This is a genomic window from Planococcus halocryophilus, assembly GCF_022489025.1.
Taxonomy (GTDB): domain Bacteria; phylum Bacillota; class Bacilli; order Bacillales_A; family Planococcaceae; genus Planococcus; species Planococcus halocryophilus_A.
The window spans coordinates 115,344-173,014 of the sequence record NZ_JAKVTG010000004.1 but is presented as its reverse complement, the minus strand read 5'-3'; the positions used below and the strand labels follow the sequence as shown (position 1 = coordinate 173,014).

Here is a 57,671-nt window from a genome sequence, read left to right as displayed (position 1 = left end):
AAACACTCAAAAAAAAGCACTAAATTAGTAGTTGTGACGTCTTTGTGAAGCTAAATGTGTCGATATTTTAAAGATGTATTTAAAATATATCTTTAAAGAGATTAAAGGCGTATAGTCAAGTTATAGAAAACAAAAGGAGAGATTGACTATGTTATCAGTAGAGACAAGAACAATCATTAAATCCACAGTACCGGTATTAGAGCAACACGGAGAAGCGATTACAACTGTATTTTACAAAAATCTGTTTGAAGCACACCCAGAACTTTTGAATATATTTAATCACGCAAATCAAAAACAAGGTCGTCAACAAGCAGCCTTGGCAAACACGGTTTATGCCGCAGCCGTTCACATCGACAACCTTGAAGCAATTCTTCCAGCAGTTGTTCAAATTGCGAATAAACACGTTAGCTTAGGAGTTAAACCAGAACATTATCCGATTGTTGGTGATTTCTTATTAAAAGCTATTAAAGAAGTATTGGGTGATGCAGCGACTGATGACATCATGAATGCTTGGGAAGAAGCTTATGGCGTCATCGCAAATGCCTTTATCGGCGTTGAAAAAGATATGTATGCAAATATGGAAACTCAAGAAAATGGCTGGAGCGTCTTTAAGGACTTCACCATTGTCCGCAAAGAACAAGAAAGCGAAAATATCACTTCTTTCTATTTGAAACCAGTAGATGGCAAAAACGTTCCTTCTTACAAACCTGGCCAATACATCTCTGTGCGTATGGCAATTGCCGGAGAACAATATTTGTTCAATCGCCAATACAGCCTGTCTCAAGCAGCTCGCGAAGATGAGTTCCGCATTTCTGTTAAACGTGATGCAGACAATGACCCGAACGGGCGCGTATCTGTTTACCTGCATGATGCCATGAACGTTGGCGATCGTTTTGAAGTTAGTGCTCCTGCTGGCGAATTTGTTCTTGATACTACAAAAGATACTCCCGTGGCATTTGTCAGCGGTGGTGTTGGTATTACACCGATGATGAGTATGTTTGAAACAGTTGCAACCTTAACACCAAAACGCCCAACCGCTTTCCTTCATGCTGCACGCAATGAATCAATGCATGCTTTTGACAAAGATATTCAAAAACATGTAGCGTCGATGGAGAATGCTAGCTATAAAACTCTTTACTCAGATCAACCAGAAGGTTATATCACACGTGCTACCCTAGAAGAATACGTCGACACTACAGGTGATGTTTATGTATGTGGTCCTGTTCCATTCATGGAAGCGATGATAAAAGAACTACGCACACTTGGCATGAAAGAAGAACAAATCCACTTTGAATTCTTTGGTCCAGCTGTCGCTCTTCAAACTGTATAAGTTCTTTAAAAGCTGTCCATTTGGGCAGCTTTTTTTTTTGCCAATAAAAACCGCTCAGCTTTTTTGCAGAGCGGTTTCATTTATTTTAAAAACTCTAGTCGATTTCCAAACGGATCGAAAATAAAAAATCGTTCAACGCCATGAATACTATCGTCTTCTCTTATTTCAATTTTGTTCGCTCGTAAATGCGTTTTCATCTCCACATAACCCGCTACCCGAAATGCTGGATGCGCTTTTTTGGCTGGTGAAAAAGGTTCTTCGACTCCTACGTGCAATTGCTGATTGCCAAACTCAAACCAAGCTCCACCTCTAGCTTTTAACACGGCAGGCTTTTCAATTACTTTCATTCCTAAAACACCCGCGTAAAACGCAATCGCCATTTCTTCTTGTCCTGCAGGCGCTGCCACTTGTACGTGATCAATTTGCAAAATCGAAAATGTCATAAACTCACTCCTTTTCTCCAGTTTAGTCATGTCTTCAAAAAAATCTCAACTCTCACTTTGCAAACCGCTCGCATTTACCGTAGCATATTTAAAAAGAGGTGAACCATAATGACATTTCCGCAACAAGTCAAATATGGATTAACTGCTCAATCTGTAGTAGTCGATCGCATATCACATCAAGCACTTAGTCAAGATATCCCTACCATGATAGAAGAATTAAAAACTTGGTGTGACACCGATAATGCCGGTGTGGCTGTTTCTTATTTTTTTCGGCAATATGCGTTGTATGTAACGGCTCAATTTACTTTGCTCCATCAATACGATGGTTATTTTGATGTTGATTGGCGAGAATTACAATTTGACCGTGTTCATAATTACGGCTTGCCACTATTAGAAACGCATGTGAAGTCCGCAACATTTAAACTCGTCACGCCAGATAAACGGTATCAAGCATTTCATGATATTCTCTATAAACAAGTAGATGAATTGTTAAATGAATTCAAAAAAACCACAAAAATTTCGTCCATTACTTGTTGGGAAAATATTTTAGGTTCTGTGTTATGGTATTACGCTAGTTTAGAATCACGATATCCTCGACTCGTTGCAGAAGATTTAGAGTGGCTCTTGCAAGATGTAAATTGGAAGCCTATCAAAACTTCTTACCTTGCAAAGTTACTTGGCAATACCCCCTTGCAACAAGCTGTTTCAAAACCATTACGAAGAACTTGCTGTCTTTACAAAGAGATGCCCGCTTTTGCCACTTGCACATTTTGTCCAACACCAAATTAAAACACCTCAGCATATTTGCTGAGGTGTTTGTTTATACTTCGAATACTTCATGCAGAATTTTGCCCGGATCATTGTTCATTAAGTTTTTATACACACAGCTATTCGGTTTCTGGTGAAGTGTTTTCGCAAATGATTTAGCGTGGTCGGCTTCACCAACTATATGAATCTCTTCCCATTTGCGCTCTTTTTTCAACTTCTCCATTTTGCCGCCCATGTCTTTATAAAAACGCTCAAGATTTTCTTTTAATCGATGGTCCAAGTCATCAGAAGGACTTCCTCCACCGCCACCACCAGTGACTGGACTGGTTCCTCCACCTCCGGAACTACCAGTTCCTCCTTGGATGCGCCCAGAACTGCGTGCGCCTTTTTGTTCTGTCCAAACTTCTAAGCCTGAATCAAACTCATAAAAGAATTCTTCGTTGATAATTCCCATGGATGTATCAATGACACGAATTCCTTTAAAGCCTGGTAAAACAATTCCAGCGTATGGATAAGCTTTATACATATATCGAAGCTCTTCTAGTTCAGGTTTGTTTTCCCAATGAAAACTTGTTTTCACTGGAACTTGTACGTAATGTACGGACCAAAGGTCGTCTTGCTCGGATGCAAAAATAACGACTCCTTTTTGAAGTTCATTTTGATTGTCTAAAATTTCTTTTTCCACTTTTTTTCTTAAGTTTTTATATGCTTTCATTTCTTCTTCATTATTTGAAGCTTTTAAATATTCGTCTAATCGTTTTAAACCATTTTTAAGATGGATCTTCCATGCCCCGTTTTGGGCATTCAAATCAGCTGGATTGGTATTCAAATATACACTTAACACGCATCGGTCTGGACATTCGAAACTTTTCAATTCCTGGATTTTGTCGTATAAGGTCATTTAATCATCCTCCTCTTTGTATTCCATCATCACTATCTGATTACCCTCAAGCAGTTAATTTAAACGAATTTTCGGAACCTTTATTATAAATCCGATGTTTAAACCGTCGCACCAGTGGTAAATATACATTGTATTGAAAAATCACAAGGGAGTTGGCGAAGAAATGGAAAACATCAATAAACAGGTTGAAGAGAAATTATCAAATACAGATGAGCAGAAAAAAGAACAGATTTTAGCAGATTTTTCCGTATTCATTAATTACTTAAGTGAAAAAGTAGAGCTAGGCGAGAAAATGGGATTAAGCGAAGAGCGCATTGCGCAATTAGCTGAAAAAGTTGCATCTCATCTTGCGAAAAAAGAAGAACCTAAAAATAGCGAAGAATACTTGCTACAACGTTTATGGCAGGTTGGCGATAAAGACCAACAACATATGTTAGCGCATATGCTCGTGAAATTAGCTAAAGACCAAAACTAAATTAAACACAAAAGGCCTTCCTCAATAGGAAGGCCTTTTTTCGTATAGTTTGAACATTAATAGATAAACAAACCCACTCGCAATTGCGAGAAGACCGAGCACACCAAATGTCCACGAAAAACCAAACCAAGCAGTCATCGGAATGGAAATTGGCGCAATCATACGACCGATGGTATAACGCATACTCGCAGCCGCAAAATATTGGCCACGCATATCTTCAGGCGCTAGTTTTGATATGAAGCTTTGTTGTAGACCCACAACCATCAACTCAGCAAACGTGAAGATCGCCATTGCTACAACAAATATCCAAAACCATGATGTTAACGGGAATAACCACATCGCTAGGCCGTAGAAAACAGCTGAGGCAAAGAAAACCCATTTCTCTGGAAATGTCGTCATCCATCTTGTTACAACCACAGTTAGTAACGCAACGAACAATCCATTTTCAGCGAGCAAGAGACCAAAAGAAGTTTCGCCAGTGACAAACCACTCTTTATCAAATAACGTCGCGACGGTTTGACTATCAATTGTTTCTTTCAAGTAAATCGGGATTAATAAGTCTAATTGCATAAAGGTTTGGGCACCTAAAATTCCAGCAATGATGAATAATAAGAATAGGCGATCTTTGAAGATTAACCCGTATTCTTTAAACTGCTTTGAAATCGCCCCTACCCAACCTATCGCTGCCTGAGTCTGCCATTTGTCTACCATAGCTTGCGATAACGTTTCTTTTGTTAACAATTTCAACACTAAGCCAAGCAGCATCGAAATAACCGTAACGACAAGCAATAATTCAAATCGGTACGAAAAGAAAAGTACCGCACCAAATAGTGGACCTACTACTACAGCAATATTTAGAGTCGTATAAAAAATAGCAAAGACATCACTACGGTATTTTTCCGGTACGACATCTGCAATCATGGCCTGACTTGCCGGCCAGTACAGCGAGCCGCACATTCCTGCAAGTGTAAACGCGATAAACCCTAGCTCAGGAGATTGCATCCAAGGTGAATTCGCAAAGGCAAACAGTAAAAACGAAAACCCTTGTGCGACAGATGCTACGATAAGCATACGCTTACGTCCGAAACGGTCTGCGCAATATCCACCGACTAAGTTTGCTGCTACTGAAAAAACTTGCGAAATTACGAGTAATAACCCGGCAGTTCCTTTACCGAATTCTTCAGCAAAATAAATCGCTAAAAACGGGAATACCATCCAATAACTTGTATTCATGAAAAATTCGCCTATTAAACGAACCTTTAAACTTCGATCCCAGTCCCTAAATCTCATTTTTAGTACCCCGCGTTCTTCTCTATGTCACATCTGCCTTTTCACAGAGGCGCTACTCAATTATTTCTAATAATTTATAGCTAATGCAAATATCGATCATTAAGTCTTTTCTTTCTTTAGCAAATTGAATGGAAATCCGATCTTTGTCTCGTTCAACAATTTCGCCTGCACCAAAAACGCGATGACGAACATGAACACCTTCACGCAAAACCTCTTCAGTGTGAATCGCATTTGGGTTATCTGGTACTTTTACTTTAATAGGGGTTTTAGCTACACTACTTTGCGTGGTAGCTAGTCTTTTTTCAGGAACAATTAACTTGCGTACCTCTCCAACAAAGCGTGATTCATTGCCATGACTAATGAGCTCTAAATGCGTTTTTGCTCTCGTCATGCCTACATAAAATAATCGACGTGCTTCTTCTAATAAATCAGGTGTTTCTGCATCTTCTTCAGTTGGTATAACGCCTTCTACCAAATCAATCATATAAACTCGTTCAAATTCCAAGCCTTTTGAGCTATGGAAAGTTGATAAGGTCAGCATATCGTCAGTTTTTTCTTTTTTGGCTTGCTGCGTTACTTGTTCTAATTGTTTAAGCCGCTTCGCAAACGCCGTCATTGAGTCAAGCGGTTCCGCGATTTGTTCTAGTGTGGTGAGGATTTGTGCTAAGTACGTCATTTTCATACCAAACTTCTCAGCACGGCTAGCGAGCATTTGGTCGTAACCCATTTCCCCTCGAATCGTTCGAATCACTTTTAATGGTTTCATGTCATTTAACGCTTCGAACCATTTTTTTTGTTCCGCTAAAATTTTCAATTGGTAGTCTTTTAACGTAATTGTCAAATTGATGTCATCAAAAGCATGCTGGCCTGTCGATTTCATTCGACTTAGCATTTTCAGTTGGCTTCCTGACCAATACGCATTGGTTTTAGAAGCGATTTTCGAATAAATATCAATGCGTTCCGGTTTTAAGCTAAAACGCATAAAATTCAGCATGTCTTCTACAATCCAATGCGAAAAAAACCGATTATCCGAATCTTTCATATAAAATGGAATACCTAAACGCTCAAGTTCACTCATTAACAAAGTCGAAGATGAATTATTGCGATACAAAATAGCCACATCACCATAGTCCGTCAATTCCTTGAGTTCTTTCAGGACATATTTGAATTGCGCTTCTTCTGAACTTAAGCGTTTTAAAACAATCGGATCGCCTTCTCCTTGTTTGGTGAACATGTTCTTATCGTGACGCTTTTTGTTGGTTTTAATAAACGCATTCGCAGTATGAACAATGTTCTGGGAGGAACGGTAATTGCGTTCCATTTTCATAATATAAGCATCAGGATAAACCGTTCTGAACTTCAATAAATACGTAGGTTCAGCTGCTCTCCACGTATATATCGATTGATCGTCATCTGCTACGACACACAAGTTTTTATGGCGCGCTACTAACTTTTCCACAATGGCATGCTGAATTTGTGACGTATCTTGACTTTCATCTGTCATGACGTAATCCCAGCGTCCTTGAAATTTCGCTAACAAACTTTTATCTTTTTCTAATGCTTCATAAGCAAGTGACAACATATCATCAAAATCTACTAACCTTACCTCATAGTTTTCTTTAAAAGCTTCATAGGTTTTCAGTATTTCAATCGCTCCAGGAAAAGGCTCTTTTAGTTTAGCCCATTGCTTTCTTGGTAACATTTTATTCTTTACATAACTAATGAACGAAATCAATTCTTCTAATTGATCGTCTGTAATCGGCTCATCGTTTTCTGTTCGGTACATTTCACGAAGCAATTTTTTTTTGTGAAGACCATTTGCTTCATTACCTTCAATCATGATGTAACGCGACCCTGAAAAATAATCACGAGTGATTTGAAAAGCTAGGCTATGAATAGTGGAAAAATCAATTGGTTGTAGTGATGGAAAAAAGCGCTTGTAACGTTCGAGCATATCGTTGGCTGAAGCTTTACTGAACGTAATTGCTTTGATCCGGGACGGCGATACCTCTTTTTCCTCGATTAAATATCCGATTCGCATAATCATCGTAGTTGTTTTTCCAGATCCGGGGCACGCGAGTAGCAATAGTGGACCTTCTGTTCGCTCGACCGCTTTTCGTTGTATTTTATTTAATTGAACTCCAAGTTCCTGCTTTTTGCGTTCAAAGAATTGGCTCATCATAAGAGACTCCTTCATTTTTTCAATACCCCTATATTAACACAAAACCGGACCCTTTTTACGGGTCCGGTTTTGATGAATTTGTCTTTACTGATTATTGTAAGTCTTTCCTTTGTCTCGCTAATTCTAGGCCTTGAAATTACTTTTACTTTGCAGAAAGAATCTCACAAACTCGTCCAACTTGTCCATCTTCTAAACGCACTTTAATGCCATGCGGGTGAGTCGCTGAGTTTGTTAGTAAATCCTTTACAACCCCTTTTGTTTTCTTACCTGAACGCTGATCTTGCTTTAAAATCACATTTACTTCAATACCGGGTTTCACGTCACTTCTTTTCTTACCGTCCATGCTTATCCCTCCTAGCTTTCTTCTACTATACGCTATTCTTTCTGGACCGACAAAAAAAGGCGGGGAATCATCCCCGCCTTTCAGATTCTTTTCTATTAGAAACGATCACGATCTGTATGCTCTTCACGGTTCAATTTGTTATCTGTAAAATTAGTATCGTCATCGATGTCTGCTTCCTCATGACGAACCGTCTCATTGATAGTTTCTGTGTCCTGTACTTTGCGTTTTCCAACAACAATTTCTTCAGCTATTACATCTTTTTTCGTAACTTCTACATGTTCTTCTGACACAGGAATGTGAATGTCTTGGCCTTCCTGATATGCATCTCCTGTTAATGTAGACTCTTTATCAAAAGAATTCCCAACTGTTTCTTCATTTACTGGACGACGTTCAATATAAACTTCTTCTCGTTCTACCGGTACTTCGATTGACTGGTTTTCTTCCACAACGTGTTTTCCAACATTAACTTCACCTGTTTGTACACGCTCTTTATCAACGCTTAAGCGCTCTTCATGTAATTGTATTTTTTCTTCTTCTGTGTGATGATTTGTATCTTTATTTTCAAAACGATTTGTATCCGTAAATTTGTCTTCTGTACGTTCAGATTCAAGACCAAACCCTGTTCCTGATTCGTTTCCAACACCTGCTGTTTCAGTAGTATCTCGGCTAAATGTATCGTCGTTCTTATTATAGTAGACGTCATTCTCATCGTTAGTATCTACTGTTAAGCCATCTCTACCTACAGCTTCATTGTCCATATGATTTCTGTCTAATCGGCTACCAGTTAGACTAGCGGCACCCATTGTGCCTGCTTCTGTGCTTGTCGATGTGTTATCGTAAGGCGCTTCCCCTTCATAGTTTGCACCGTATTCACGATCTACAAACAATAGCACTTTACCGTTTTGCACTTCATTGTAATAGCGATCGGCTTCGTCTTTGTCTACTCCCATACCTGAAAATGCTTCACGTGTGGAATCGTCACCTGATAAGAAGCCCATGAATTTATCCATCCAATTTCCTTCAGCTGATTTATAATCTACGTCTGTTCGTCCTCGGAGCATCGAGATTTGTTCTTCATCCCGTGCCATGACATACATATCATCTTCACGAGAACCTTGTGCTTTTAACTCTTCGATTTTTTTTAATACTTCTGTCTCACTGTCGAATGTACCCATAAATTTATTGTTAGTCATTTCCTATTCCTCCATTTTTTTGTTTTTTGTATGCTTGCTTAGTCTAGAAAATACCCAATGCGTATTTTCTTAAACCTTTTTGGAATGGACATGTGTTTTACAAATTTTTATTCGATTGTGCGGTTCCAATGTCGATGTGCGGCAATAGCTTCAATGAATAAGTTAGCAAAATTAGAGGTATCTTCTGTTGCCACAACCCCCGGTTGTCCTTTAATGCCAGCTTTTTGTAGCCATTTTTGTCCATCATGTGTAGCACCGATTGGCTTGTAATGATCGAATGCTTCTCCGATATAACGTGAAGCTTCTTTGGCAAATTTCTTACTTACGTCGGGTCCACCTACTGCGTAAATCGCATCGTAAAGCACTGGATCTGTCGTCGTAAATGTATGATCGACTTCAAGTTCTTTCCCCTCTGAACCGTTTAATTTACTTTGTGTTTCACTAACGATCTCGTAATTTACGCCTTTGCTTTCAAACTCTTCAAGAATCTTCAACACTTCGGCATCATTAAAACCCTGGTCCACTAATACACCCACTTTACGAGTAGCTGCTGATTTCACAGTATTTTCCATGCTTAATGCAGGCGAAGTTTTAGTCACATCAGAACCCCCACTCGTCGGTGGTGCTACTCCAATATTTTTAGCAACAGCCTGAGCCATTTCTAAATTAACATTCGCAAACATTTCAATAGCTCCTTCACGAATCCACATTTCTTGGCATTTTCCAAGTTCAAAACTAAATGCCTCAATAATATGTTCACGCTCTGGTTTGGTCATGCTGTTCCAAAACATCGTCGCTTGTGAGAAATGATCTTTAAAACTTTCGCTACGAGCACGGACTTTACGACCTTCCATTTTTTCTTGGTAATGTGAATACCCACCTTCAGCCTCACTTACAGGAGCAGGCGTGCTGTTCGTAAATGAACTTTTTTGGTAAGCAACCCGTCCTTTGTTAATCGTTTGGCGTCCAAATCCGTCCCGTTGGTTGTTATGAAACGGACATACAGGCCGGTTAATTGGCAACTCATGGAAATTAGGTCCATTCAAACGTAACAATTGCGTATCTGTGTAAGAAAACAGACGTCCTTGAAGCAATGGATCGTTTGAAAAATCGATTCCTGGTACGACATGCCCGGGGTGGAAGGCAACTTGTTCTGTTTCAGCAAAAACATTGTCGACATTGCGATTTAATGTCATTTTGCCAACGATTTGAATCGGAATTTCTTCTTGTGGCCATAATTTAGTTGCATCTAATAGATCAAAATCAAATTTATGTTCATCTTCTTCTGCAACAATTTGAACGCCTAATTCCCACTCAGGAAAATCTCCTTGTTCGATGGATTCGTATAAATCACGGCGATTAAAATCAGCGTCTTTTCCAGCAATCTTTTGCGCTTCGTCCCAAACAAGTGAATGGGTACCGAGTGTCGATTTCCAGTTAAATTTCACAAAATGCGATTTACCTTCTGCATTAACGAAACGGAAAGCATGTACACCAAATCCATCCATCATTCGGAAACTGCGTGGAATTGCTCGGTCCGACATCAACCACATAATCGTGTGTGCCGTTTCTTGATTGTTGATTACAAAATCCCATAATGTATCGTGTGCACTTGCAGCTTGTGGCATTTCGTTATGCGGTTCTGGTTTTACTGCATGAACAAAGTCAGGAAACTTAATAGCGTCCTGAATAAAAAAGACTGGTACGTTATTGCCGACTAAATCATAATTTCCTTCTTCTGTATAAAATTTCGTCGCAAATCCACGAATATCTCGTACCGTCTCAGCAGACCCTTTGGATCCCGCAACTGTCGAAAAACGCACAAATACAGGTGTCTGTTTTCCTTTTTCTGATAGGAATTTCGCTTTTGTTAAATGCTCCAAAGATTCATAAGTCTCAAATACACCATGTGCGGCATATCCTCTCGCATGAACAATACGTTCTGGAATTCGTTCATGGTCAAAATGCGTCATTTTTTCCCGAAAATGAAAATCTTCCATCAAAGTTGGACCGCGTTCACCAGCTTTTAATGAAAATTCATCTTCCGCCATCTTCAGTCCTTGATTGGTGGTTAAACTTTTCCCTGAATCATCTATACGGTACTGCTCCAACTGTTCGTCTTTGCTGTTCTTGTTCACTTCGGGTTCTTTTGACATTTTGACACTCCTTTGTATTTTATATTCATTCTCCTATTACCCGGTTTGAATTTTATAAACCCATTTCTCCGTTTCCTAAAAAAAAAATTCCCCGTAGGCTACTTAAAGCCTACGGGGTTAGATTAAAAGATACTTAAATCCCATTCTTTTGAAATTTGTCGCAACATCATTGTACCTGCTGCACTGTTTCCTTGTACGTCGATCGCTGGACCGTATACACCAATGCCCGCTCCTGCACGAAACTCATACGTTTGCGAATGGAGCTTTGGTGGAACTGCCGCCATAATTCCGCCTGACACACCACTTTTTGCTGGAATTCCAACATGCGCTGCAAAATTCCCTGAAGAGTTATACATGCCGCAAGTGACCATTAACACTTTCGCAACTTGGGCAATTTCATCAGAAAAATGTTTGACCTTCGTAATTGGATTGTATCCGTCATACGCAATAATTAACCCTATTAAAGCTAAATCTTTTGTACTCACTTTGATGGCACATTGACGAATGTAAATATCAAGCGCTTCTTCTACTTCAATTTCCAGGAATTTAGCTTCTTTCAAGTAATACGCTAAAGCTCGGTTACGATGTGAAGATGCCCATTCAGAATCGTATACTTCTTTATCAAGTTCAAGGGGATGACCCACTAGATTTTCTAGAAAGTGCAGAAGAAATTCATATTTTTTTTGGCTGGTTTGCCCTGGCAATAACGCTGAAATGGTGATAGCTCCTGCATTGATAAAGGGGTTAAATGGTTTGTTGGGGCGATGAATTTCAAATGGAACGATTGAATTAAACGCTTCGCCAGTTGGCTCTACATCGACACGCTCTAACACAAAATCCAAACCATAATTACAACTCAACGCAATAAACGTCAATGCTTTTGAAATACTCTGTAACGTAAACTCTTTATCAGTATCCCCTGCGCAATAATAATTTCCATTGTCGTCGAGCATACAAATTCCAAGCTGACTCGGGTCTTCTTTTCCGAGTGCGGGTATATATTGAGCGGTAGTTCCTAATATGGCATGGCCTCTATTTCCTTCCACCCAAGCTTCTAATTGTTCTTGAATCCGCGGGTTAGTTTGCATGACATCCCTCCTAAGTTTTCTTTTCCTTATCATGAATGAAAAGTGCTATCTTTGTCAAAAGTTCGTATGTAATTATAAAACCTTCCCCAATTACTCAAGGAAGGTTCATCTTATAGCTTGTCGTACCACTCTTTTGCTGCCTCTACTTCGGGCATTGTTAATTGATGTCCAAAATCTTCCCAGTGTAATTGAACTTTTGCACCCGCTCCTGTTAGTAGTTTTTCCAGGTCGGTTGATTCTTCTGCAGGACATATTGGATCGTTAGTGCCGGCCGCAATAAATACTGGAATGTTTGTTAAATCAGGTAAATCAGCATCACGATTTGGAACCATTGGATGATGCAAAATCGCTCCTTTTAAGGAATCTGAATACGTGAACAACAAATTAGCTGCGATGTTCGCACCATTCGAATATCCAATTGCGATTACATTATTACGGTCAAAATTATATTCTTTAGCAGCTTGTCCAATGTATTCATATAACTCTCCTGTACGCATCTTTAAATCTTCCATATCAAAAACGCCTTCTGATAACCGCTTGAAAAAACGTGGCATCCCATTTTCTGATACGTTTCCCCGAACACTCAGCACAGAAGCCTCCGGATCAATATGGGAAGCGATCGCTAACAAATCTGTTTCGTTTCCACCTGTTCCATGTAACATGAGAAGAGTCGGTTTTGCTGGATTCGTTCCTTTTTGAAAAAGATGTTTCATTCTTCGATTACCTCCAAATTACGTTTTTTGTTTAATTTCCTATTTAATCTTCCATAATCTTATCTCGAATTAAAGACAATACTAACACATATCTTTTTCGCTTCCAATGAAAAAAGACCATGGCACCTAAGCCATGATCCTTTTGCGATTATTATGCTTCTGTTTTCAACATATCCTGTAGATTTTCTTTAGAGAATAAATAGTTTTCATTGCAGAAATGGCATTGTGCTTCTGCTTTACCATCTGTCACAATCATATCTTCGATTTCCGCTGCTCCAAGTCCTTGGATTGCATTCGAAATACGATCTCTTGAACATTGACATTGAAACTTAACCGGTATTTCGTCTAATACTTTAACATTACCTGCACCTAATACTTCGGTTAAAATATCTTCAGGTGTCAACCCTTGGCGTACCATATTCGAAATCGTCGGAATCACTTTTAGACGGGCTTCAATGTCTTCAATGATACTTTCTTCCGTGCCAGGCAATAATTGAATGATAAATCCACCCGAAGCTTGAATCGTATTATCCGGATTCACAATAACACCTACGCCCACAGAAGACGGTATTTGTTCAGACGTCGTAATATAATGCGTAAAATCATCACCTAATTCACCTGACACTATAGGAACTTGTCCAACAAACGGTTGTAGCAATCCAATGTCTTTTGAAACCGCTAAAGTTCCTTCTGTTCCAACTGCTCTTCTAACATCTAATTTGCCCTGTTCATTTAAATCAAAGTGAGTTAACGGATTGCTTACATATCCTCGAACTTCTCCTTTAGCATTCGCATCTACTAAAATCGTGCCGATAGGGCCACCGCCATTTATACGGATCGTTAATTTTTCTTCGCCCTTCATCATCGCGCCTAACATGACGCTTGCTGTCATTGATCGGCCTAATGCCGCAGAGGCAGTTGGCCATGTGTAATGGCGTCGTTGCGCTTCGGCAACTGTTTCTGTTGTCCGTGCGGCGTAAGCGCGCACTTGTCCATCATAAGCTAAAGCTCTTACTAAATAATCGTTCATATCGTTCTTCCCTTCTCTATTTGAGCTTCCTGTGTTTAGATTGCTTGTTTTTTCATTCGTACTTTGTCAGGTGTAACATCATCCCCAAGTGGGTCAATGACTTTCATGCTCGTAACAGTCGACTCGACTTGTCCACGAATTGCGCGTAAATAATCTTCGCGTAATACTTGGCGCTCTACTGTTTCGGCATTTGTCAGTCCTTCTTGACGAGCTTTTTTTGCTAATTGGTTAATACGCGGTAAAATATCTATCATCCTAATTCCTCTTTTCTGTTAAGTGACTAGTTTTTGTTCTAGCCAATCGGCTAATTCGGTCGCTTTCTTTTGAAATCTCTGTTCTTTCATTTTTTGTGAAAGAGATTCGATTGTTTCTTGTTCCATGCGAGAGCGCCATGCGCTTTCAGCTTCTACCATTAACTCAGTTAATAAACAGCAGCGTTCAGATTCTTCGAGTTCCAATAAATCACTCAATACCCCACTCGGTGAATAAAGCGATTGCTGACCTTCAATGGCCACATATATATCAAATACATTAATATCTTCTGGTTTTTTTTTAAGTTTAAATCCGCCTTTGACACCTGGTACAGATGTGATCAAGCCTGCACTGACCAGTTTTCTTAATAATTTTTGAAAATATGTTGGAGAAGTTCCTAACTGCTGACTAATTGCTTCACCCGGAAGAACTGCTTTCTCCGGAAGCATATTTAATAACAACACTGCATATACCGATTGCTCTACACCTGGTTTCATATGCACCCAAATCACCCTCTTTCAATTACGGACAATAACTATCCTCGTTATCTACAATATACCATCTCGAATTAAAAGTAAATAACTTTGCTTACATGCTTTATAAAATAGAAAGGCCACCCGACATTCGGATGGCCTTAGATAGATCTCTTTATTGGTTTACACAATACCCGATATCGCACCATAAACGAGTGCCATTAAAATGACTAGTGCTGGATGTACTTTTCTGATTTCCAATAACCAATAGCTGAGAACAACTAATACAATCGTTTGTATCGTGCCTGAGCTATCAATAGAAGTCATAAAAAACTGAAATGTCATTGCACCAAGTAATACTGCAATAACTGGGCGAACCAGTTTGGTGATGTTTTTTACTTTCGGGGAATCCTTGTATTTTAAAAGCGTCACCATTAATAACACCATTAAAATAAGAGACGGCGCGACAGAGGCAAATAAAGCTACACTTGCTCCGAGTATTCCACCTTCTGCATAACCGATATAGCCTGCCATTTTGGTCGCAATTGGACCTGGCAAAGCATTTCCTAACGCAAGCACTTCTCCAAATTCTTGCGTTGTCATCCAACTGTAACGATCCACCACTTCTTTTTCCACAAGCGGAATTGAAGCCGGTCCACCTCCGTACCCCAATATACCTGGAATAAAAAATGCTAAAAAGAGGTACCAGTAAATCATTTAGATCTACCTCCTTTTTTGAAGGAAGTTAAGGAAACGATTAAAATTCCTAAAATGACAATTGCTGGATGAATATTTAATAATTCTAGTAAGACAACAGCAATCGCTGTAAACGCTATGGCGCGACCCATACCTAAAGACTTACCTGACTTTTGGAAAAAGTCCCATGTCATAATAGCAAGCATGACTCCAACAACTGGTACTACAGCCGCAGACATGCTATTGACCCATTCGAGATTTTTATATTTTTGTAAAATACCCAATAAGATAATCATTAAGATAACAGTAGGAACAACTGTAGCAATAAGCGCAACAATACAGCCAATTACACCGTTCACACGATAACCAATATAACCTGCCATTTTAGTGGCAATAGGTCCTGGCATTGTATTTCCTAAAGCTAAGGTATCTCCGAATTCATCTTCTGTCATCCATTCATAATTGACGACGGCTTCGCGGTGAAAAAGCGGAATCGCAGCAGGTCCACCGCCGAATCCCAGAAGACCCACACGGAAAAATGCTAAAAATAAGTCTTTATTGATTTTCAGCTTAGAACTTCCCATTTGCTCTTCCCCCACTTTCTTGAGGCCTACCAAACAGCCACCGAACCATCCGTACGCGATTCAGTGCCTCCGGCCAATACACCTGTTTCAGGATTGCGCCAAATAATTTGACCTCGCCCAAAACTTCCACCATCTGTCGCTACTTGAATTTGATGACCTTTTCGGGATAATGCTTGCGCTAAATAATTCGGGAAGTCTGGTTCTACTAAAACCGTTTTCCCTTCCATCCATTGCCATCTTGGTGCATCGAGCGCCGCCTGTGGATTCAGTAGATAATCAATGGTGTTGGTTACCACTTGGAAATGCCCTTGTGGCTGCATATAACCACCCATAACACCAAATGGTCCAACAGCTTTACCGTCTTTTGTTAGGAATCCTGGAATAATCGTATGGAATGTTCGTTTCCCTCCAGCTAATACATTGGGATGCTCTGGATCTAATGAAAAGTCCGCTCCACGGTTTTGCAGACCAATGCCGGTTCCTGGAATGACAATTCCTGAACCAAAGCCCATGTAATTACTTTGAATATAAGAGATCATATTGCCTTCTTCATCTGCTGCTGATAAATAAACGGTTCCGCCTTTTGGCAATTCATATGGTTCTGGGTCAGATGCTTTTTCACCAATTGTTTTGGCACGTGCTGCTGCATATTCTTCTGAGAGCAAATGCTCTGTGCTGACAGGCATGTTTTCTGGTTCTGTAATAAACGCTTTGCCATCTGTAAACGCAAGTTTCATCGCTTCAATTTGCTCATGATACGTTTCCGCAGATTGCCATTTAGGTTGGTTGAGTTCTTTGAAAATGTTTAAGGCCATTAATGCGACCATGCCTTGTCCGTTCGGTGGAATCTCCCAAACTTTATATCCTCGGTAATCGGTTGAAACCGGCTCTACCCATTGTGGTTCAAATGCCTCTAAATCTTCTTTTGCTAAAAATCCTTCGTGTTTTTTCATAAAGCGATCAATTTTATCTGCAATGGCACCTTCATAAAAAGAGCGTGCATCGGTTTGGCCAATTTCAATTAATGTTTTAGCATGACCAGGAGAAGACCACATCTCACCAATTTCAGGTGCTCGACCATTTGGTGCAAATGTATCAAACCACCCTTGATATTCTTCACTTGTAAATGAATCTTTGTATTTGGCATAAGCTGCTTGCCAATACTTCCCGAGAATTGGTGTTAACGGATAGCCTTCCTCGGCATAACGAATCGCAGGCTTCAAGGCTTCTGCAAGTGATAACTTACCGAATTTCTTCGATAGCTCAGCCCAAGCAGCTGGCACTCCTGGAACTGTCACAGGTACTAAGCCGTGCGTTGGCATTTTTTCAAAGCCAAGTGCTTTAACTGCTTCCGGAGAAATACTTTTAGGTGCAGGACCGGAGCTGTTCAAGCCGTGCAGCTTGTCCTTGACCCATACTAAGGCAAAGGCATCTCCGCCAATGCCGTTTGAAGTAGGTTCAACTACAGTTAATGCGGCAGCAGTGGCAATCGCCGCATCAATAGCATTACCTCCATTTTGCATTACTTCAATGCCAGCTTGTGCAGCTAATGGTTGCGAAGTCGCCACCATTCCTTTTTTTGAAAATACGGTTTGCCTTTGTGCTGCAAACGGGTTGTGCAAATAATCCATTACAATTCCTCCTGTCAGTATAAAAGCCGAATGCGGAACCGCTTCCGCATTCGGCTTTTTCGTTATCCGGCAAAATGGCAAGCTGCAAAATGATCTTTTTCGTGTTCGATAAATGCGGGTCGATCCACTTTGCAAATCTCTTGTGCGATAGGACATCTCGTATGAAAAGCACAGCCCGAAGGCGGATTTGCAGGGTTTGGCATATCCCCAACTAAACGTACACGTTCTTTTTTAGCATTCACTGTTGGCCTTGGGATTGCAGACAATAATGCTTGCGTATACGGATGAAGCGGTTTGTTAAAAATTTCAGAAACCGTACTCATCTCTACTGTATTCCCTAAATACATTACGAGTACTCGGTCACAAAAGTAGCGTACCACGCCCAAATCATGTGAGATAAATAAATACGACAGCTTATACTTTTCCTGCAATGTTTTCAACAGTTTTAAAATTTGTGCTTGTACAGAAACGTCTAGTGCAGATACAGCTTCATCACAAATAATAAACTGAGGATTTAACGCGATTGCCCGCGCAATTCCAATTCGTTGACGTTGACCACCACTAAATTCATGTGGATAGCGATCATAATGTTCAGGTTTCAAGCCTACTTCTTTTAGTAAGTCTTCTACCGAATCTCTTCTTTCTTTTAACGACATATCCGTATGCATTTTAAAAACTTCATCTAACGCATGTCCCACCCGTTGTCGCGGATTTAAAGATGCATAAGGATCCTGGAAAATCATTTGCATTTCTTTAACAAACTTCTTCTTCTCTTTTCGTTTTAAATCTTGAATTTCCTGCTCATTAAAATAAATTTTTCCATCCGTTAATTCTTCGAGCCCTAAAATCGTTCTGCCAAGCGTAGATTTACCACACCCTGATTCTCCAACTACGCCAAGACTTTCCCCTTTGTAGAGCTTTAAAGAAACAGATTCCACTGCTTTCACATTTCCAGTAACTCGTTTTAGCAAGCCACCTTTAATTGGAAAGTATTTTTTTACGCTATTTAACTCTAAGAGTATATCAGACTTTAAGGGTGATTTTTCTTGGATTGTTGTCAACCGTTTCAGCCTCCTTATCAGCTAGCCAGCAGCTCGCATAATGTCCTTTTCCTGCACGGAATTCTGGAGGCACGTCTGTTTTGCATTTATCCATTGCAAACTTACAACGTGGATGGAAGCGACAGCCGGATATCTCATCATTTAGACCAGGCATATTTCCAGGAATCGGTTCTAACTCGAATTCGGGATCGTCTACATTTGGTACAGAATTTAACAACCCAATTGTATAGGGATGTTGAGGATTCTCAAAAATTTCACGCACAGGTCCTTCTTCAATTTTTTTACCTGCATACATGACCATAACTCGATCGGCTACTTCTGCGACAACGCCCATATCATGCGTAATCATCAAAACTCCCATATCCAATTTGTCTTTCAAGTCTTTAATTAAGTCTAAAATTTGCGCTTGAATTGTTACGTCTAAAGCAGTTGTTGGTTCGTCGGCTATCAACAAGCTCGGGTGGCAAGCGAGTGCCATGGCAATCATGACACGTTGCCTCATCCCTCCGCTTAACTCATGCGGATATTGGTTTAACCTATTATCTGGATTGGGAATCCCTACTTGCCTAAGCAATTCAATGCTTTGTTTACTCGCTTCTTTTTTAGATAACTTATGATGTAAGAGCAAAGGTTCCCGTAATTGATAACCGATGGTCAGTACCGGATTCAAAGCAGTCATAGGTTCCTGAAAAATCATCGACATCTTATTCCCTCGAATGCGTCGCATTTTCTCGGGTGAAAGCTTTTGAAGAGACTCTCCATTAAATAAAATCTCTCCATTTTCAATCGAACCGTTGGAAGGAAGAAGCCTCATTACAGATAAAGAGGTTATACTTTTTCCGCAACCAGATTCTCCAACGATGCACAAAGTTTCTCCTTTATCTACATGAAAAGAGACATCTCTCACCGCTTGTAATGAACCTTCTCCTGTACGAAAAGATGTTACTAGATTTTTCACTTCAAGTAATGTCTCTGCCATACTTTCCCTACTCTCTTGTTACATTTTGTAAGAACCATTGGCCGTTCGGATCTAATTCAAGTCCTTTAATCGATGCATCTGTAGCTGCAGTTACGACACCGTGATACATCACAACGACCGCATCTTCATCTAACATTAACTGGTTCGCTTCATCTAAAAATTGCTTGCGTTCATCTTGGTCTACGGTTGTGCGTGATGCTTCAACAAGTTTATCGAATTCTGGATTACTGTATTGCGCTCGGTTTGAAGCTCCTACGTTGTCTGAGTGGAAGTTAGGATAAAGCATTTCAGAACCGTCACTTGTTACGTTAGACCAGCTTAAGAAAGTTAAATCATATTCTCCCGCTCTTGCTGTATCAAGGAATGTTGCCCATTCCATTGTTTCAATTTCCACATTAAATCCAGCTTCTGTTAATTGTGCTTGAACGATTTCTGCCATAAGAATAAAATTATCTCGGTTAGCCGCTAGTAATTTGATTGGCTCGTCACCAAACCCATTTTCTTCTACCAATTGCTTAGCTGCTTCTGGATCATATGCAGTTCCTGCTTCGTCAGCTGACTCATCGTAACCGAAAACTTGAGGCCCAAGAACGCTGTTACTTCTTACGCCGAGTCCATTCAATTTTTCAACAAAGGCATCCCGGTTGATTGCGCTTGCTACTGCTTTTCGGAAATCTGGATTTTCGTTACGTTCTTGTGAGTGATTAAATGTTAGGTAATATACAGGCGTACCATCTTTTTTCGTTACTTCAACATTTTCTAATGATTCCACACGTGATAGTTGTTCTGAAGGCAATGCATCAATGAAGTTTACTTCACCCGTTTGCAACATAGAAATTGCTGTTGACACTTCAGGAACAACTTTATACGTCACTTTATCAAGTGTTGGTGCACCATCCCAATAGTCTTCATTTTTTACTAATACTACTTGGTCGCCTTGATTCCAGCTTTCAAATTTAAATGGTCCCGTGCCCACTGGATTTTGCATCAAGTCCTGTGCTTCGTCAGCTGTTGGAGAAATGATTGCCGCATTTGAATGAGACAAAGCGGCCAACAAAGGTCCGTATGGGTATTTTGTTTTTATTTCGACTGTTGTTTCATCAACTGCCGTTACTGTATCAATTGGTTCTAGTAACGATGCACGCGGTGCTGCAGTCGCTGGGTCAATTAGTTTTTCAAATGTGTATTTTACTGCTTCTGCATTAAAAGGCGTACCATCTTGAAATTCGATTCCTTCTTTCAACTTAATCACCCACGTTAGTTCATCAGGGTTTTCATAGGATTCTGCGAGTTTTGGTTCAATCTCCATTGTTTCTGGATTACGCTCAAACAAATTTTCATAGATCTGAGACATGACACTTGAAGACACTGAATCATTCGTCATGGTTGGAGATAATCCTACAGCGTCTGTTGTCGAAGCGTAAATAATTTCTTGGTCTCCTGCTTCAGAAGAACTTGAACTTCCTCCGCTTTCTGTCCCTTCAGGAATTGTACTTTCCGAACACGCGCCTAAGATAAGTAAGCCTATTAACATTACTAAAAATAACCATTTTTTATTCATTAAAAAATCCCCCTGTATGTTTTATTGTTGTAAATCCATATTTGGATCAAGCGCATCTCGAAGACCATCCCCGAGTACGTTAAAAGCAAAAACCGTCAACATGATTGCAATTCCGGGAACGATCGTCAAATGTGGTGAAGACCACATGAAATCTTGTCCCTGTGAAATCATTGCTCCCCATTCAGGAGTGGGCGGCTGAGCACCGAGCCCTAAATAACTGAGAGCAGCTGTCGATAAAATTGCGGTCGCCATTCGCATAGTAGCGAATACGATAATTGGTGCCGAAACGTTTGGTAAAATGTGTCGAACCATGATGCGCAAATCAGATGCACCCATTGATCGCATGGCCATGATGTATTCCTTTTCTTTTATAGACAAAACGGACCCTCTTACAATTCGAGCACATGTCGGAATGGACCAAATGCTGATAGCGATTGCTACATTTACTAGGCTAGTGCCAAGAATCGCTATGATTAACATAGCGAGCAAGATGCCTGGAAACGAAAATAGCAAGTCCACAAAACGCATGATAATGGCATCTAATTTACGATAATAACCTGCCAGCATTCCTAAAATAATTCCTCCTACAAGCCCTAACGTGACAGCTACACTTCCTACAACAAGGGAAATCCGTGCACCGTAAACGATCCGACTCCAAACATCACGTCCGTAATTGTCTGTTCCCAACCAATGCCCTTCACTAAAAACTGGCATTTCACTATTCGCTAAGTTTTGCCTGATGGGATCATGAATGGTAATAAATGGAGCGAAAATCGCGATTAGAATTTGAAGAATTACAATCACTAGTCCAATAACGGCTAACTTGTTCTTAAACAAACGTTTGAGCGTCGTTACATAATATTTTTCTCTTTTCTTCGGCTTTAGCTCGAGTGTTTCTGCTGTTGTCATAGCTTCTCCTCCTCTCTATTCATACTTGATGCGTGGATCTATGTACGTATAAACGATATCCACGATTAAATTGACTAGTACGAATAACGTGGCAACAAGTAAGACTGAACCTTGTACCATTGGAAAGTCTCGAGCAGCAATAGCATCAATCATTAATCGGCCAACGCCATTAATCGCAAATACTTTTTCTGTAATAATCGTGCCACCTAGTAATAGTCCGAAGTTCAAACCAATTACAGTAATGATGGGAATCATGGCATTTTTTAATGTATGAATCCAAATGACATTTTTTTCTTTCACACCTTTTGCACGCGCAGTTCGAACGTAATCAGCGCGAATTACTTCTAACATCGAGGAACGAGTCATTCGAGCAATCATAGCCGCCGATCCGGTTCCTAGTGTAATTGCTGGTAATATCAATTCTTTAATACCGTCAATTGTATAAAACGGATTCGACATTCCTCCTACAGGTAGCCATTGAAGATTTACAGAAAACACTAAAATCAATAATGCCCCTAGCCAAAAATTCGGAATGGAAATCCCTGCAAGAGCAAAAGTAGTTGCCGAGACATCTAAAAGCGAATTTTGTTTTAATGCAGAAACCAATCCCGTAATAACTCCAAGAATCACAGCAACTATCATACTGGCAATGGCTAACTTCAACGTATTAGGAAACCGGATCATAATGGCATCAGCAACTGGTTGACTAGTCTGGTACGAATAACCAAAGTCACCTTGTACAGCATTTCCTACGTACCTTGCATATTGTGTAAGGAAAGGATCATTTAATCCCAAATTGTCTCGAATCGCAGTAATATCTGATTCGGTCGCTGTAGGTCCTCCAATAACAGATGCCGGGTCCCCTGGTGCGATATACATCGAAGAAAACACAAGAAAAGAAATACCTACTAACAAGAATAGTAATTGCAAAGCTCGACGTATGATTAAAGATATCAACAATACACCCCCTAAATCATTTGTTAAGCATTTTTTAAATTTGGCTTACTAAATGATTATTTTTTGATAATTTCGATTATAAAGGATATATTAAAAAAAAGATACACTCTTTTTACAAAAGTATGAATTTTTCATCATTTCACTTACACAAAGTTCCATTTATTATATTTCATCTAACTTTTTGTACATTTCGAACTGCCAATAATTTATTTTCGATTATATTCACAAAAAAATAAAAGCCCACAGCTTTTCAGCTGTAGACTTTTATAATTTCATCCCTGTACGGCTCTTGAAGCGGCGAAGTAGAATATGACTCTCTACTCTTGTAATGCCTTCGAGTGCATACATTTCTTCGTTTATAAATTTTTCTAGGTCGATAAAATCATCAACTAGTACATGCATATGAAGTGTCGATGGTCCGGTCATTTGGTAGCAGCTGGCAACGCTTGGGTTGTCCGCTAAAGCTTGAGCTACTTTTACGAGCGAAGCCGGCTCGCAATCTACTTCAAAAAATCCAGATACTTTTTTGCCTACTTTTTCACTGTTAATGACCACTGTAAAACTTTCAATAACTCCCGCTTCTGTAAGCTGATGCACTCTTTCTCGAATCGCCACTCGCGATAAGTTAAGTTCTTTGCCAATATCCACATATGACATGCGGCCATTGCCCGTTAGTAATGCTAGTATTTTTCGATCAATATCATCTAGTTTCATAAATACACCTCAAGCTCTTATTTTATTAATTATTCAAATACAGTTGTGTACAGTAAATATCCGGAGCTACTTCAATCACGCCTATCTCCTGAAAGCCGAACAGCTTGTACAGAGAAATCGCTGGATGATTAGCTGAGCCAGTACTGACTTTAACGTCATGCGTACGATATTTTTTTAGCACTTCACTTAATAATTCTCGACCAATTCCTTTCCGAAAGTGAGCAGAATCGACTACCAATCGGTGGATATCGATTACTCCTTCTTCTACTTTATAAGAAAGAACTCCTCGCAATTGCTCTTCGTTATACCCAATAAACAACTCAGTGCTGTTTTGAATTTCACAAATCGTTTCTCGAAGCTGCGGAATTCCAAAAAAACCCATAAGCTCTGCTTCTACACGGTAAGCAGCTTGTTGAATTTGCTGAATTTTTTCAGCCGTTTGTTTATCTTGATGGTTTAATGCAATAATCATAAATTGTTCTCCCTTTACTAACTTTACCATTATGCCATTCTAGTCGTTAACAATAATTAGTTCTGAAGAAAACGAAACAATTCATCAAATCGATCTGTGGCATCTTGGTAGCCTTGATTGTAAAGAGTTTCTAATTTCACTGGGTTTCGCTCTAGCCCTTTAATCTTGTATAAATCTTTTGGCCGAATTACCATCGCTAAGCCCTGTTGTTCCATTTTCTCGATAAACTCCATTGTTTCATTATAATACAAATGCCGATTCTCCATAGTCTTTGCGATAGCCGGATATTGTCGAACAAACGCTGGCATAATTCCAGCAAATCGACTTCTTTTTTTTCGATAGCCTTTTTCTCTCGTCAAAATAATAATAGGCTTAGTTACTCCATCTGACAATGCTTTTCGAATAGGCAGCGGATCTGCAATACTGCCGTCCATTAAAAATTTCCCTTCAAATTCCACTGGTTGCGACATTAATGGCAAGGAACTTGAAGCTCTAACAATCGTTAACACATCTTCCGGTCGTCTTTGTTTTTCAAAATAAACCGCTTCACCTGTTAAACAATCTGTTACCCCTACAACAAACTCTTCTGTAGCGTCGTGAAAACGATCATAATCAAAAGGGACTAGGCTGTTTGGTATTTTATCGAAAATTAAATCCATGCCAAAAAGCTCTCGCTTTGTTAGTAAATTTTTAACTGAAAGGTATTCTGGATGATTAACATAACCGATGGTAACTTCTCGGTTCCGACCATTTTGTCTTGAAATGTAAGAAGAGGCATGACAGGCTCCTGCCGAGACACCAATCACGTAATCCACAAAAACACTTTCTTCCAATAACTTTTCGAGAACACCACCCGTATAGACACCTCGCATGCCACCGCCTTCTAGCACGAGTCCACTTTTCATGTTTTCCCCTCCTTCAGCTAGGTACATACTCAACTCCTTTATTTCAACCAACTTTTTCAATTAATTCTTTCTTATTATTTTTTGGAGAATTTACTTCTTGAGAAACGCGATACGCTTCCATATCTTTAGCTTGATAAGGTTTTAATAAAGCTTTCAATGTTTCAATATCTTCTACGCTTGGGTCTAACCAAGTCTTTTCATCTGCTTTTGATAATATAACCGGCATCCTATCATGAATTGATTCCATCAGTTTATTTGGAGCTGTCGTCAAAATAGAGCAGCTATTCACTATATGACCATCTGGAGCTTTCCACGATTCCCAAAGTGCTGCAAAAGCAAAAGGCTCTCCAGTCTTTAATTTGATACGCATCGGAATTTTTTCACCATCTTGACGTTGCCATTCGTAAAAAGAGTCTGCCACCACTAGACACCGTTTCTTTTTAAAGGCATTCCGAAAACTAGGCTTTTCCGCTACTGTTTCCGAGCGGGCATTGATCATTTTGTAACCAACTTTTGTATCTTTTGCCCACGGAGGTATTAATCCCCATCTTAACTGACCTAATCTGTTTTTATCGCCATCATTTACAATCGCGACTACTTGTTGAGAAGGTGCAATATTATAACTTACAGAATATTCATCTTTACTTAACGTCGCTTCTTCAATATTGAAACGTTCGATTAACACTGTATAATCTGTGAACAATGAGTACCTTCCACACACTTTAATCGCTCCTCTCTATAATTCGTTGTTACTATTAAATATAACAGAAAATTCATTCTCCTTCTTCGTTATTCCTATTGCAACCACTAGCATCAATGAAATATCCTTTTTTTCGAAAAAAATTTGGCTTACTTGTTAAATTACACTTAAATATTTCACTATTGTCCATTTTCAGTCTTTATTCAGTTAGTTTTACAGCCTTAAGCTTTTATATTCTCCGCACTCTAAATCTATGGAAAATTCGTTAAGGTCCCTTAAACGGCGAAATAGTGTTATAATAGAAGAACTACGATTTATATTAGGAGGAATCACATGGCTACTGCACGCGAAATGAGTCTCGTCAACAAGGATTTTCTGATTGAAGAATTAGGGCTGAAGCAACAAGGAAACTCGACAATTTTTACGAATGAAGATTGTTTTGTGTTGTCCCCATCTGTTCAGCGATATGAAAAGGGATTTGACGTCAGTGAATTTAATTTGGCAAAGTTCGATCCAGAACGCCAACAAGGCTTTTTGATTGTACGGTACATGGATACCTTTTTAATGGCAAAACTTGAAAGCTTCACGTCAAAAATGATGCTTCCTGAATTACAAATTAAAAAGAAAAATACAAAACCTCACTGGAAATTCACTGTAGCTGAAAATCCTGCTTACCATATCGTTAACACACAAAACAAAGAATTGCGTTATCGTTTGCAAGAACCAACTAAAAAACAAATTCTTTCTTTTTTCAATAAGTTATAAGAAAAGCCCGCTGCCTACTGCATGCGGGTTTTTTTATTGCTCTTTTTCGAAAAATTAGACTACCAATGGTAAAATGGTAATTATTATAGACAACTTCACTTATAGTTGATTGTCGATCGGATGTGATTTATGGATTCTCCTCGATATACCGTTAAAGACCGTCAGTTCTGGAAAATCATCCTCAGCCTTCTTTTTGCTTCTTTATTTATTTTTGCTAATATGTATGCTGTACAGCCTTTGTTGCCAGTTTTTGTAGACGAATTTCAAGTTTCAGTTTCCACAGCTAGCTTGTCTTTATCACTAACCATTGTCGGCTTAATACTAGGACTAATTATTCTTGGATTTTTTTCTGATCGCAACGGCAGAAAATCGTATATTATTTATTCTTTACTCGGTTCAGCCATTCCTTTTTTCATCATTCCTTTGACCGATTCATTTTCTATATTGCTACTTCTTCGTTTTATTCAAGGCTTTGCACTAGCAGGTGTTCCTGCTGCTGCTCTCGCGTACATAAGTGAAGAAATCGATCGAAAAAATATTGCTTATGCGACTGCTCTTTATATTTCTAGCAATGTACTTGGTGGGATGATGGGTCGATTTTTAACGGGCTTTCTAACTGACCATTTCTCGTGGCAAATTTCCTTTTATGTTTTTGCGGTGACTGGACTCTTCATATTTGTTATTGTCCTTTATTTACTACCACCATCACAAAATTTCAACTCTAGCCAAGTAAGCTTTGCAAAAGATATAGAAGGCTTTCTGTTTCACTTAAAAAATCCTGCTCTACTGGTGGTTTTTGGTCTTGGTACAGTTTTGCAAACTTCTTTTACCGGCATTTGGACGTATTTGCCTTTTTATCTAGAAGCCTCTCCGTTTTCTATGTCGTTGCAGGCGATATCGTATTTGTTTTTCGCTTATGGTATCGGTGTCATCGGCTCGCCAATGGCTGGCCGTGTTGCTGAAAAATTCGGCTTACGCAATGTCCGTCTGGCAGGTGTATTTATTTTATCTGCTGGAATTTTCATGACACTTAGTCCTTATCTTTGGATGATTGTTGTTGGCCTTTGTGTCACTTGCCTCGGCTTTTTCACTGCTCACGCCTTAACTGCTGCTTCTGTCAGCCAGCAAGCAACTCACCATAAAGGCAGTGCTTCTAGCCTGTATTTGGTATCGTACTATATAGGCGTCGCAGCAGGAAGTTCTGTGTTAAGTCCTTTATGGACCTCTGGTGGTTGGACTGGCCTAGTTCTATTTAGCGCTATTTTACCGCTTCTTTATATAATGGCCATTACTCTTTACCGAAAAAAAGCAGGCTCTACCCGGAGGTGAGCCTGCTTTTTGCTGTCAATTAAATCTTATTTAAGAAAATCCGCTGGAATCGACATCAGATCTATCCCCCAAACAAGCGGTAAGAAGTAGAATACCGCAAGTCCGACAAAGAAAATACCAAAGATATTAAGCGCAAAGCCCGCTTTGGCCATATCTGAAATCTTCAAATATCCAGAGCCGAATACGACCGCATTTGGAGGTGTTGCAACTGGCAACATAAATGCACAAGATGCTGCAACGGCTGCCGTTACCATCAGTGCATAAGGATGAATGTTAAGAGCAACTGCAAGTGATGCCATAATCGGGAACATCATCGAAGCCGTAGCTGTGTTTGAAGTAATTTCGGTCAAGAACAACACGAGCGCAGCGACTACTAAAACAATGATCAGAACATTGACGCCTTGTAGCCCAATCAACTGATTGCCAATCCATTCAGACAACCCGGAGCTTGTAAATCCGGCAGCGATAGCCAGTCCCCCGCCAAACAGCAGTAAAATACCCCAAGGCAACTTGACAGCGGTTGCCCAGTCTAACAAGTGATCGCCCTTTTTATTTTTAGAAGGAATAATGAATAATACCATCGCAGCAATCAAACCGACCGTTGCATCAGTCATTTCTAGGTTTGGCGCAAAAGCATCCAAGACAAACGAGCGGCTGATCCAAGCAAGTGCTACTGCTAAGAAAACTACAAAGACTGCTTTTTCTTCATAAGAAGCTCCACCTAAGTCAGTTTTTTGCTGATGTATTACTTCGCTACCCCCTGGTAAATGCTTCAACTTTTGTGGATAAGCAACTTTTACTAGATAAACCCAAGCAACTAATATAAAAATCCATGCTAACGGTACACCAAACAACATCCACTGTGCAAAAGTGATTTCAATACCATAAATTTCATTGACTGCACCTGCAAGTAACGTATTCGGAGGTGTTCCGATCAATGTTGCAATTCCCCCAAGAGATGCAGAATATGCAATTCCTAGCATCAAAGCTTTGCCAAAGCTGAAATTCTCTTTTGAAGTATCGATTGAAGAATTATATTTTAAAGCTTCCGATACTTGATAAATAATGGCTAAGCCAATTGGTACCATCATCATTGCCGTAGCAGTATTGGAAATCCACATTGACAGAAATCCTGTCGCAACCATGAAACCAAGAATGATGCGTTCCGTGTTCGTTCCAATTACAGAAATAATAGTTAAGGCGATTCGCTTATGCAAATCCCATTTCTCCATTGTCAGGGCAATCATAAAACCACCCATAAACAAAAAGATTGTATCACTGCCATACGCTGAAGTTGTAGCGCTTACATCGAGCCCCTTAGTCATTGGAAAAAGAATGATTGGCAGGAGTGATGTTGCAGGAATTGGAATGGCTTCTGTAATCCACCAAGTCGCAATCCAAATTGTACTGGCCAGTATCGCTTTTGCTTCAGGCGGTAGTCCTTCAGGATTAAAGAAAAGTAAAGTTAAGATAAAAAGGAGCGGACCGAGAAACAGACCGATTAACTGCGGTGTATTGTAACTTCTATTTTTTTTACGCTCATCATAAGAACCGGCATCTTCGGCCCGGTCTCGATCATCAGGTATGCCAGCACCAGGATTGGTAAAAAGCCGGAATGCATCTTTTACCTGATCATGTTTTTCCCACATCCAATTCCATGTTGTAGAAATCATCTTATCCCTCCATTATCTTAAAAAACTAATTTTTCAGTATTAATCTTCATAATTGTATAGGTTTCGTCTCTTACTGACAAGATGAAAAACTAATTTTTATCTATTTCTACCAAAAAATTCCACTAGAAAAGGACGGAGACCCATATCTCTGCCCTTTACTCTTACTTTCTTTATCCCGTATGCTGCTCTAACCACTTACTCTTCTTTAGACTCTACAATTGGGTTGTTTTCATCACCAATCCCTTTATTGCTATGAGCTCCTTTTTCTCTCATCTTTTCCCCGCGGTCCTTCGCTTGCTGGTCGATGCTTTTAAATTCTTCGTCTTGTCGCTGGCTTTGGCTACTTTTTGGGTTCGCATGTTCTGAAAAATCATTTTTAGCCATAAAACTTCCTCCTTCAAGTATTTATATTTTCATTTCCCTTAAGAAAGAAAATAAAACACTTATAACGGAAGAAAAATCCCGTAGCCAAAGTACACAGTCAGAAGTGAAAGAAGTGCGAAAACCAAATATTCGGAAGTGCCTCCAGTGGTCGCAGTTACAGGAAAGCGAACGCTCCACTTGAATGGAAAGAACAATTTAACACCTCTTTTGGTTGCCATATCCAATACAATATGACTGGCCATCCCTATTAACAAGCCTGCTGATATGACTTCTACTGTCATAAAACTTTTCAGTATAAAAGCAGTCAATGCTAGAAACAGCAAACTATGCGTAAACGTTCGATGTCCAAAGAGACCATTAATTATTTTTGATAATGCCGGCAAAGTTCTCCCGATTTTACTGCCGCTATGGCAAATATCAGGAATCACCGCACCAACTACCCCTGCTCCTACTAAAAGAATGGGATCATAATTCGTAACTTGTGCAAAAGCAAGACTTGCTGCTATACCGCCAATAATATGTGTTTTACCTGTCATGCTTTATCTCCTTTGTCGTACTTGATTCGAGCTCATTTTTATTATACTAAAAATCGTGTATGCTGAAGATAGGGAAATTGGCAGTGTATATAGAATTCTATTAAGCAATGGGTTCTATTTTACAGTGAATATTCCACAAAGAAATGTAAAAGGAGGCGTCATTATGGGAATTCATCGTTTTTTCACTTCATTAAACGATTTAGAACGAATTATCCGGGCACCTGGAATGTTCAAATTTGAAGAACATAATGTTGCAGCCCATTCGTGGAAAGTAAGTCAGTACGCAATGTTCTTTGCAACAATTGAAGAACGTGCTGGCCGAGAAATCGATTGGAAATCTTTATATGAAAAAACCATAAATCACGATTTTGCAGAAGTGTTTATCGGCGATATCAAAACACCGGTCAAATATGCTTCTCCTGAACTAAAAGAAATGATCGCAAAAGTGGAAGAAGGTATGATGGAAAAATTTATCCTTCGAGAAATCCCTGAAGAATTTCACGACGTTTTTTTTGAGCGCATGAAAGAAGGAAAAGATGACTCTGTAGAAGGTCGTTTACTAGAACTAGCGGATAAGCTAGACCAATTTTATGAAGCTTTTGCAGAGTTGAAACGAGGCAATACGGATAAAGAATTTGTCGTTATGTACCGAATTGCTTTAACTAAATTGCTTGGTCTTCCTTTGCCTGCAAGTGTCGAGTATTTTAAAAACATTATGCTTGATGATGTCATTAATGAAGACACTGCCATCGATGTAAAAGAGCTTACACGTAAGATCATGGCCGAGCATTGAGCTTCACTCTATATTTCGAGGTAAAATTATGGTAAATTTAACATCAACAACTACTTTCGGAGGTGAATCCCTTAACAAGGGAATTTATTGGACCCCATACTTATATTGAATTTAGCTTTGCTCGTCTTATTAATCGCGTTAACGGCTGTTTTCGTCGGCTCGGAATTTGCCGTCGTAAAAGTCCGGATGTCGCGCATTGACCAATTAATCGATGAAGGAAATAAAAGAGCTGTACTGGTTAAAAAAATTACCAGTGACCTGGATTATTATCTATCGGCCTGCCAGCTCGGTATTACGGTTACTGCTCTCGGCTTAGGATGGTTAGGAAAACCGACAGTTGAACGTCTTTTTTATCCTTTGTTTGAAATGCTCGATGTTCCTTCTTCCGCCTCCACCGTCATTTCATTTGTTTTAGCTTTCTCATTAGTGACTTTCCTACACGTTGTCATTGGGGAAATGGCACCAAAATCATTGGCATTACAATTTACTGAACGGATGATTCTCTTTCTGTCTCCTTTTTTGTATTGGTTTGGCAAAATTATGTATCCGTTTATTTTCATATTAAATGGCTCTGCTCGTGTTCTTTTGCGGATTTTCGGAATTGAACCTGCGAAAGAAGACCAAGCCCATTCAGAAGAAGAACTAAAAATCATTATGGCACAAAGCTTCCAAAGCGGAGAAATCAATCAGACCGAGTTGTCTTACATGCAGAACATTTTTGCTTTTGATGAACGCAGTGCAAAAGATGTCATGATTCCACGAACTCAAATGATTGCCTTTGCCGATGATTTATCGAATGAAGAACTTCTTTCTGAAATCCGTGACCATCGTTTTACGCGTTATCCTATTGCAAGAGATGGCGATAAAGATGACCTTATTGGATTTATCAATGCGAAAGAAGTATTGACGCATTATGCTATTAATGGCCAATTTGATATGTTAGAACTTGTGCATTCCTTGCCTTATTTCCATGAAACGACTCCACTTCAAAATGCTCTAGTGAGAATGCAGAAAGATCGTACGCATATCGCGCTAGTGATCGATGAATACGGTGGAACTTCAGGTTTGATTACAATGGAGGATATACTAGAAGAAATTGTTGGAGAAATTCGTGATGAATTTGATGAAGATGAAGATGAAGAAATTATTAAGGAAAGTGACACGCGCTATCTTCTAAATGGTCGCGTCCTTTTAAAAGATCTGGAAGAACGTTTCGGTTTTAACTTTGAAGACAGCGAAGACATTGATACGATTGCTGGTTGGATCCAACATCAGCTTATTGAAGCGGAAACGGGTGACCTTTTTGTAAAAGAAGGATGCCAATGGTCGATCGTTGAAATGGAAAATCACCATATCTTAAAAGTCGCTTTTGACATAATACCAAAAACACCTTAAAAGAATGTCCGTTCAGCGGACATTCTTTTTCTTTACCTAAAATCACTTATTTACCTTATTCCAATTTTCCTTCTTATTTCAGGATTAAACCACGCTATAACAGGGCATACACAAATAGACAAATTAATTTTTATGGAGGTTATCATATGAGTAAAGCAATGGGATTTGTCAAAGAACTTGGCAATGAATTCAAAAAAGACAATGCAACAACCCTTGCTGCAGCACAAGCTTATTATTATTTATTAGCTATCGTTCCTTTATTGATTTTGCTACTATCTATTTTGCCCTATCTTCAAATTGACCCAGCTAAAGCAATCGACTTTATCCGCAGTATTCTCCCAGGAGAAGTAGCTAATACATTCCAAGACACCATTGTGAGTGTGGTCACTACCCCATCAGGCGGTTTGTTGACATTTGGTATTCTCGGTACACTTTGGTCTGCATCTAATGCCTTAACCGCATTTATCAACGCTACCAACCAAGCTTACGGTATTGAAGAAACGCGTTCTTTTATTAAATTAAAAGCAACCGCAATTGGCTTAACACTAGGTATGCTTGTAGCTGTTATTATCGCACTTGTTTTACCAATATTCGGTGGGACGATTATCGACATTATTAAATCGACTTTAAATCTTCCAGAGCAAACTGAAATCATTTTCCAAATTTTACGTTGGGTCATTTCTGTTGCAGTGATGAGTATCGTTCTTGCCCTTATGTACAAGTTCGCTCCCAATAAGCATTTCCCGTTTAAAGAAGTACTTATCGGCGCAGTAATCGCGACAGTCTTATGGCAAGCTGTATCATTTGGCTTCTCAATTTACGTTTCTAACTTTGGCAGCTATTCTGCTACGTACGGTAGTTTAGGTGGCCTTATCGTATTGATGTTGTGGTTCTTCTTAACAGGTTTAATCTTGGTAATTGGCGCAGAAATAAACGCAATTTTAGACAGACGCAGAACTGCGAAAAAGAATGCATCTTCTGATGCGCTCGCAAATAGCGATATTAAAGGAAAAAATACAGAATCCTCTATGAATAAGTATTAAGCAAAAGACCCTCCATCATGTTGATGAAGGGTCTTTCTTAGTCTTACTATTGATTGTGAGGTAACGATTGATATTCACATTCCCGGCCGATGCTCCAAAAAGTTACGATATGCAAAGCCTTCTACTTCTGCTTCTGAATAATGTTTCTGCAATTCATTGATCAAATTTGGAAATTCCGATGCATTGTTGAGATCTGTAATATATGAAGAAATCCCGTCAAAATCTGAGCCAATACCAATATTGTTCACTCCACCCAGTGCACAGAAATGATCGATATGACGGACCAAGTCCGGTATTGTCGCTTGTTCACTATCCTTGTTAATAAAGTCTGGACAAAACACAACATCTATCATTCCATTTTTTTCGAACATTGCTGTTATTTGTTGATCATTAAGGTTGCGTGGATGATCACAAAGCATACGTGCGTTGGAATGACTAGCAATCGGGTATTTCGCTAGCTCCATCACATCCCAAAATCCATTTAACGACAAATGAGAAACGTCTGTGAAGACATGATGTTCGTTGTTAAGGCGCACTACTTCTTTTCCGAGCACTGTTAACCCAGCACCTCTTGGATCTCCAACACCATCTGCGCAAAGGTTGGCATTATTCCATGTCAATCCGATTGACAACACCCCTAGGCGATAAAGCTGACGCAACTTTACTAAGTCATTGCCAAACGCATCCGCGCCTTCTAGCGTTAAAACTGCACCAATTTCATTAGGCTTTAGTGAATCAATATCTTTCCAGTTTTTAATATGTTTCATTAAAGGGTTTTTCCCAATTATTTCACTGTAGAACAAGTCTATTTGCTCAAGAGCATGTTGCCATTTTTCATCAGACGGAAACTCTGGATGAATAAAAACCGCGAAAAATTGTACTTTTACGCCACCAGCTTGTAGACGTTCAAAGTTGGTATCCAATTCTTTTGACTGCTGAAAATTTAATAACTCTCCATGAAATAATGCATTGCGCTTTGCCATCTGTAGCTTTAGCAGCGCGTCACAATGTGTGTCAAAAATCTTCATCTACTCATCTCCCTCTTCTTTGCACGCCTCCACAAAACCGGAAAAAATTTGGACCGATGCTGAATCGGAGACTCTTGCCATATTTTCGGGATGCCATTGCACACCTAATACAAAATGATGGTGCATGCTCTCCACTGCTTCTACAATCCCATCACTCGCTTTACCACTAATGACAAACGGGGCAGGTACTAATCGATTGGCTTGGTGGTGACGGCTATTTACTTTGATGCGCGTTTTCCCAGTCAATCGGTTTAGTAGTGAACCTTCTGTTACATCAACAAAATGCGAACCGTGGAATTTTGGTGCTTTTTGTTGATGTTGTAACAAATCACCTTTTACTTGCGTCGTGATATCTTGATACATATCGCCACCCACAGCAATATTCAAAATCTGTGCTCCCCGACAAACACCTAAAATGGGTTTGTTCATAGCCAGTACTTTTTTAGCTAAAGCCAATTCAAATGCATCACGCGACGGAATAATCACTCCTAGGCTTGGATGTGGCTCTTCACCAAATAAAGTTGGATCGATATCATAGCCTCCTGCTAAAAATAGTCCATCAATATGTTCAGCAATTTCATCTAAATCAGCTTCTTCAACTAAATGAGGAAGCATGACCGGCAAACCTCCTGCTGCGAGTATCGCTTCAGTATCGGCAAGTTCAATGCCATAGTCGTCGCGCCCCAATTCTAGAGACACGGTGACACCAATAATTGGTTTCATCTATGTATACCTCCTGATTTTAAAAACTGAATATATTAAACATACAGACTTTTAGGGTAGAATACTAGCAAATACAAGAATTTTGTCCATTAGGCTTTTTGTTAGCAACTTTATTTCAACAGTTTTAAGACCGTTGAAATAAAACAGCAGCACTCTAAGAGTGCTGCTGTTTTTAGTACATATACACTTAAAACTGAATTCATTATCACAAACTTATCCGCTCATTTGCTGTTTTGTTGTATAAATTAACCGTTCTCCTACAAAAATACGGCATTCTATTTTACAAAAATAAGAGCCAATCGATACTTTAATCTCTTCATATTCACCGTCTTTGTTTCTCACTTTTCCAAACAACCGCGAAGTCAAATGCAAACCTACTTGTTCGTCTTGTAAAACGCCGTCCACAAACAACTTTTCATTGGTCCATGTATTAACAACACGAATTGTGTGATCACCGTACTTTATCACCCAAATATCCTTCATCATACTGGCCCCCTACTCCAAGTTTTGACCATAGTATAACAGATATTCATTAACCAAGTACTCATTCGAAACGTAACGAACACCTTTTCAGTTCCATATTCTTTCAAAGAAAAAAACTGTAGGTTCACTCAAACAATTCGAGTGAATCTACAGTTTAGGGTATTTAAAACTATTATTTGATCAATTCCAATTCGACCGGAATAGATGCTTCAACTTCTTCGCCATCAAGTGATTGAACAGCTGTTTCTACAGCCATTTCACCAATCATTGCCGGTTTTTGTGCGACTGTACCATCAAGACGACCATCTTCTACCGCTTTAACTGCATCGTCTGTTGCGTCAAATCCAACTACAGCAATATCTTTTCCTGAAGCTTCAATCGCTTCAAGAGCGCCTAACGCCATTTCATCGTTATGAGCAAATACTCCCGTAATGTCAGGGTTTGCTTGAAGAAGATTTTCCATAACCGATAAGCCTTCTGCACGGTTGAAGTTTGCTGTTTGTTTCGCAACAACATCCAACGTGCCACCAGCTACATTATTAAAGCCTTCTCCACGTTCGCGCGCTGCTGAAGATCCCGGAACGCCTTCAAGTTCTGCAACTTTAGCGCCATCGCCAACAATAGAAATTAAGTGTTCTGCTGCCATTTCACCACCTGCGATATTATCCGATGCAATATGGGAAACTACTTCGCCACCTGCAGCACTACGGTCAACCGTAATAACTGGAATGTTTGCTGCGTTTGCAGATTCTACTGCAGCTGCAACTGCTTCAGAATCAACTGGGTTAATCAGAATCAAATCTACACCTTGCTGGATTAAATCTTCTACATCACTTGCTTGTTTAGAAGCATTGTCTTGTGCATCTACAACCGTTAATGTTGCTCCTAATTCTTTTGCTTTCGCTTCAGCGCCTTCATTCAATGTAACGAAAAACGGATTATTCAAAGTCGAGATTGAAAAGCCAATTGTGTAATCGCCGTTTGCTTCGCCGCCGTCGCCACTTTCCTCTTCAGAACTTGATCCTGGAGCATCCATTGAACAAGCTGCCAAAATCATCATTACCACTAACATGAACCCCAATTGCAATTTTTTCATTTTCCTGCACCCCTTATGTTGTTTTTTTACGGTCCAGAAGAACCGCTAATAATATGACTGCACCCTTCACCACTTGCTGGAAGAAGGAAGTAACCCCAATTAAGTTTAATCCATTATTCAGTACCCCGATAATTAAGGCACCAATCAATGTGCCTACAATCCATCCACGACCACCTGTCAAACTTGTACCGCCAAGTACAACTGCAGCGATTGCATCAAGCTCAAACATTTCTCCAGCAGTTGGTTGTGCTGAATTCAAACGCGATGTCAAAATCAATGAAGCTACTGCTGCCAATAACCCGAGCAACGAGTAAACATAAATTTTGATACGATCTGCATTAATCCCTGACAAGATTGACGCTTCTTCATTGCCACCTACTGCATATACACGACGGCCAAAAGTCGTCTTTTTCAAAATGAAGTACAAAATTGCGAAACTAATAATCATTGTGACAACGGGAATCGGAATTCCAAGAAAATAACCTTTGCCAAGCATTTGGAAAGTTAAGCTATCGCCTAATCCTGAAATAGGTCGTCCATCCGTATAAACGAGTGTCAGTCCACGGTAAATGGTCATTGTCGCTAATGTCGCGATAAATGGTGCCACTTTTCCTTTTGCGATAATAATCCCGTTAATCGCTCCGAGAACTGCTCCAAGCAATAGTCCAAGTAGCATAGCAAAAATTGGGTCTACGCCACTGGCCATTAGCCCTGCCGTTACAGCACCTGTTAACGCTAAAGTTGAACCTACTGATAAATCAATACCACCTGTCAAAATGACGAAAGTCATTCCGAAAGCAATCAACGCATTAATGGATACTTGCCGAAGTACATTCATTAAATTGGAGACAGATATGAAATCTGGATTTAAAATCGTGATAATTGACATAATAAGAAATAAACCGATAAATGGTGCTATTTTTTGAAGTACGGATTGATTACTGGTCTTCAACTGCAAGTTTTCCACCTCCTGTAGCAAAATGCATAATTCGTTCTTGTGTCATTTCATGTTTTGGTATGTCTGCTGTTATTTTCCCTTCGTGCATCACTAAAACTCGATCCGCCATGCCAAGAACTTCTGGCAGCTCCGATGAAATCATTAAGATGGCTACGCCTCTTTCAGCTAGTTCATTAATAATCGAATAAATTTCTTTTTTTGCTCCAACATCGACACCGCGTGTAGGCTCATCTAAAATGAGCAATTTTGGTTCAATGCCTAGCCATTTCGCGATAACCACTTTTTGCTGATTCCCACCACTCAAAGATTTCGCTGCTTGATCAGGTCCTGATGTGCGAATTCCGAGACGTTGCACCATCGTGTCGTAAAGTTTTCGTTCTTTATCTTTAGAAATTAGTCCATTTTTTGATATGGCTGCATAATTCGTCATGCTGACGTTTTCTTCTACTGAAAAGTCGACAACGAGCCCTTCTGATTTGCGGTCTTCTGTTACATAACCTATTCCCATCTCTTTTGCTTTTTTCGGCGTATCGATATTGACTTTTTTGCCATCAAATTCAATGGTTCCACTATCAAGTTTTTTATACCCAAAAAGTGATTGTGCTACTTCCGTGCGACCTGCTCCCATTAGCCCCGCAATTGACAACACTTCACCTTTTCGAAGTTCAAATGAAACTCCTTCAAAACACCCTGTTCGATTTAAGTCCTTAACTGCGAGTTTAATGTCACCAATTGTTGAATTACGTTCAGGATAGCGTTCACCAAGTTCACGACCAACCATCATTTGAACCACTTCATCAAAAGAAGTTTCGCTGATTTTCCGTTCACCTACAAATTCGCCATCACGCAAAATTGTGATGCGATCACATAATGAGAAAATTTCTTCCATCCTGTGTGAAATGTAGATAAAGGAAACTCCACGTTTTTGAAGTGCACGTATGGTCTTAAACAAATTATCAATTTCACGATCTGTCAGCGCGGCAGTGGGTTCATCCATAATAATGACTTCTGCGTCCACCGATAATGCTTTAGCAATTTCGACAATTTGTTGTTTACCGACTGACAATGAACTAGCGGGATCTGTTGGATTAATATCCAATCCCAAATCGAGTAGGATTTGACGCGTCTTTTTTTCCATTTGCTTATTTTTCAGTATGCCTGTCCGACCGAATGTTTCTTCACGACCAAGAAACAGATTGTCTGAAATCGATAGATGAGGCAGGATGTTCAACTCCTGATGAATGACCGCAATGCCTGCTTTTTCCGCTTGTTTTGGAGAAGTGAAATTGACTTTTTTACCTTTTACTTCGATGGTGCCTGAATCTCGTGTGTAAATGCCCGACATGACTTTCATCAATGTCGACTTACCTGCGCCATTTTCACCCATCAAGGCATGAATTTCGCCTTTTTCCAAAGTGAAATGGACATTTTTCAAGACTTTATTGCCACTGAACGATTTGGAGATATCCGCCATTTTAATCATTAAACTCACCTCCCTTTTTAAAAAATAACGCCAGAACGAAGAACAATATTAGCGTATGGTGTCGCTTCTCCTGTACGGATGATTAATTTCGCTTGTTTGCTTAAATCTTTTAGTTCTTCGTGGGCAATAAATTCAGCTTTTATTTTGTTCATTACTTCTTGCTCTAAATGAGGATTATGACCGGTTATTTCCTTGGCAATAAACGCCGTTTCTGCCTCAAAGTCAGCAAGGACTGCATCTAATATCGTTAAAAAAGCAGGTTCTCCTACTTTATAGGATAAGTCGACGCAAGGGACACCTGTTGGAATTGGCAAACCACAGTCAGCTATAACGAGTAAATCTGTGTGGCCAAATTGCGCCAAAGCTGACGCAATGTCACGATTGATCATGCCATGCTTTTTCATATACGGTCACCTGCCATTCTCTCTAAAACAGTTGATCGCTTCGGCATACCACCTTGTGCGCCAAACTTCTCAACAGATAATGATGCAGCAGCATTCGCAAAACGTACAGCCCATTCAAATTCTTTTCCTTCTACTAAAGCTGTCGCTAATGCTCCGTTAAATGTATCTCCTGCTCCAGTTGTATCCACTGCTTTAGCAGGAAAACCTGCAACTAGAACATGCTTTTCTCCATCATGAAACTGTGCACCTTTTTGACCAAGAGTTACGACAAGTCGATTTGGATACTTTTCTAAAGCTTTTTCCCAACTCTTGCCGAATATTTCTTCTGCTTCCGTCTCATTAGGAGTTAAGTATGTACAAAAAGGTAGCATCTCAGTAGTGAATCCACTTGCGGGTGCTGGATTTAAAATGCTTGGTACTCCGTTTTGATAACAAATTTCTAAAGTCCGTTGTACTACTGAAATCGGCATTTCTAATTGCATGACGACTAGCTTACTTGCTACTAGTTGATCAGCTAACGCATCTATTTCTTCCGTCGTCACATTATGGTTTGCTCCCGGGACTACAATAATTCGATTATCACCTTCCGATAAAAGAATGTTCGCAATTCCACTTGTACCATCTGTTCTCTTGACTTGTTCAATTAAAACGCCTTCATTTTTTAAGCCTGCTAAAAGCTCTGTCCCAAATGCATCTCGTCCAACTGCTCCAACCATTTGAACAGTGCTTCCTAATCTTGCCGCTGCAACAGCTTGGTTAGCTCCTTTACCGCCTGGAACTGTTGTATACAGGTTACCTAAAGTCGTTTCACCTTGTTTTGGGAAGTTATCGGTCTTAACGACTAAATCCATGTTGATACTGCCAACTACTGTAATCATTCCCTCACGCTCCTTGTTGTTCCACGAACAATTAATTTCACTGGAACTTCGTAAAAGTTTTGCTCAATTGGTTTATTTTCGATGCGCTTGATCAATACACGCGTCGCAATTGCGCCCATTTTGTAAACATCTTGTGCAACAGTGGTCAATCCAGGAGATAACATCTCACCCATTGCTACACCATCAAAACCAATAATCTGCAATTCATTTGGTACATGCGTTCCGACTAAACTTGCCGCTTTTAATGCACCGGCTGCCGACACGTCACTGCTAGCAAAAATCCCATCGATTTTCGGGTTTTCTTTTAATACTTGCTCTACAATTTTTTGCGACTCGGCAAAATGAAATGGACAAGTTACGACTTGGTATTTCGCATTTGATTGTTGAATTGCTTCCATAAATCCTTCATAACGATCATTCGCTGGATTCAGTTCTGCTGGACCTCTTAGAAAAAGAATGTGTTGGCATCCTCTTTCTAGTAATGCATTCGTCCCCATGATGGCTCCTTCTTTATTATTAGAAGAAACAGTCGGGATCTTTTCATTGATGGCTCGGTCAAGTGCCACTATCGGCACATTGGCATTGGCATAATGGGGGGCATCTAATTGATTGGACGTGACGATAAATCCGGCAATGTATTTTTTCTTTAAAGTTTCAATATAATTTTTCTCTTTTTCTGGATTTTCATCTGAGTTACATAAAACAACAGTATAGCCATATGTTAAAGCAACATCTTCAACTGCTCGCGCGAGTTCCGGAAAAAAAGGATTGGTGATATCAGGTAGGATTAAGCCAATTAAATTGGATTTTTTCGTATTCAACGAACGCGCAATAGGATTCAACTCATATTTCAGTTCTTCTACTGCAGCAGTTACTGCTTTTGCCGCTTCTGCACTAACGTATCCGCTGTCATTTAAGAACCTAGAAACTGTAGCTACTGAAACCCCTGCTTTTTTTGCTACATCCTTGATAGTGGTCATGCAAAACGACTCCGTTTCTGTCTCGGTGTGTAACCGGTTACACACAATATATAATGAGCTCTATTTCTTGTCAATGTGAAGATTTCCCATTTAACAGAAATCTTCTTCATGAACAAGAAAAAATCCTCGCAACTCTGCGAGGATTTTTTTGATTATGCATTCATGTTTTTTATTCGTAAGTCTCTATTTTTTTCAGTCTCTGCTACAAAAACTGCGCATGCAGCATCTCCTGATATATTGATAGCTGTTCGAGTCATATCTAACAAACGGTCAATCCCGATGACAAGACCAATTCCAGCTGGCGGAAGACCTACGCTGCTTAATACCATAGCAAGCATAATCAGTCCCACGCCTGGAACACCTGCTGTACCAATACTCGCTAGAACAGCTGTCAGAACAACTGTTATAAGATCCATCGTTGACAGCTCGACGCCATATGCCTGGGCAATAAACATGGTAGCAACACCTTGCATAATTGCTGTTCCATCCATGTTAATAGTAGCTCCAAGTGGTTGAACAAATGAGCTGACCGACTTTGGTACACCTAATTTGTCTTGTGCCACTTCCATCGAAATCGGCAACGTTGCCGTACTACTCGATGTACTAAAGCCCACACTCATAGCGGGAGCAAAGTTTTTGAAAAACCATACGGGACTTTTCTTAGCTAAAAACTTGATCGTTCCTCCGTATGTGATCACCGCATGGATTAAAAGAGCTGCTACAATGACCAACATATACGAGCCCATCGCTTTCATTGCTGATAGCCCTTGAGATCCTACAGCTGTTGCTATTAAACCAAACGTACCATAAGGAGCGAACTTCATAACAACGCCCACTAAATACATCATGACATCGTTAGCTTGTTCAAATAAATGAACAAGTCCTTTGGTTTTTTCACCTAGCGCTGTTAATGCTAATCCAATAAAAACAGCAAAGAAAATAATCTGTAGCATATTGCCTGCGCTTAAAGCCGCAATTGGGTTTTTCGGAATCATATTTAATAAGGTATCGCCTACAGAAGGTGCTGTTTCCGCTTCAAATTCTGCACCTGATAAGTCAAAATCGCCTGCGAGTCCAGGCTGTATAACAGCTGCTAATGACAACCCAATTACTATAGCAATAGTAGTTGTTAGTAAAAAATAACTTACGGTTTTAATACCAATTCGTCCTAATTTCGCAGGATCACCAAGCCCTGCAGTTCCAAGAATAATTGAAAAGAAAACCAGTGGTACAACGAGCATATTTATCAAACTCAAAAATAATTGGCCTAGTGGCACAAATAAATATGTATTTAATTCATTAAACCATTCAGGTAGAAATAGGTTTATCAGCAAACCTACAATTGCTCCGAGGACAAGTCCAGATAATACTTTTACAGTTAATCCAGGTTTTTTCATTCATTTCCCTCTTTCATTTCTAGACGTAAAACTATTTTATAGGAAAGCAGTCCATTTTTACAACTTTTAATTAATTGTCAGAATTAATGGTTTTCGGAAGTTTAAATATTATTTTAACATACAAAAAACCTGTGTAAATGAAGGTACATTTACACAGGTTTCAATTTAACAACATGCCGTTTGCATCTTGCTTTTCCCCATTAAACTATAGCTCGCAACTTTGAATCCTTTTTGATGTAGCAGTCGCGTTGCTAAATTTTTTTCAACTTGATTTTCTGCAATTAAGTGAATTGGTTTTTTCGGTATTTCTTTATAGCCTCTAGTAAAATAAGAGAGTGGTAAATTAAAGGCATCAGAAACTAGTTCTTTGTCAGAGACATTATAAGCTCGGACATCGAGTAGCGCATATGAGTCACTATCAATCTCATTAACCTGTGCCTGTTTTATGCCAGGGACTGGAATATGTCTTTTATAAACGCTGTAGACTGCCATAGAAACTGGCAGTCCAATCAGCATTGTGCTTGTTATCATTTCATTTCTCCTTTTATACCATAAGTTAAACTTATCGCATTACGTAATTGATCAATCATTTAGAAGGCTTAGTTAAACCGATAATACTTCTTGCCATTTCGCATAGCCGCCTGAAAGGTTGACCAAATCATCAAAACCGTTCGCTTTAAGAAGGCTTGTTGCAATAGCTGAACGCGCTCCAGACTGACATTGAACAATAAGTGTTTTATCTGTTGGAACTTCATCTAATCGTTTTTTTAATGTACCGATCATAATGTGATTGGCTTGGTCAATATGACCTTCATCGTACTCAGATTGATTTCGAACATCAAGCACATTGGCTCTTCCGTCTTTAATCATTTTCTTCGCTTCTTCAGGAGACACGCTCTTATATGATTCTAGTTCTCCTGCTTCTTCAATTAGCTTCGAAACATCTCCGTAGCTAATTTCTCCGTCAATACCGACAGAGCGCAATACTTCAACTACTTGATCTAAAGACTCTGGGTTCAGTAGCAAGTATAACGGTTTTTTGTAATCTACAATCCATCCAGCCCAGTTGGCAAATGATTTATTAAATGGAATGTTAATCGTTCCGGGAATATATCCATTGCCGAATGAAGCAGAAGCACGTAAATCAACAACTTGCTCTCCATCCGCAATTAGTTTCTTCAACTCATCTGCAGATGTAATCACTTGTGGTTTTGGTAAATCTTTCATTAACTCTACACCTGTTTTATTCACTGATTTCATCACAGCGAAGTAAGACGGTGGTTCAGGTTGACCATCCAATAATTCTTTTTGGAATGCTTCAAGTTCATCGTATTGCAATGCCCAGTTAAACATTTTCTCATAACCTACAGTAGTAGAAGGTACGGCGCCAAGCGCTTTACCACATGCACTTCCTGCACCATGAGCTGGCCATACTTGAAGATAATCTGGTAGTTTTTTAAAGCGCTCAAGTGATTCGAACATATCTTTAGCGCCTGCTTTAGAAGTTCCTTCGACACCTGCAGCTTTTTCAAGTAAATCTGGTCGACCAACGTCTCCTACAAATACAAAGTCTCCAGTGAAAATACCCATTGCTTTATCTGCTGAACCACCGCGGTCCGTTAATAGGAATGAAATACTTTCTGGTGTATGACCTGGTGTGTGCATCACTTCAAAAATCAGATTCCCGATTTTAAACTGATCGCCACCTTTTACTAATTGGTGATTTAAATGATCGATATTTTGATATTTCCAATCTGCATCACCTTCATCAGATAGATATAGTTTTGCGCCAAAACGATTTTCAAGTTCGCGTGAACCTGAGACAAAGTCAGCGTGAATATGCGTTTCAAGAGCTCCGACAATATTCAAGTTTTCTTTTGCTGCAAGTTCTTCGTAAGCAGTGATATCACGCATCGGGTCTACAACTATTGCTTCTCCCGTTGCTTGGCAACCTACTACATATGAAGCGTGCGCTAAATTTTCGTCATAGAAATATCTTAATAACATATCATCAATTCCCTTCAATAATTTAATTACCCTCAATATACCACCGGGGGTATACAATGTAAAATGTTCTGCTTATGGTAAAACTTTAATAACTTATTTGAAATGATAAACGAGCTTCTTCTTCTTGTTTAGACAAAAAAGAGAGAGACTAAACGTTTTGGCGTAACGTTTAGTCTCTCTGATCAATTCTTTTAACTTCTTCACTTCATTTTAAAAAATTGGGTAATTCACTAGCTTTCATCGGAAAATCAGCTTGCCTTTTATCAACAAATGACTGAATACCTTCAGTAGCATCTGCATTTTGTCCAGCCCAATGGAGAAATTTAGATTCCACTAGATGCGACGCAGATGGATGGTCTTGCCCCATCATCTTCCAGAGTAATTGGCGTGTAAAACTATTTGAAGTTGCGGCAGTGTTCTCTACAATGTCCTGAGCAATTTCATAGGCTTTTGCAAGTGGATCTTCCGATTCATATTGCATCAATCCAGCTTTCACGGCTTCAGTAGTTGGTATGAAGCGACCAGTCAATGTCCACTCAAGGGCTTTGCCGATACCTACAATTTTCGGCAAAAACCATCCCGATGCTGCTTCTGGACCGATGCCCCGGCGACCAAACACAAAACCGATTTTCGTATCTTTTTTAACAATCCGAATATCCATCGGCAATGTCATTGTCATGCCGATCCCAACAGCCGGTCCGTTAATCGCTGCAATGATCGGCTTATTGACTTCATATACTTGAAGGCTGACTTGACCACCAAGGTCTCGGTAGTCTTCTGAAGATTGCTCTGATGAAAAAGTAGAACCTCCTTCAGACAAGTCCATTCCTGCGCAAAAAGCTCGTCCGCTACCGGTTACGATAATAACACGCACGTCATCATTTCCATTGACGTTTTTATAAAAGTGCAAAAGCTCTTCGCTCATTTTTTCCGTATAGGCGTTCATATAGTCTGGACGATTTAACGTCAAAGTCATAATCCCATCTTGAAGTTCCGTTTTAATCGTTTCGTACAAGCATAGCCACTCCTTCCTCATATTCAGTTAGCAGTTGGTCGACTATTTCTTTTGTAGTCTGCCGTTTTGTAATGGTTGTCACACCTTGACCTGCAGACCAAATGTCTCGCCAAGCTTTTGCATTAACCAAATGAGACAAATCAACTTCTTCTTTCGGTTTTAACGTTTTCGGATCGATCCCTTGTTTCACTAAACTGGGGATTAATATGTTTGCCGGCACTCCACTAAACGAATTGGTATAAAGAATGTCTTCAACTGAAGAATCGATGACCATTTGTTTGTATTCTTCCGGTGTATTACTTTCTTCCGTCGCTAAAAAACGCGTGCCCATATAGGCATAATCCGCCCCCATTAACTTAGCTGCAGCGACGTCAGCTCCAGTAGACAGTGACCCGGCTAAAATAATGGTGCCACTGTAAAACTCTTTAACTGCCGCAATAAAAGCAAATGGGTTAATCGTACCTCCATGGCCACCTGCTCCAGCGCAAACAAGAATTAGTCCATCTACTCCGGCGGATGCTGCTTTTTTAGCATGCTTTACATTAGCCACATCCGAATAAACTAATCCTCCATAAGTATGAACAACTTCAATAACATCTGCCGGGGAACCAAGTGACGTAATAACAATTGGCGGCTCATATTGACGGATCAATTCAAAATCCTCTTCATAACGCTTATTCGAACCCCGGTGAGATATAAAGTTTACTGCCCAAGGCTTTTCGCCAAGCGCTTCTTTTATGTCCTTTAACCAAGAAGCGCAAGTTTCTACCGGTCGCGCATTAAGTAAAGGTAAGCTTCCAATTACACCTGCATTTGACGCTTCGATCACCATGTCAGGAGTCGATACTAAAAACATTGGTGCCACAATAACCGGAAGTTTAAGCACTTTCAATCACCACCGCAATCCCTTGACCTCCCCCAATGCATAAACTCGCTACTCCGTATTTTCCGCCACGATGTTTCAACTCATACGCAAGTGACAATAATATACGTGCACCACTTGCTCCAACTGGATGTCCTAATGCAATTGCACCGCCGTTGACATTGACTTTTTCTCGGTCTAACCCAAGTTCTTTTTCCACTGCCAAATATTGTGCCGCGAATGCTTCGTTCACTTCAAATAAATCAATATCGTCAACAGTCAATTCAGCACGTTCTAACGCTTGTTTAATAGCTGGCACTGGTCCAATGCCCATAATAGTCGGATCTACTCCTACTACTCCCCAAGAGACAATACGCGCCATCGGCTTTAAGCTATGCTTGTTTACAGCAGCTTCGCTCGCTACGACGAGTGAAGCTGCACCGTCATTGATACCTGAAGCGTTTCCGGCCGTCACCGTACCTTCTTTTTTGAATGAAGGACGGAGTTTTGCTAAAGCTTCTTCATTTGCGTCTGGTTTAATATGTTCATCTTTATCTACTATTAAAACACCTTTACGCGTTTTCACATCGACAGCTACAATCTCTTCTGCAAATCTTCCAGATTCGACTGCTTTTGCCGCTCGCTGATTTGATTGTACAGAGAAAGCATCTTGTTCTTCACGCGAGATATTATATTGCTCTGCCAATTTTTCGGCAGTCATTCCCATGCCGCTCCCTGTATATTGATCCGTCAATGTGGCAGATAGCATATCTTCAAATTGTAAATTGCCCATTTTCGATTTACTAAAGCGTTGATCAAAACTAGCATATGGAGACATCGACATGTTCTCTGCCCCTCCTGCCAACACCAAATCCGCCTCTCCTAATAATATGTGCTGCGCGGCTGTAACGACCGCTTGAGCACCCGATCCACATAAACGATTTAACGTGAGCGCTGGAACTTCTTTTGGCACACCTGCTTTTAACCCAATATGTCGGGCAACATAAGCGCCATTCACGCTAGATTGAATAACATTCCCATAAAAAATATGATTAATATCTTCTGCTTTGACATTTGAACGATTTAACGCCTCAACTGCCGTGGCCGCTCCAAGTTCAGTCGCATCCGTATTGACGAATGCTCCTCCAAATCCGCCAAAAGCAGTTCTTGCTCCATCTATTAAGTAGATATTGTTCATATTCCAACTTCCTTTCTTTGTCACCTTATAAATAATTGATGTATGTAGGCGATTAAATGGCTTTTAATTTCACTATTTATTCAGTGCCAATTACAGATTTTTTTTTTGCAAAACAAAAGTTCCTACTAGTTTCGGATGTCCTTCACGATCTTCAACCAAAATTTCTCCCTCGTTTCCAGCAAGTAAGTTTCCGGTTATAACCAACACTGTCTCCGTATGAGTGACGGCCTGAAAACGAACGCTAAATGACTTAAGTTGTCGATTTGGAAACCATTCTTCTATAGCTGCAGCTGCCCATCCCATAACAAACATGCCATGCACGATTATTCCGGTAAGTCCCTGGTCTTGTGCAACTGCCGGAACAGTGTGGATTTCGTTGAAATCGCCCGAAGCCCCTGAATATTTCACAAGATCAATTGGTGCAATGGGGTTTTTAATGATTGTCGGGAGTTCAATCATGAGTTCACCTCCAGCATTTCAATGATTGTAGCCCGGCCGATTGCTACGGTCTCATTCCATTGGTTTTTATAAACCGTTTCCAAGAGAAAAAAGTTTTTCCCTTTTTTGCAAAATTGATCTTTAAGTCTCACTTGCGCCGAAATGGTATCTCCGACCATCATTGCTTTATAATATTCATACGCTTGCTCGCCATGAAGAACATTATTCGGATTCAGTTTCAGAAAATCTGAAAATAGTTGATAAAAGCTCCGATCATTCCAAAAATCAATGACAGTGGTAAAAGTCGGAGGTGCAGGAATCCCGCGATAGCCAGCTGACTTAGCTACCTCTTCGTCAAGGTATACTGGATTGTTTAGTTGTAAGGCTTTTGCAAATTCCTTTATTTTTCCTGACTCGATTAAAAACGGTGCATAATTGAAAATGATTGGTTGTTCACTCATCATTCCACCTTCTTCTCAGGAGTTCCTATCAAATCAATCGACCACTTCTAGTCTGATTCGCCATATCGATTAAATTTGAAACAGCTTTATTTAAATCACTAAATCGATCGTCATCGATTTCTCCAATTTTCCACCGATAATGGATTTGCTGTAAAATGACAGCCAGCTTATAGAAACCGAAGGCCACGTAGTATGCAACACCAGACACATCACGACCACTTTGTTTTGCGTACTCTTCAATAAATTCTTTTCTATTGAAAAAGCCTGGCTGATTCGTAACGACATTAATACCCATGGCGGGATCGCCTGGTCCAGCCCAGTAGGCAACTGTCGAGCCTAAGTCGCTCAATGGATCTCCAATAGTTGACAGCTCCCAATCCAAAATGCCTACAGCTTTGCTTGGGTCATTTTGGTCAAGTACCATATTGTTCAGCTTAAAATCATTGTGAACAATTGTCGTTTCCGGATTAATTGGAATATGAGCCTCCAACCACTGTTCGAGTTCATCTAGACTAGCGATCTCTTCAGTTTTAGATTGACTATACCGTTTTATCCAGCCTTTTACTTGACGCTCCATGAATCCTTCAGCCTTCCCCATGTTAGCCATACCAGCCTTCTGATAATCAATGGACTGTAGTTGAACTAAAGTGCTGATAACATTTTTTGATATTGCTTCTCCGACTTGCTCAGAGCTACCATAAGATTCAGGAAGTTTATCATCGATTACCACACCTTGTTTTTTCTCCATAATATAAAAATGCTTGTCCATTAGCTCGGAATCTTCACAATAAATATATGGCTTCGGAGCTAGTGGGAAAACAGGATTCACTTTTTCCAACATACGGTATTCTCTTTCCATATCATGTGCTCTAGGTGGCACCTCACCAAAAGGCGGTCGTCTCAGGACACCTTCCCAGTTCCCCATTTGCACCAAATACGTAAGGTTCGAATAGCCTTCTGAAAATTGTTGAACGATCATTTTTTCTTCTGGAAGACCTGGAATCGACTTACGTAAATATCCTTCGACTTTGTCCCAGTTGATTTGTTGGACTGTCTTGTCTATTGCACTCATTTTATCTACTCCTTGATTGTCAGTCATATGTAAAAAAACCTTGTCCGGACTTCCTTCCGAGACGGCCAGCCCGCACGTATTTTTTTAATAAAGGCGCAGGGCGATACTTAGAATCATTGGTTTCGTTGTATAAAGTTTCCGCTACAAAAAGCATTGTGTCCAAGCCTATCAAGTCAGTTAATGCAAGAGGTCCAATTGGATGACTTGCGCCTAACATCATGCCTCTGTCAATATCTTCTGCCGATGCAATGCCTTCAGACAAAACAAAAATTGCTTCATTAATCATCGGAGTCAAAATTCGATTGACTGCAAATAGCGGAGCCTCTTTAACTGAAATAGCTACCTTATTGAAACGCTCAGCAACTTGATGTGCAAGCTCAAATGTTTCGTCAGTTGTTTGTTCACCCCTGATAATTTCAACCAACTGCATGACAGGAACTGGATTAAAGAAATGCATGCCAATCACTTTACCGCTTCGCTTTACAGAGCTAGCCATTTCGGTAATACTCAATCCCGATGTATTAGAAGCAAAGATAGTAGAAGGTTTACAAATATTGTCGAGTTCGGCTAATAGACTTTTTTTAGGTTCAATTTGTTCAATGATTGCTTCAATCACCAAATCGACATCCTTTAAGTCATTGATATTTCTTGTTGGAGTAATTCGTCTTCTGATTTCATCACTTTGACTTTGGTCGATTTTCGTTTTCTCGACATTTCTGGCTAAGGTCTTTTCAATTCTTGATACTCCACGTTCTAGTCCAACCGCGTCGACATCGTACAAAAATACATCAAAATCACTTTCAGCAGCTACTTGAGCAATGCCATTCCCCATAATTCCTGCGCCGACAATTGCTATACTTTTCATCAACCCATCTCCTTTAGGCTTTATTTCCCTTGAAAATCAGCTGTTCTTTTCTCTCTAAATGCTTTTACACCTTCCTGCATATCCTGCGTTCCGATTAACTCTGAGAACAATTGCGTCTCCAACGCTTGCCCCACAACTAAACTTAGTTCTAAGCCTTCATCAATAGCTCTTTTAGCATTTGCCACAGCTAGTGGTGCTTTTGAAGCTATCGATCTCGCCAGCTTCATTGCACTGTCAAAAGCTTGTCCGGTTGGAACTAGTTTTTCTGCCAGGCGCGCTTCATAAGCCTGTCTCCCTGACAACGATTCCCCTGATAAAATCAGCTCTTTCGCTTTTCCAGGACCAACTAATCGTGCCAATCTTTGTGTGCCACCGTAACCAGGTATTATACCTAATCCAGTTTCAGGGAGCCCTAACTTCGCAGTTTCTTCGATAATACGAATATCACAAGCAAGTACCAATTCTAAACCTGCACCAAGGGCCAATCCATGAACCGCACAAATAACCGGTTTTCCATTCTCTAGCTTGTCAAAAATCTTTTTGCCTTTCTCTACAAGTGCTATACCGCTTTCTTGCGTTAATTTTGGAAATTGACGGATATCCGCACCTGCAGCAAAGGCCTTTTCTCCGACTGCTCGTAGTACAGCAACCCGAATATCTGGTTGTTGATTAAAATCACTGATAGCTTCAGCTAATTGATTCAACAGCTCATCTGTTAAAACGTTTAAAGGTGGATTATTCAAGGTTACTACCGCCACGTCACCCTGCCTTTCCAACTCAATTACGGTCCAATTTTCTTTCTGCAATGGCTTCCCCCCCTTACATTTCCTTAGTAGCTGTTACTTGATAATCATTGATAATTTTTCCTTCTATAAAAATCGGAACAACATCCACTTGCTCATGATGGCGAAGAACAAATTCGACAGCATCAGGAAAGTTAAATTTCTTCAGTAAATGAGCCGTTTCACATTCATACAAATCCACAAAAGACCTTTTCTCAGCATGTCTATAAGCCTCTCTAGCCAGCTTCGAAGAATCGGATAAATCATAGTCTCCCTTGATCATCAAATGTTCAACTATTTGCCCTGCACCGATAAAGTCTTCCATTGAAAAACGATTATCATTCCCGGAACAAATTAAAACAATAGAGGAATTATCTTGTTGCAGATGTATTTGCTCTGCAATCAAATGACCATTGACTAAAGATGAAATAAACAATGTCTTTGATTTACTCGCTTTTTCGATAGCGATCGTCCCATTTGTCGAACAAATGATAGCTCCTTTTTTTTCATCGCTTTGTCTAATTAGTCCAGGATCAGGATAACCAAATCCAGGAAGAGATTCTCCTTTTTTCTCACCTAACAAAATATGGGGCTCAGATTGTTTCTTTGATAACTCGATTGCACATTCACTGTCTTTAACTGCATAAATGGGCTCAAAGTTATTTTCAAGTAAAAAAGCAATCGTTGATGTTGCAAGGAAAACGTCGATGACGATTGCTGTACAAGCTGTCAACTTTTCTTCTGCAACGGCTTCTTTTTGGGTAATGACATGGACCTTCCTCATCGCAATCAATTCCTTTAATTTTTTCGACTGATTGTAATCAAAGTGCTTGGCAAGCATAAAAATTCTTATTAAGAGAAATTTCTCTTTCGCTTCTTATACAAGCATTCTTAAAAAATATTCCGCATAGATATCTTCTATTTCTTCTTTACTATACTGACCTTCTGGTGAATACCAGACTTGCACCCAGTTGGATGCGCCTAATATAATCATGCGAGCCATCTTTGGATTAGAAATAGTAAATTCTTCATTTTTTACACCTTCAGCTATAATTCTGTCGAAAATTTTAGCGTAGTTATCTCGCTTTCCAATAATTTCTTCGATGTTCTCTTCTGAGAAAAGTTGTTCTGGCTTAACAATCAGATTAAATACCTCTTTTTCCCGTATAGCAATGTCTAAATGTGCTTTTATCACTTTTTTCATTTTGTCCATTGAAGATATCTTTTCAGAACAGATGGCTTCTAACTTTTCCATAGCTGAGGATAAAATCAAATTATGACAGTTATACAGAATCTCTTCTTTGTTTTTGAAATAATAATAAAGAGATCCTTTAGTCATCAGCAATTCTGCAGCAATGTCTTCCATGGTGGCATTTTGATAGCCATTTCGTGAAATAACTAAACTTGCCGAACGAAGAATATCTTCTTTTTTCTTGGCTGCTTTTCGTTCTCGGAGACTCATACTGTCACCTCACTCATTCAGTTTCAAAGCAATTCTTCTGGTTTATTTTCTGTTTCTCTCATTACCATTGACGGATTGTTATCTAAAATATTTTTAATGAAAATAAAAATATTTTCAATGACAATCATGGCAAATGCGATAGGAATTAGGAAAAACAACGGATATAACGGATATAATGTTCCGGCAGCAGGAAAAGCGGTTTTTCGATCAAGACCGCTCATAGCATATTCCCAGCTGAATTGAACAATTAACACAAGGACAAACAATTCAAGCAGCAACATAAAGAAAATCATTATTTTTTTTGCTTTTTTGTTTAATCTCTCTAAAATCAAATCCATTTTCGGTAACACACCTGACGCATAAACGTACGCAAGACCTGGAAACACTACTAACGGCATCATGTAATTTTGAATTATCTCAAACCCTCCACGGATGGAGCTTGAAAAAAGTGTTCGCATGGTCACATCGTACACAATCATTAGCATCATCAGGAGCACACTGATACCACTAATCCAGATTCCCGCCAGTTTTATATAATGAAAAATGTTATAGGCTTTCCATACACCATTCACTCAAGTCCACTCCCTTCAATCACTCACATGGAATTTGGTAACCACGTGGCTAGTCCTGGAAACGCAATCATTAATCCACATACGACTACCATCGCGACAACGGCAAAAACCATCGAAATTCGGAATATCGACCCTGAACTAATTCCACTCACTCCTGCAACTGCGTAAACACTCAATCCGACAGGCGGCGTAATTAGCCCAATTGTACAAATAACAGCAACAAACACACCAAACCAAAGAATATCGACTTGAAGTTCCTGGATGATGGGAAGAATAACTGGAATTGACATTAAGATTACAGCAGCACCTTCTATAAACATGAACATGAAAAACAGCACAACCGAAATCGCAATCAACACTAATACCGGGGTATCCATGATTGGTTCAATCAACTTTATCAACTGTCGTGGCAGTAGAGATAAGGAAACAAAGCGTCCAAAAATTTGTGCCCCAATCATGATAATCATGACCATTCCCGTCAGTTTGATAGTTTCAACGACAGAGCTCTTGAAAAACTGAAAATTGACCTTCCCAAGAACTAATGCAGAAAGAAAACCTACGAAAGCTCCGACCGCTCCTGCTTCTGTCGGTGTAAAGATACCTGAATAAATGCCTCCAAAAATAATTAAAACTATGAGAATAGCAATGACGCTGACGATGACTAAACGGCTAATAGCTAATTTTTCTGGCGTATGTACCTCATGGATAACAGGTTCCTCGACTTGTTGCTGTTTTTTTCTATCCATTTGAAAATACACTAGCATTACTAAAATAAAAACAATCATCGTTAGTATTCCTGGGATGAAAGCACCGACAAACAAACTCCCTACAGGTGTCTCTGTTGCTACTCCATAAAGGATTAAAATAATACTCGGCGGTATGATTCCAGATAATGAGCCTCCCGATGCCGCAATTGCTCCAGCAAGTGGCGCGCTATAGCCATGTTTTCGTAATTCAGGAATCGCCACTTGGCCTAATGACGCTGAAGTAGCGGTTCCAGAACCTGACACCGCCCCTAACATTCCTCCAATGATTAAAGTCAAAATGCCTAGCAAACTATTCTTCCCTTTAGAGACTTTATGAACCATATAAAAAATATCTTGTACTAGACCTGAATGAAGAATAAACTGAGCCATCAGTACGAAAAGAGGAATGGTCGTCAAAGTATAACTGGCGACTCTGTTAAAAGGCTCATTTCCCAGTAACCCTGGTAAAATACCAAAGCCCTCCAGTAAGATCAAACCGATTATTCCGCTAGCAAGGAGTACCGAATGTATATACAATCCTGTTGCTAACAAGACAATCATCATTGCTAGAATAATTCCTATGACCACTAAGTTATCCATTTCCAACCTCCTTACATCAAATTATGAAAACAAAAGGGTAGCACTCTCCATATAAAAAGCCTCCCCTTTTGCTGAAATGGTTATTCCAGATTCATAATGGACTCTGGAACTTCACCACCCTCTTCAATTAGAAGATCTCTCCACATTTTAATAAGGTCATTTCCTGGCAAGCCATTTTCCTCCAGCAATGCAGCATAATCTGTCCAAGTTTCTTCAATACCATTGTTAAAATGATCTTGAACTGCTGGATCTAAATCAGCAAAATCAACAAACTTACCACCATTGGCTTCATTTTCAGGAATAATTTTCTCTGCTCGATTTATCCATTCCTGAGCACCTGGTTCAAAAATTTCTTCATTTGCCTGAATCATCGCTTCTTGAACATTCTCAGGCATTTCTTCCCATCTCTCTTGGCTCATTCCGATAAAGGAATTAAAGTGTCCAAAGTTGATACCAGTTAAGGTATAACGGAACAGATCTTGAAAACCATAGCCTGTCCAGTCGGCAATACTATAAAATGCCCCTTCAAATGTTCCTCGGCTTAAAGAGTCAAAAATTTCTACAGCCGGCATCGTGACACTATTGATTCCTGTTTTAGCGGCATACATCTCATGAATTCTTGAAGGAGTACGCAGCGAAGTGCCTTCAACATCACTCACTGTATTAAATTCATGACCAGTTGTTGAAATGGAGTATTCTTGGGTAGTCGAAATCGGAAACACCTTGAAATCCCCAAATTGCATTTCTGAGTATGTTTTGCCATCTGCTAGTTCTTCTTCACTTTCAAGAAGTTTTTTCCAAGCTTTTGAAGCAATCAATGTATCAGAATGGTTTAGTGGTAACATCGTCACTTCGGCCATCGGGAATTGGTCCGGCTGATAAATCGGTAAGACAAGTGCTACATCAACCGTACCGGTTTCGAGTGCTTCCGCCTCATCGGGTACAGATACTAGTTCTCCACTAGTAAAAGATTCAAACTGTACCTGTCCTTCCGTTAGTTCTTCGACTCTTTCCATCCAAGGTACCATTGAAGCTTCCCACCAGGCGTGCTGTGCACTTAGTCCAGTAGCTGCTCGCAAAGTAATTGTTTCATCTTCCGAAGAAGCAGTTGTTCCTTCAGTATCACCACAACCTGACAATAGTAAGATTACACCTAGACCTGCAATTGAAAAATGAGATTTGACTGATTTCATAATTTTTCCCTCCATCCATTTATTGTTGTGTTCTCTTTTGTATCCGCTTACAAAAATCTTTTTCTTTTAAGGTTTAACGACTAGCTTTCCGTAAGTTTTGCGATCCCCTAATAAATCCAATGCATTCGGAACTTCGTTAAATGAATATTCTTCATATATCATCGGACGAATAACGCCTTTTTCATATAAAGCCATTAATTCATAATGAGCTTTCATTACTTCTTCTGGATACAAATTGCGGAATAAACCGAAATGGACACCAACCACGGAATAGTTTTTTATCAAGGCGTGATTGGTTGGGGCATCCGCAATCCTTCCTCCTGCAAATCCAATGACCAACAATCGTCCTTCAAAAGCGATGCATTTTCGTGAACGGTCAAAAGTGTCACCACCAACTGGATCAAAAATAACATTTGCGCCTTTTCCTGCTGTGGCTTCCTTAACAATGGCAACAAAATCTTCTGTTCGATAGTTTATAACTTGATCAGCACCGAGCTTCTTACAAATTGCGGCTTTTTCATCACTACCAGCTGTGGCAATGACCGTAGCTCCCGCTGCTTTCCCAAGCTGAATTGCTGCAGAGCCAACTCCTCCTGAACCTGCATGCACCAATAAAACTTCCCCTTTTTGAAGACGCGCTGTCCGATGCAAAGCAAAATATGCAGTTTGGTAAGTGATAAACAATGCAGCTGCTTCGCTATAGGAAAGTGAAGCGGGAATAGGGAAGACCCCTTCTTCCTTCGTCACTGCCCATTCTGCAAGGCCACCCGTCGGTAATTGCGGTGTCGCTAAGACGCGCTGGCCTGGTTGAATGCTTACTCCTTCTCCGACTTTTTCTACAACACCTGAAATTTCAGCTCCTGGCGTAAAGGGTAGGTCATGCTTTTCCTGGTATTTTCCTTGGCATTGAAGGATATCGAAAAAATTCAAAGCAGCTGCTTCTACTTTCACGAGCACTTCTCCTGCTTTTGGTTCTGGATTTTCAATTTCCGTAAGTTCTAGAGCTTCCTGTGGGTCTCCAATTCGGAGTACGGTCCAAGCTTTCATCAAGCCACTCCTTTCTTATTTCGCATGTGAAATTTCTTTTAATTGTTCACGTAGTTCAAGACGACCTACATCACGCAAATGGACTTGGTCCGGTCCATCAACTAAACGAAGAGTGCGGGCATTCGCATAATGTGCTGCTAATGGGAAATCTTCTGTTAATCCAGCTCCACCAAATACTTGTATAGCGCGATCGATAA

62 protein-coding genes (1 of these 62 only partly in view) are annotated in these 57,671 nt (G+C 39.8%); 8 read left to right on the top strand and 54 right to left on the bottom strand.

Going from position 1 to position 57,671, the window contains the following annotated elements; translation table 11 throughout:
• Positions 1-148 precede the first annotated feature (148 nt).
• Positions 149-1,330, top strand: a complete 1,182-nt coding sequence (hmpA, locus tag MLE13_RS07080; RefSeq protein WP_240748954.1) for an NO-inducible flavohemoprotein — start codon at positions 149-151, stop codon at positions 1,328-1,330.
• A gap of 80 nt (positions 1,331-1,410) precedes the next feature.
• Here the strand turns inward: hmpA and MLE13_RS07075 are convergent, their stop codons facing one another.
• Positions 1,411-1,773, bottom strand: a complete 363-nt coding sequence (locus tag MLE13_RS07075; RefSeq protein WP_240748952.1) for a VOC family protein — start codon at positions 1,771-1,773, stop codon at positions 1,411-1,413.
• A 108-nt stretch (positions 1,774-1,881) separates the two neighbouring features.
• Between MLE13_RS07075 and MLE13_RS07070 the strand changes: the two genes are divergently transcribed.
• Positions 1,882-2,562 carry a hypothetical protein gene (locus tag MLE13_RS07070; RefSeq protein ID WP_240748950.1) on the top strand — a complete coding sequence of 227 codons (681 nt, stop codon included), beginning with the start codon at positions 1,882-1,884 and terminating at the stop codon, positions 2,560-2,562.
• 31 nt (positions 2,563-2,593) lie between these two features.
• Here MLE13_RS07070 and MLE13_RS07065 read toward each other — a convergent pair whose 3' ends face one another.
• Positions 2,594-3,442, bottom strand: coding sequence for a VLRF1 family aeRF1-type release factor (locus MLE13_RS07065; protein ID WP_240748948.1), 849 nt, complete (start codon positions 3,440-3,442; stop codon positions 2,594-2,596).
• 163 nt (positions 3,443-3,605) lie between these two features.
• On the opposite strand from MLE13_RS07065, the gene MLE13_RS07060 reads away from it, so the two are divergent.
• Positions 3,606-3,917 carry a DUF3243 domain-containing protein gene (locus tag MLE13_RS07060; RefSeq protein ID WP_065525407.1) on the top strand — a complete coding sequence of 104 codons (312 nt, stop codon included), beginning with the start codon at positions 3,606-3,608 and terminating at the stop codon, positions 3,915-3,917.
• Between the two features lie 21 nt (positions 3,918-3,938).
• On the opposite strand, the gene MLE13_RS07055 is transcribed toward MLE13_RS07060, so the two are convergent.
• The 22 genes from MLE13_RS07055 to MLE13_RS06950 all read right to left on the bottom strand — a co-directional run bounded on the left by MLE13_RS07055 (position 3,939) and on the right by MLE13_RS06950 (position 25,827).
• The gene (locus MLE13_RS07055) at positions 3,939-5,207 is read right to left on the bottom strand and encodes an MDR family MFS transporter (RefSeq protein ID WP_240748946.1); all 1,269 of its coding nucleotides are present in this window, start codon (positions 5,205-5,207) and stop codon (positions 3,939-3,941) included.
• Positions 5,208-5,259: 52 nt separating this feature from the next.
• On the bottom strand, positions 5,260-7,386 hold the full coding sequence (locus tag MLE13_RS07050; protein WP_240748944.1) for an ATP-dependent helicase: 2,127 nt from the start codon (positions 7,384-7,386) through the stop codon (positions 5,260-5,262).
• Between the two features lie 145 nt (positions 7,387-7,531).
• Positions 7,532-7,732 carry a YwbE family protein gene (locus MLE13_RS07045; RefSeq protein ID WP_240748943.1) on the bottom strand — a complete coding sequence of 67 codons (201 nt, stop codon included), beginning with the start codon at positions 7,730-7,732 and terminating at the stop codon, positions 7,532-7,534.
• Between the two features lie 95 nt (positions 7,733-7,827).
• Positions 7,828-8,925 carry a DUF2382 domain-containing protein gene (locus MLE13_RS07040; protein ID WP_240748941.1) on the bottom strand — a complete coding sequence of 366 codons (1,098 nt, stop codon included), beginning with the start codon at positions 8,923-8,925 and terminating at the stop codon, positions 7,828-7,830.
• A gap of 107 nt (positions 8,926-9,032) precedes the next feature.
• Positions 9,033-11,081 (bottom strand): catalase, encoded by a 2,049-nt coding sequence (locus MLE13_RS07035; protein ID WP_240748939.1) that lies wholly within the window; start codon positions 11,079-11,081, stop codon positions 9,033-9,035.
• Between the two features lie 122 nt (positions 11,082-11,203).
• Complete coding sequence (gene glsA / locus MLE13_RS07030) at positions 11,204-12,169, bottom strand: glutaminase A (protein WP_240748937.1); 966 nt, start codon at positions 12,167-12,169, stop codon at positions 11,204-11,206.
• Positions 12,170-12,279: 110 nt separating this feature from the next.
• Positions 12,280-12,882, bottom strand: coding sequence for an alpha/beta hydrolase (locus MLE13_RS07025; RefSeq protein ID WP_240748936.1), 603 nt, complete (start codon positions 12,880-12,882; stop codon positions 12,280-12,282).
• A 151-nt stretch (positions 12,883-13,033) separates the two neighbouring features.
• Positions 13,034-13,912: an Hsp33 family molecular chaperone HslO gene (gene hslO / locus MLE13_RS07020; protein WP_240748934.1), complete on the bottom strand. Its 879-nt coding sequence runs from the start codon at positions 13,910-13,912 to the stop codon at positions 13,034-13,036.
• 35 nt (positions 13,913-13,947) lie between these two features.
• Positions 13,948-14,166, bottom strand: coding sequence for a DUF896 domain-containing protein (locus tag MLE13_RS07015; protein WP_240748932.1), 219 nt, complete (start codon positions 14,164-14,166; stop codon positions 13,948-13,950).
• Between the two features lie 18 nt (positions 14,167-14,184).
• Positions 14,185-14,667 (bottom strand): RrF2 family transcriptional regulator, encoded by a 483-nt coding sequence (locus tag MLE13_RS07010; RefSeq protein WP_240748930.1) that lies wholly within the window; start codon positions 14,665-14,667, stop codon positions 14,185-14,187.
• A gap of 153 nt (positions 14,668-14,820) precedes the next feature.
• The gene (locus tag MLE13_RS07005; protein ID WP_240748929.1) at positions 14,821-15,354 is read right to left on the bottom strand and encodes a chromate transporter; all 534 of its coding nucleotides are present in this window, start codon (positions 15,352-15,354) and stop codon (positions 14,821-14,823) included.
• Positions 15,351-15,917 (bottom strand): chromate transporter, encoded by a 567-nt coding sequence (locus tag MLE13_RS07000; protein ID WP_240748928.1) that lies wholly within the window; start codon positions 15,915-15,917, stop codon positions 15,351-15,353. Before MLE13_RS07000 ends, MLE13_RS07005 begins: the two co-directional genes overlap by 4 nt.
• A 26-nt stretch (positions 15,918-15,943) precedes the next feature.
• Complete coding sequence (locus MLE13_RS06995; RefSeq protein WP_240748926.1) at positions 15,944-17,548, bottom strand: gamma-glutamyltransferase family protein; 1,605 nt, start codon at positions 17,546-17,548, stop codon at positions 15,944-15,946.
• A gap of 62 nt (positions 17,549-17,610) precedes the next feature.
• On the bottom strand, positions 17,611-18,609 hold the full coding sequence (locus MLE13_RS06990; RefSeq protein ID WP_240748924.1) for an ABC transporter ATP-binding protein: 999 nt from the start codon (positions 18,607-18,609) through the stop codon (positions 17,611-17,613).
• On the bottom strand, positions 18,572-19,588 hold the full coding sequence (locus tag MLE13_RS06985) for an ABC transporter ATP-binding protein (RefSeq protein WP_240748922.1): 1,017 nt from the start codon (positions 19,586-19,588) through the stop codon (positions 18,572-18,574). Before MLE13_RS06985 ends, MLE13_RS06990 begins: the two co-directional genes overlap by 38 nt.
• A gap of 7 nt (positions 19,589-19,595) precedes the next feature.
• Positions 19,596-21,149 carry a glutathione ABC transporter substrate-binding protein gene (locus MLE13_RS06980; protein ID WP_240748920.1) on the bottom strand — a complete coding sequence of 518 codons (1,554 nt, stop codon included), beginning with the start codon at positions 21,147-21,149 and terminating at the stop codon, positions 19,596-19,598.
• 21 nt (positions 21,150-21,170) lie between these two features.
• The gene (locus MLE13_RS06975; RefSeq protein WP_008498464.1) at positions 21,171-22,058 is read right to left on the bottom strand and encodes an ABC transporter permease; all 888 of its coding nucleotides are present in this window, start codon (positions 22,056-22,058) and stop codon (positions 21,171-21,173) included.
• Positions 22,059-22,073: 15 nt separating this feature from the next.
• Positions 22,074-23,015 (bottom strand): ABC transporter permease, encoded by a 942-nt coding sequence (locus MLE13_RS06970; RefSeq protein ID WP_240748918.1) that lies wholly within the window; start codon positions 23,013-23,015, stop codon positions 22,074-22,076.
• 264 nt (positions 23,016-23,279) lie between these two features.
• Positions 23,280-23,729: an Lrp/AsnC family transcriptional regulator gene (locus MLE13_RS06965; RefSeq protein ID WP_008498462.1), complete on the bottom strand. Its 450-nt coding sequence runs from the start codon at positions 23,727-23,729 to the stop codon at positions 23,280-23,282.
• Between the two features lie 25 nt (positions 23,730-23,754).
• Positions 23,755-24,201, bottom strand: a complete 447-nt coding sequence (locus tag MLE13_RS06960) for a GNAT family N-acetyltransferase (RefSeq protein ID WP_240748916.1) — start codon at positions 24,199-24,201, stop codon at positions 23,755-23,757.
• A 56-nt stretch (positions 24,202-24,257) separates the two neighbouring features.
• Positions 24,258-25,106 (bottom strand): patatin-like phospholipase family protein, encoded by an 849-nt coding sequence (locus MLE13_RS06955; RefSeq protein WP_240748914.1) that lies wholly within the window; start codon positions 25,104-25,106, stop codon positions 24,258-24,260.
• Positions 25,107-25,149: 43 nt separating this feature from the next.
• Positions 25,150-25,827: an SOS response-associated peptidase gene (locus MLE13_RS06950; RefSeq protein WP_240748913.1), complete on the bottom strand. Its 678-nt coding sequence runs from the start codon at positions 25,825-25,827 to the stop codon at positions 25,150-25,152.
• A gap of 312 nt (positions 25,828-26,139) precedes the next feature.
• On the opposite strand from MLE13_RS06950, the gene MLE13_RS06945 reads away from it, so the two are divergent.
• Both MLE13_RS06945 and MLE13_RS06940 read left to right on the top strand, forming a co-directional pair.
• The gene (locus MLE13_RS06945) at positions 26,140-26,571 is read left to right on the top strand and encodes a hypothetical protein (protein ID WP_240748911.1); all 432 of its coding nucleotides are present in this window, start codon (positions 26,140-26,142) and stop codon (positions 26,569-26,571) included.
• A 129-nt stretch (positions 26,572-26,700) separates the two neighbouring features.
• Complete coding sequence (locus MLE13_RS06940; RefSeq protein ID WP_240748909.1) at positions 26,701-27,900, top strand: MFS transporter; 1,200 nt, start codon at positions 26,701-26,703, stop codon at positions 27,898-27,900.
• A 26-nt stretch (positions 27,901-27,926) separates the two neighbouring features.
• Here the strand turns inward: MLE13_RS06940 and MLE13_RS06935 are convergent, their stop codons facing one another.
• From MLE13_RS06935 to MLE13_RS06925, 3 genes are all read right to left on the bottom strand, one after another.
• Positions 27,927-29,573 (bottom strand): SLC13 family permease, encoded by a 1,647-nt coding sequence (locus MLE13_RS06935; protein ID WP_240748908.1) that lies wholly within the window; start codon positions 29,571-29,573, stop codon positions 27,927-27,929.
• A gap of 195 nt (positions 29,574-29,768) precedes the next feature.
• Complete coding sequence (locus MLE13_RS06930; protein ID WP_240748907.1) at positions 29,769-29,957, bottom strand: hypothetical protein; 189 nt, start codon at positions 29,955-29,957, stop codon at positions 29,769-29,771.
• 59 nt (positions 29,958-30,016) lie between these two features.
• On the bottom strand, positions 30,017-30,493 hold the full coding sequence (locus MLE13_RS06925; RefSeq protein WP_240748905.1) for a metal-dependent hydrolase: 477 nt from the start codon (positions 30,491-30,493) through the stop codon (positions 30,017-30,019).
• A gap of 163 nt (positions 30,494-30,656) precedes the next feature.
• Between MLE13_RS06925 and MLE13_RS06920 the strand changes: the two genes are divergently transcribed.
• From MLE13_RS06920 to MLE13_RS06910, 3 genes are all read left to right on the top strand, one after another.
• Positions 30,657-31,286: an HD domain-containing protein gene (locus tag MLE13_RS06920; RefSeq protein ID WP_240748903.1), complete on the top strand. Its 630-nt coding sequence runs from the start codon at positions 30,657-30,659 to the stop codon at positions 31,284-31,286.
• 87 nt (positions 31,287-31,373) lie between these two features.
• Positions 31,374-32,681: a hemolysin family protein gene (locus MLE13_RS06915; protein ID WP_240748902.1), complete on the top strand. Its 1,308-nt coding sequence runs from the start codon at positions 31,374-31,376 to the stop codon at positions 32,679-32,681.
• A gap of 146 nt (positions 32,682-32,827) precedes the next feature.
• Positions 32,828-33,724 carry a YihY/virulence factor BrkB family protein gene (locus MLE13_RS06910; RefSeq protein WP_240748900.1) on the top strand — a complete coding sequence of 299 codons (897 nt, stop codon included), beginning with the start codon at positions 32,828-32,830 and terminating at the stop codon, positions 33,722-33,724.
• A gap of 74 nt (positions 33,725-33,798) precedes the next feature.
• On the opposite strand, the gene MLE13_RS06905 is transcribed toward MLE13_RS06910, so the two are convergent.
• From MLE13_RS06905 to MLE13_RS06775, 27 genes are all read right to left on the bottom strand, one after another.
• A complete protein-coding gene (locus tag MLE13_RS06905) occupies positions 33,799-34,752 on the bottom strand; it encodes a dipeptidase (RefSeq protein WP_240748898.1) in 954 nt (317 codons plus the stop codon).
• Positions 34,753-35,475 (bottom strand): gamma-glutamyl-gamma-aminobutyrate hydrolase family protein, encoded by a 723-nt coding sequence (locus MLE13_RS06900; RefSeq protein WP_240748896.1) that lies wholly within the window; start codon positions 35,473-35,475, stop codon positions 34,753-34,755.
• Between the two features lie 213 nt (positions 35,476-35,688).
• Entirely contained in the window at positions 35,689-35,958 is a 270-nt protein-coding gene (locus MLE13_RS06895) for a hypothetical protein (protein WP_240748894.1), read from the bottom strand.
• A gap of 172 nt (positions 35,959-36,130) precedes the next feature.
• Positions 36,131-37,054 (bottom strand): ribose ABC transporter substrate-binding protein RbsB, encoded by a 924-nt coding sequence (gene rbsB, locus MLE13_RS06890; RefSeq protein WP_240748892.1) that lies wholly within the window; start codon positions 37,052-37,054, stop codon positions 36,131-36,133.
• Positions 37,055-37,067: 13 nt separating this feature from the next.
• Positions 37,068-38,012, bottom strand: coding sequence for an ABC transporter permease subunit (locus MLE13_RS06885; RefSeq protein WP_240748891.1), 945 nt, complete (start codon positions 38,010-38,012; stop codon positions 37,068-37,070).
• Positions 37,993-39,495: a sugar ABC transporter ATP-binding protein gene (locus MLE13_RS06880; protein ID WP_240748890.1), complete on the bottom strand. Its 1,503-nt coding sequence runs from the start codon at positions 39,493-39,495 to the stop codon at positions 37,993-37,995. The genes MLE13_RS06885 and MLE13_RS06880 overlap by 20 nt, the downstream gene beginning before the upstream one ends.
• A 17-nt stretch (positions 39,496-39,512) precedes the next feature.
• Positions 39,513-39,899: a D-ribose pyranase gene (rbsD, locus tag MLE13_RS06875; RefSeq protein WP_240748888.1), complete on the bottom strand. Its 387-nt coding sequence runs from the start codon at positions 39,897-39,899 to the stop codon at positions 39,513-39,515.
• Positions 39,896-40,777 carry a ribokinase gene (rbsK, locus tag MLE13_RS06870; protein WP_240748886.1) on the bottom strand — a complete coding sequence of 294 codons (882 nt, stop codon included), beginning with the start codon at positions 40,775-40,777 and terminating at the stop codon, positions 39,896-39,898. The genes rbsD and rbsK overlap by 4 nt, the downstream gene beginning before the upstream one ends.
• On the bottom strand, positions 40,774-41,757 hold the full coding sequence (locus MLE13_RS06865) for a LacI family DNA-binding transcriptional regulator (RefSeq protein WP_240748884.1): 984 nt from the start codon (positions 41,755-41,757) through the stop codon (positions 40,774-40,776). The genes rbsK and MLE13_RS06865 overlap by 4 nt, the downstream gene beginning before the upstream one ends.
• 152 nt (positions 41,758-41,909) lie before the next feature.
• Entirely contained in the window at positions 41,910-43,154 is a 1,245-nt protein-coding gene (locus MLE13_RS06860) for a dicarboxylate/amino acid:cation symporter (protein ID WP_240748882.1), read from the bottom strand.
• 165 nt (positions 43,155-43,319) lie between these two features.
• On the bottom strand, positions 43,320-43,685 hold the full coding sequence (locus MLE13_RS06855) for a hypothetical protein (RefSeq protein ID WP_240748880.1): 366 nt from the start codon (positions 43,683-43,685) through the stop codon (positions 43,320-43,322).
• A 72-nt stretch (positions 43,686-43,757) separates the two neighbouring features.
• A complete protein-coding gene (locus MLE13_RS06850; RefSeq protein WP_240748879.1) occupies positions 43,758-45,161 on the bottom strand; it encodes an MBL fold metallo-hydrolase in 1,404 nt (467 codons plus the stop codon).
• A gap of 205 nt (positions 45,162-45,366) precedes the next feature.
• On the bottom strand, positions 45,367-46,176 hold the full coding sequence (locus MLE13_RS06845; protein ID WP_240748877.1) for an enoyl-CoA hydratase-related protein: 810 nt from the start codon (positions 46,174-46,176) through the stop codon (positions 45,367-45,369).
• Positions 46,160-47,062 carry an NAD(P)H-dependent flavin oxidoreductase gene (locus MLE13_RS06840; protein WP_240748875.1) on the bottom strand — a complete coding sequence of 301 codons (903 nt, stop codon included), beginning with the start codon at positions 47,060-47,062 and terminating at the stop codon, positions 46,160-46,162. Before MLE13_RS06840 ends, MLE13_RS06845 begins: the two co-directional genes overlap by 17 nt.
• Positions 47,055-48,236 (bottom strand): acetyl-CoA C-acetyltransferase, encoded by a 1,182-nt coding sequence (locus MLE13_RS06835; protein WP_240748873.1) that lies wholly within the window; start codon positions 48,234-48,236, stop codon positions 47,055-47,057. Before MLE13_RS06835 ends, MLE13_RS06840 begins: the two co-directional genes overlap by 8 nt.
• Positions 48,237-48,326: 90 nt before the next feature.
• Positions 48,327-48,695 carry a MaoC/PaaZ C-terminal domain-containing protein gene (locus MLE13_RS06830; protein WP_240748871.1) on the bottom strand — a complete coding sequence of 123 codons (369 nt, stop codon included), beginning with the start codon at positions 48,693-48,695 and terminating at the stop codon, positions 48,327-48,329.
• Entirely contained in the window at positions 48,692-49,135 is a 444-nt protein-coding gene (locus MLE13_RS06825) for an FAS1-like dehydratase domain-containing protein (RefSeq protein WP_240748869.1), read from the bottom strand. Before MLE13_RS06825 ends, MLE13_RS06830 begins: the two co-directional genes overlap by 4 nt.
• A gap of 28 nt (positions 49,136-49,163) precedes the next feature.
• Positions 49,164-50,207, bottom strand: coding sequence for a phosphotransferase family protein (locus MLE13_RS06820; RefSeq protein WP_240748867.1), 1,044 nt, complete (start codon positions 50,205-50,207; stop codon positions 49,164-49,166).
• Positions 50,208-50,226: 19 nt separating this feature from the next.
• On the bottom strand, positions 50,227-51,072 hold the full coding sequence (locus MLE13_RS06815) for a 3-hydroxyacyl-CoA dehydrogenase NAD-binding domain-containing protein (protein ID WP_240748866.1): 846 nt from the start codon (positions 51,070-51,072) through the stop codon (positions 50,227-50,229).
• Positions 51,073-51,092: 20 nt separating this feature from the next.
• Positions 51,093-51,878, bottom strand: a complete 786-nt coding sequence (locus MLE13_RS06810) for an enoyl-CoA hydratase/isomerase family protein (RefSeq protein WP_240748865.1) — start codon at positions 51,876-51,878, stop codon at positions 51,093-51,095.
• Positions 51,879-51,891: 13 nt separating this feature from the next.
• Positions 51,892-52,695 (bottom strand): 2-phosphosulfolactate phosphatase, encoded by an 804-nt coding sequence (locus MLE13_RS06805; RefSeq protein ID WP_240748863.1) that lies wholly within the window; start codon positions 52,693-52,695, stop codon positions 51,892-51,894.
• A 36-nt stretch (positions 52,696-52,731) separates the two neighbouring features.
• Positions 52,732-53,316, bottom strand: a complete 585-nt coding sequence (locus MLE13_RS06800) for a TetR/AcrR family transcriptional regulator (protein ID WP_240748861.1) — start codon at positions 53,314-53,316, stop codon at positions 52,732-52,734.
• 23 nt (positions 53,317-53,339) lie between these two features.
• Entirely contained in the window at positions 53,340-53,888 is a 549-nt protein-coding gene (locus MLE13_RS06795) for a TRAP transporter small permease (protein ID WP_065525361.1), read from the bottom strand.
• A 23-nt stretch (positions 53,889-53,911) separates the two neighbouring features.
• On the bottom strand, positions 53,912-55,234 hold the full coding sequence (locus tag MLE13_RS06790) for a TRAP transporter large permease (protein ID WP_240748859.1): 1,323 nt from the start codon (positions 55,232-55,234) through the stop codon (positions 53,912-53,914).
• An 80-nt stretch (positions 55,235-55,314) separates the two neighbouring features.
• The gene (gene dctP / locus MLE13_RS06785) at positions 55,315-56,427 is read right to left on the bottom strand and encodes a TRAP transporter substrate-binding protein DctP (protein ID WP_240748857.1); all 1,113 of its coding nucleotides are present in this window, start codon (positions 56,425-56,427) and stop codon (positions 55,315-55,317) included.
• Between the two features lie 66 nt (positions 56,428-56,493).
• Complete coding sequence (locus MLE13_RS06780; protein WP_240748854.1) at positions 56,494-57,474, bottom strand: NADPH:quinone oxidoreductase family protein; 981 nt, start codon at positions 57,472-57,474, stop codon at positions 56,494-56,496.
• A 15-nt stretch (positions 57,475-57,489) separates the two neighbouring features.
• Positions 57,490-57,671, bottom strand: the 3' portion of a protein-coding gene (locus tag MLE13_RS06775) for an acyl-CoA dehydrogenase family protein (RefSeq protein WP_240748852.1). The gene runs 1,045 nt beyond the window's last position; the window shows 182 of its 1,227 coding nt (coding positions 1,046-1,227); the start codon falls outside the window, past its right edge — the gene reads right to left on this strand; the stop codon is at positions 57,490-57,492.

Bases quoted from the DNA above. Each gene is read 5' to 3' on its own strand.
- hmpA (WP_240748954.1), top strand. From the start codon at position 149: ATGTTATCAGTAGAGACAAGAACAATCATTAAATCCACAGTACCGGTA.
- MLE13_RS07075 (WP_240748952.1), bottom strand. From the start codon at position 1,773: ATGACATTTTCGATTTTGCAAATTGATCACGTACAAGTGGCAGCGCCT.
- MLE13_RS07070 (WP_240748950.1), top strand. From the start codon at position 1,882: ATGACATTTCCGCAACAAGTCAAATATGGATTAACTGCTCAATCTGTA.
- MLE13_RS07065 (WP_240748948.1), bottom strand. From the start codon at position 3,442: ATGACCTTATACGACAAAATCCAGGAATTGAAAAGTTTCGAATGTCCA.
- MLE13_RS07060 (WP_065525407.1), top strand. From the start codon at position 3,606: ATGGAAAACATCAATAAACAGGTTGAAGAGAAATTATCAAATACAGAT.
- MLE13_RS07055 (WP_240748946.1), bottom strand. From the start codon at position 5,207: ATGAGATTTAGGGACTGGGATCGAAGTTTAAAGGTTCGTTTAATAGGC.
- MLE13_RS07050 (WP_240748944.1), bottom strand. From the start codon at position 7,386: ATGAGCCAATTCTTTGAACGCAAAAAGCAGGAACTTGGAGTTCAATTA.
- MLE13_RS07045 (WP_240748943.1), bottom strand. From the start codon at position 7,732: ATGGACGGTAAGAAAAGAAGTGACGTGAAACCCGGTATTGAAGTAAAT.
- MLE13_RS07040 (WP_240748941.1), bottom strand. From the start codon at position 8,925: ATGACTAACAATAAATTTATGGGTACATTCGACAGTGAGACAGAAGTA.
- MLE13_RS07035 (WP_240748939.1), bottom strand. From the start codon at position 11,081: ATGTCAAAAGAACCCGAAGTGAACAAGAACAGCAAAGACGAACAGTTG.
- glsA (WP_240748937.1), bottom strand. From the start codon at position 12,169: ATGCAAACTAACCCGCGGATTCAAGAACAATTAGAAGCTTGGGTGGAA.
- MLE13_RS07025 (WP_240748936.1), bottom strand. From the start codon at position 12,882: ATGAAACATCTTTTTCAAAAAGGAACGAATCCAGCAAAACCGACTCTT.
- hslO (WP_240748934.1), bottom strand. From the start codon at position 13,912: ATGAACGATTATTTAGTAAGAGCTTTAGCTTATGATGGACAAGTGCGC.
- MLE13_RS07015 (WP_240748932.1), bottom strand. From the start codon at position 14,166: ATGATAGATATTTTACCGCGTATTAACCAATTAGCAAAAAAAGCTCGT.
- MLE13_RS07005 (WP_240748929.1), bottom strand. From the start codon at position 15,354: ATGATTTACTGGTACCTCTTTTTAGCATTTTTTATTCCAGGTATATTG.
- MLE13_RS07000 (WP_240748928.1), bottom strand. From the start codon at position 15,917: ATGGGAAGTTCTAAGCTGAAAATCAATAAAGACTTATTTTTAGCATTT.
- MLE13_RS06995 (WP_240748926.1), bottom strand. From the start codon at position 17,548: ATGGATTATTTGCACAACCCGTTTGCAGCACAAAGGCAAACCGTATTT.
- MLE13_RS06985 (WP_240748922.1), bottom strand. From the start codon at position 19,588: ATGGCAGAGACATTACTTGAAGTGAAAAATCTAGTAACATCTTTTCGT.
- MLE13_RS06980 (WP_240748920.1), bottom strand. From the start codon at position 21,149: ATGAATAAAAAATGGTTATTTTTAGTAATGTTAATAGGCTTACTTATC.
- MLE13_RS06975 (WP_008498464.1), bottom strand. From the start codon at position 22,058: ATGACAACAGCAGAAACACTCGAGCTAAAGCCGAAGAAAAGAGAAAAA.
- MLE13_RS06965 (WP_008498462.1), bottom strand. From the start codon at position 23,729: ATGAAACTAGATGATATTGATCGAAAAATACTAGCATTACTAACGGGC.
- MLE13_RS06960 (WP_240748916.1), bottom strand. From the start codon at position 24,201: ATGATTATTGCATTAAACCATCAAGATAAACAAACGGCTGAAAAAATT.
- MLE13_RS06955 (WP_240748914.1), bottom strand. From the start codon at position 25,106: ATGAAAAGTGGACTCGTGCTAGAAGGCGGTGGCATGCGAGGTGTCTAT.
- MLE13_RS06945 (WP_240748911.1), top strand. From the start codon at position 26,140: ATGGCTACTGCACGCGAAATGAGTCTCGTCAACAAGGATTTTCTGATT.
- MLE13_RS06940 (WP_240748909.1), top strand. From the start codon at position 26,701: ATGGATTCTCCTCGATATACCGTTAAAGACCGTCAGTTCTGGAAAATC.
- MLE13_RS06935 (WP_240748908.1), bottom strand. From the start codon at position 29,573: ATGATTTCTACAACATGGAATTGGATGTGGGAAAAACATGATCAGGTA.
- MLE13_RS06930 (WP_240748907.1), bottom strand. From the start codon at position 29,957: ATGGCTAAAAATGATTTTTCAGAACATGCGAACCCAAAAAGTAGCCAA.
- MLE13_RS06925 (WP_240748905.1), bottom strand. From the start codon at position 30,493: ATGACAGGTAAAACACATATTATTGGCGGTATAGCAGCAAGTCTTGCT.
- MLE13_RS06920 (WP_240748903.1), top strand. From the start codon at position 30,657: ATGGGAATTCATCGTTTTTTCACTTCATTAAACGATTTAGAACGAATT.
- MLE13_RS06910 (WP_240748900.1), top strand. From the start codon at position 32,828: ATGAGTAAAGCAATGGGATTTGTCAAAGAACTTGGCAATGAATTCAAA.
- MLE13_RS06905 (WP_240748898.1), bottom strand. From the start codon at position 34,752: ATGAAGATTTTTGACACACATTGTGACGCGCTGCTAAAGCTACAGATG.
- MLE13_RS06900 (WP_240748896.1), bottom strand. From the start codon at position 35,475: ATGAAACCAATTATTGGTGTCACCGTGTCTCTAGAATTGGGGCGCGAC.
- MLE13_RS06895 (WP_240748894.1), bottom strand. From the start codon at position 35,958: ATGAAGGATATTTGGGTGATAAAGTACGGTGATCACACAATTCGTGTT.
- rbsB (WP_240748892.1), bottom strand. From the start codon at position 37,054: ATGAAAAAATTGCAATTGGGGTTCATGTTAGTGGTAATGATGATTTTG.
- MLE13_RS06880 (WP_240748890.1), bottom strand. From the start codon at position 39,495: ATGATTAAAATGGCGGATATCTCCAAATCGTTCAGTGGCAATAAAGTC.
- rbsD (WP_240748888.1), bottom strand. From the start codon at position 39,899: ATGAAAAAGCATGGCATGATCAATCGTGACATTGCGTCAGCTTTGGCG.
- rbsK (WP_240748886.1), bottom strand. From the start codon at position 40,777: ATGATTACAGTAGTTGGCAGTATCAACATGGATTTAGTCGTTAAGACC.
- MLE13_RS06865 (WP_240748884.1), bottom strand. From the start codon at position 41,757: ATGACCACTATCAAGGATGTAGCAAAAAAAGCAGGGGTTTCAGTAGCT.
- MLE13_RS06860 (WP_240748882.1), bottom strand. From the start codon at position 43,154: ATGAAAAAACCTGGATTAACTGTAAAAGTATTATCTGGACTTGTCCTC.
- MLE13_RS06855 (WP_240748880.1), bottom strand. From the start codon at position 43,685: ATGATAACAAGCACAATGCTGATTGGACTGCCAGTTTCTATGGCAGTC.
- MLE13_RS06850 (WP_240748879.1), bottom strand. From the start codon at position 45,161: ATGTTATTAAGATATTTCTATGACGAAAATTTAGCGCACGCTTCATAT.
- MLE13_RS06835 (WP_240748873.1), bottom strand. From the start codon at position 48,236: ATGAACAATATCTACTTAATAGATGGAGCAAGAACTGCTTTTGGCGGA.
- MLE13_RS06830 (WP_240748871.1), bottom strand. From the start codon at position 48,695: ATGATTGAACTCCCGACAATCATTAAAAACCCCATTGCACCAATTGAT.
- MLE13_RS06825 (WP_240748869.1), bottom strand. From the start codon at position 49,135: ATGAGTGAACAACCAATCATTTTCAATTATGCACCGTTTTTAATCGAG.
- MLE13_RS06820 (WP_240748867.1), bottom strand. From the start codon at position 50,207: ATGAGTGCAATAGACAAGACAGTCCAACAAATCAACTGGGACAAAGTC.
- MLE13_RS06815 (WP_240748866.1), bottom strand. From the start codon at position 51,072: ATGAAAAGTATAGCAATTGTCGGCGCAGGAATTATGGGGAATGGCATT.
- MLE13_RS06805 (WP_240748863.1), bottom strand. From the start codon at position 52,695: ATGCTTGCCAAGCACTTTGATTACAATCAGTCGAAAAAATTAAAGGAA.
- MLE13_RS06800 (WP_240748861.1), bottom strand. From the start codon at position 53,316: ATGAGTCTCCGAGAACGAAAAGCAGCCAAGAAAAAAGAAGATATTCTT.
- MLE13_RS06790 (WP_240748859.1), bottom strand. From the start codon at position 55,234: ATGGATAACTTAGTGGTCATAGGAATTATTCTAGCAATGATGATTGTC.
- dctP (WP_240748857.1), bottom strand. From the start codon at position 56,427: ATGAAATCAGTCAAATCTCATTTTTCAATTGCAGGTCTAGGTGTAATC.
- MLE13_RS06780 (WP_240748854.1), bottom strand. From the start codon at position 57,474: ATGAAAGCTTGGACCGTACTCCGAATTGGAGACCCACAGGAAGCTCTA.